The following is a 57,671-nucleotide window of genomic DNA, read 5'->3' as shown; positions in this document are numbered from 1 at the left end:
TTTCGGGTTGTTCTCCATTGATCAATGGCGCGACCGTATCACAGCTGTGCTGAGCGACCAAATACAGGATTACCATATCACAAAAGCGCAGCAGAAAGACCTCCTGATCATGGTGGAAAAGGAAATGCATGGGCTGGTGAGTAAAACGGTAGCTGAGATCAACCAACCGCAAAAAGGACTTGGTGCTAAGCTGAAAAAGTTAGCCTTTAATACACTTGTAGATTCAGCTGAACTACAGGCACAGGTGAGGCCCTTCGCCAAGACCATTGTGGCTAAGATTAGTAGCCCCGAAAGTGAAGCCCGTCTGAAAAACATTGCGGGCAGCAAAGTACACCAGCTTACAAGGCAGATCTATGACAGCGTCAGTGTGGCTAATTACAAGGTGACCAAATATGTGTATAAAAAATACAAGATATCAAACCCGGAGGCCTTTAACCAGCGTATCAATCAAAAGCTGGACACACTTAAAACGCAGCTCATTCAATATGTGTGTATTATGCTGGGTTGCGTACTGGTTGCGCTGCTGTTTTGGTTTACCCTGCACAAGAAAGTGCATTTACAAACACCGCTATTCATTTTTTCCTTGTTGTTTGCGTTCGTAATGCTGATCACGGGCAGCCTTTTACCGGTAATCGAAGTGGATGCCCGCATCCAATCCCTGGATCTGGAATTACTGAATGGCAAGGTGGAATTTAAAAACCAAGTGCTATTTTATCAAAGCAAAAGTATACTTGGCATCGTTAAAACGTTGATCGGGCAGCCCAAACCAGACGCCATTGCAGTTGGGATACTTATTTTATTATTTATACTAATACTGCCCCTTTTGCGACTCATCGCCAAAGGAGTCTATGTGCTCAGCCCCAAAAAGATGGCCCGTAACAGCACAGTTCGGTATCTCACTTTTGAATTGGGCAAATGGGACATGTCTGATGTGATGATCGTCGGTATGCTTATGACCTATATCGGCTTGAACGGCATCTTGAAAAGCCAGCTTGCCAGCCTGAATATCCACAATAACTTCCTGAATGTGGTCACAACTAACGGAACCTCATTGCAACCCGGGTATTTTATTTTTGCGGGCTACGTTTTGTTTGCAGTCTTACTGTCGTATATTCTAAAACGTGTATCGCCTGATGACGGGCTATGAAATGACCGAAGTACTTTATTAGTTTGTAGCGGGCAATTCCACAAAAAAGGTAGTACCGCTTTTTTCATCGCAATTAAACCAGATGCGCCCACCCAACAGCATGGTGTATTCACGGCATAGCACCAATCCCAGGCCCACACCACTTTCATTGGCGGTGCCTTTGACGGTACCGGAACTCAATTCAAAGATATTTTCGCTCAAAGCGGCGGGTTTTCCATTGCCGCTATCCTTTATAGTCAACAAACAGGTTGAACCATTACGGCTGGCATACAAATAAATGTGACCACCGGGGGCAGTAAATTTGATGGCATTATTCAGCAAATTCCGTATAATCAATTGAATCATATCAGCGCTGCTCAGGATGGTCGTGTTTTCCGCGAACACGCTTTCCAGCCGGATATTTTTACGGGCCGCAATGGCCTGAAACAATTGCAGTTGCGGCGACAACAAATCAGCCAACACCAGATGCGCCCTCTTTACTTCTCCGCCGCTCATCTGACTGGTTGACCAATACAGTACATTATTGACCATATCTAAGGTGCCGCGCGTAGATTGGAGTAACTGTGCTTTAATTTCCCGGCGTTCGGTTTCTGACAAATCGAATTCAGCAAGCATTTCCAGATAGTTTTGTATCAAAGACAGGGGGCTGCGCAAATCATGCGAGATAATTGAAAAAAGCTTATTTTTTTCCGCGTCCAATACCCGCAGCTTAGCCGCATTCTGCTGGGCTTCCAGCCGCTCGCTGTCATAACGTTTCCGGATAATATAAAAACAGGCCAGTACAATAACCACAACCGTTATATAAGCTGAGGTCATATCGATGAAACGATCCGCTCGTTGCTGATAAGTAAAGGGAATTAAATCCGGGCGCATAAACTGCAGCAAATGCAAACCTGCCAGCAAGGTGACGTTACTGCCTACCCAATACCAATATTCGCTTACAGGAACAATGGCGACCATCACAACCAGCATCAGCACAAAGAAGTAACCTGTGGGGCCATCAATACCGGAGTTCAAAAAGAAATTGGCTACAAACAGACTGGTACCCAGTAAACAATACACCAACCTGGCCGGCGTCGTCCGCCCGCCGAAACGAGACAGATAAAAGAGATAAACAACTAATGCCAAGGTAACCGCGCTGGCCAGCGCGATCTTGGGTAAACCTACCGCAAAATTTAACGGAACATTATAAGCCAGGGCTGCCATACTGATGGCCAGCACAGAATGAAAGATACGTACCGTTAACGGGAATGCCCCCGGCGGACCACTCACGAATTCACGGATACGGCTGAAAAACGGAGGGATCGGAGACATAAATTAAATAGGCACCTAAGTTAATTAAAAACTGTGAATTTATCCGCTACGCGTATTTAAACCTTTTCAAAACACGATAAAACCAGGGTTTTGAACGCACAATGACGTTATCAATTCCTTGATTTAGGTTTTGATTTCATAACAGCAAAATACGAGGAAGTAAAAGCCGACAGACTTTTATACCCTATCTTAAAAGCAATTTGACTAAGTGTGTATTGTTTGATATCCATCAATTCAATGCTTTTTAAAATGCGTATTAACTGCATATATTTCTGCAGCGTAATACCTGTTTCTTTTTTAAAGATTCGCTGTAAGCTGCGGACAGACATTTTTGCCATATCCGCAAGTTCGTCACTATCAAAATTATACTGATAATTGGCGTTGATATAATTACATACAGGGATTAAACGGATATCGGCAGGTACAGGAATTTGCAAGGCGTTGTTTTCATTGCAAAAATATGGCAGGCTTTTAAGCATTGCTTTCAGAAAAAGCGCTTGTTCTTCATCTTCAGTAACCAACTTATTCCATTTGGAAGCGTACAAGAGCATTTCTTTTAATACAGCAGGTGCAGGAAAAACGTGCACCTGCTCATAAAAACCCTCATTGGGAACGGATTTAAACAACACCAGCATTAAATTGACCGTTTTTGCTTCAGACGCGGCGCGGTGTGCCAAGCCCGAAGGTATCCAGATAACATGGTTTTGCGGGACAAGATATATTTTTTGCCCGATGTAAAAATATTGGTACCCCTCCTCTACAAAAGTTAGCTGGTAACGCTGATGCGTATGCTTATATTCCTCATGTCGCCAATTACCCTCATACCATACATAGGTATCTGTCAAGGTATCAGCTGCATACTTATCTTGACTCCCTTCCAATGATTTACGATTGTCGTTCTGCATATCATTTTTGGCAAAGTTAATAAAACCGCCAATACTAATTTTGTTTCGGGCTGTATGGGTATTGCATACAGCCCGAAGAAACTATTAGTAAAATAAACGTAATTAAAATGGACAAAAAAAATAAAATCGGGCTGTCGATATTGAGTGTGGCAGTCATTATACTGATCGCAGGCGATCTGCGTTCACCCATTACGGCGGTCAGTCCGGTACTCAGTGAAATAAAAGCAGCATTGGGGCTAAATAATATCCAGGGGAGTTTACTCACTTCTATTCCTTTGATCGTATTTGCAAGCTGTTCTGTTTTGGTAAGCAGGATTGCCGTTAAAGCGAATATTCATTACAGTTTAATTTATTCACTGATATTCCTGATCATGGGTTTATACCTCCGGGCTTCCGGCAGTGTAGGCATGTTATACTTCGGTTCACTATTACTGGGTTTTGGAATTTGTATCGGCAATGTAACAGCACCTGCTTACATCAAAAATCTGTTTCCTGAAAAGGTCGGCATGATGACCGGCGTATTTTCTGTTGCGATGAACTTAGTGGCAGCCCTGGCTTCGGGCTTTAGCGTTGCCATCGGAAAATGGACAAATTCAGGCTGGAAAGGTTCGTTGAGTGTTTGGATAGCATGGGCTTTACTGGCTCTTTTTGCTGTTGCTATAGAAACATTTTTCGGTGGGCATAAACCCTCAAAAAGAACTACTGCGGAGGCACCTAAAAGCGGATTTAATGTATTCCGGTCAAAACAGGCCTGGAACATCAGTATTTTTATGGGTATTCAGTCTTTGGTTTATTATTGCCTGGTAGCTTTATTACCTGTAGTGTTGGTTGACTACGGCATGAAAAAATCAGAAACAGGAATGGTGCTTTTGATTATCCAGTTGGCCATGCTGCCGGTTATGTTCATTAGCCCTGTTATTGCATCTAAACTGAAAGACCAGAAATCGATGATCTATGGTGTTGGTTTGCTAATGTTTATAGGGATAAGCATGTTAACTATACTGAAAGTACAATACATCTATCTGACGGCTGTTTTGATCGGCATGTCAAGCGGATTAGCTTTTAGCCTTTCCATTCTGTTTTTCTCGCTGAAAAGCAAGACGATGCACGGAACCATTAAAATTTCGGGAAAAGCACAATCAATAGGTTATCTGATAGCGGCTTTTGGGCCACCTGTTTTCGGGATATTGCACGATTGGGATGTGTCCTGGCATAGCTCTTTTTACTTCTTAATGCTAATGATAATCGTGATGACCATTTTTGGCAGAAAGGCTGCCAAGCCTCATTTTATTGAAGAACATTAATTTTTGATTATAGCCTATCTTCTTTTACGTAACCAAAATTGCAACGCCGCCAATAGGCGAAAGATGATATAGGTCAAAAAAATATATTGACTTTGGTCAACGTTTGGAAGCAAAAAATGTATTGACTTTTGTTGTACGGGCCCTATGAGGACACCTGGAATTTCAGTTCCTGTTGATTGAACCAGCGTTTACTTTATTACGCATAGCCGTATAGCTATATCCGGTTATACCGGCAAGCTTAGCGAGGATCTGACATTGATAAAACAGCTATGAATTATTCAAATATCCGCTTTATCAAAATATTTAATATACAAATTAAAACCAATGGAAACTAAAAAACTAACAACCGCTTCAGGTATCCCTTACACCTCGCATGTGAATGAAAACTCAATGACTGCCGGCCCGCGCGGACCAGTATTAATACAAGATTTCATACTACACGAAAAAATGGCTCATTTCAACAGGGAAAGAATTCCTGAACGAGTAGTACATGCCAAAGGCTCGGGCGCATACGGAACTTTTACCGTTACAAACGACATTACAGCCTATACAAAAGCAAAAGTTTTTGATACCATTGGCAAACAAACAAGAATATTTATGCGTTTTTCTTTGGTAGCAGGTGAAAAAGGAAGTGCTGATACCGAACGTGATCCGCACGGGTTCGCGATCAAGTTTTATACGGAAGATGGTAACCTGGATATAGTAGGTAACAACACCCCGGTTTTTTTTCTTAAAGATCCTAAAAAATTCAGTGACTTTATTCACACACAGAAACGTGACCCTTATACCAACTGTAAAAATCCGACGATGACCTGGGATTTTTTCTCACTTAATCCGGAAACACTTCATCAAGTATTAATTGTTATGAGTGATCGTGGTACACCTTACGGACATCGACATATGCACGGCTTTGGTAGTCATACTTACTCCTTTATTAACGCGAATAACGAACGTGTTTGGGTAAAATATCATTTTTTGACCATGCAGGGTATCAAAAACTTTAACAATGAAGAAGCGCAGCAAATGCGTGGAGAAAACCCTGACTTCGCGCAGCAAGATCTTATTTCGGCTATTGACAGAGGAGATTTTCCTAAATGGAAATTCAAAATCCAGGTGATGACAGAAAGCGAAGCAAAAACCTATCATATCAATCCTTTTGACCTAACCAAGGCATGGCCTCATCAAGACTTCCCCCTTATTGACGTGGGTACTCTGGAGCTTAATGAAAATGCCGATAATTATTTTGCCCACGTTGAGCAATCAGCTTTCGCACCAGCTCGTATTGTGAACGGTATTGGGTTTTCTCCTGATAAAATGCTGCAAGGGCGCATCTTATCCTATCCAGATGCCCAGCGTTACCGTTTAGGTGCAAATTATGAGCAAATTCCGGTTAACCGCTGCCCGTTCATGGTCAATAATTATGAACGTGACGGACAGATGCGTGTTGACGGAAACCAGGGCGGTGCGCCTAATTATGCTCCGAACAGCTTTGATAACATCATCACCGATTCCAGCTATGGAGAGCCGGCTTTACCGCTTGACAACTCAGTTGCTGACTGGTATGACCGTAATGCTGAGGGCGAAAATGATCATTACTCACAACCAGGAAATTTATTCAGGCTAATGGATGAACAAGCCAAAGAAAGACTCATCCACAATATCGTCACTGCCATGAGCGGTATTACAGGTCCAAAACGTGAGGAGATCATTAACCGCCAGATATGTCATTGGTTCAGAGCAGATATGAACCTGGGAATGGCCGTTGCAAAAGGACTGAATGTAGATGTCAGCCATAAAATAAGCTAATAAGGATTAAATTATTGATTATTAAACACTTTAATATTAAATCACATGGAAAACAAACAAGCTGTAGCAGTCCTGGAGGACCAGGCGCTTTCCAAACTCACTAAAGATTTTTTACAGGCACTAAACGGTCCGGGCGGCCCTGGCCTGGAAACCTTCCCCTATGATGAGGCAAGACAGGTGCTTGTCAATGCTCAGAAATCAGTAGAGATTGATTATTCAGGAATTGAAGAAACTGAAAAAACAATCACAGCAGACGGCTTTACAATTAAACTTAATATTGTAAAGCCAGAAGGCAGTAAAGAGATACTGCCTGTATTTATGTTCATTCACGGAGGTGGTTGGATTTTAGGTGATTACCCGACTCATAAAAGAATGGTACGCGAACTTGTTGTTCTTTCGGGTGCAGCGGGAGTTTTCGTGAATTATACGCCCTCTCCGGAAGCACATTACCCACAGGCCATTAACGAAATTTATGCGGCAACTAAATGGGTTGCAGAAAACGGTCAGGAGATTGGTGTAGACGGATCACGTCTTGCGGTTGTAGGTAATAGCGTAGGCGGAAACATGACTGCGGTAACCGCGATCCAGGCCAAAGAAAAAGGCGGCCCGGAAATTAAACTTCAGATCATGATGTGGCCGGTAACCTCTGCCACATTTGACTGGGAATCGTACAAGCTGTTTGGAGCAGATCGCTTTTTAACAACCCCGGTAATGAAATGGATGTTTGATGCTTATACTAAAGATGAAGAACAAAGGAAGCAAATACACCTTTCACCATTAAATGCCTCTATTGAACAATTAAAGTCACTTCCCCCGGCCCTTATTCAGGTTGCGGAAGCTGATATTCTCAGAGACCAGGGTGAGGCGTACGGAAGAAAGCTTGATGAAGCCGGCGTGCAGGTAACTACTATACGTTATAACGGCGTGATTCATGATTTCGGTTTGTTAAACCCATTGGCACATTTACCACAGGTAAAATCGTTGTTCTTACACGCGGCTGCGGAATTACGGTCTCACCTGTTTTAAACTACAGTTTAACATCTACCTTGAAAAACATATCTGTTAAAAACATAAAAACCATTAATGAAAACAAATATTGGTATACCACAAGAATTACTGAGCGAAGTAGCTCATGAACTAAATCACATCCTTGCGGATGAATATGTACTATACACCAAAACAAGAAATGCCCATTGGAACATTGAAGGGCCCAATTTCCATACTGTCCATGTATTTTTTGAATCACAATATAATGAGCTTGATGAGATCATGGATGGCGTTGCCGAGCGCATTCGTTCACTGGGGCATTATGCGCCTGCAACTTTGCAATCTTTCTTAAACTTAACACACCTTACCGAGCAACTCCGGGAAAAAAATGACAGCGCCGGCTTTATAAAAGAATTGCTCGGAGATCACGAAAGCATCATTATTCGTTTACGCGGATTGATCACTGTATTTGCAGAAAAAATGAAGGATGTAGGTACAAGTGATTATGTTACCGGACTGATGGAAACGCATGAAAAAATGGCCTGGATGTTAAGAGCACATTTATAATAGTTAATCTCTTAAATCAAAAAAACGGCTGTTTTCGGAATCGAAACAGCCGTTTTTTCTTGGATCGCGGATATGATTATTGAGCGGGGTAAACAACTCCTGTGATTTGCTCAGCATACTGCCATAATTTTTTTGCGGTAACATCATTCAACGCTGAATCACCTATTTTTGCAAGTGCCGGATAACCATGCAATTCATTTTCCCCATCAGGACCGTAATAAGATCCACCCTTAACGCCGGGCGCAGTTGCGGCATACAAAGTAGGTAACGCACCTTGCCAGGGCTGCATTACTACAGGATATTTTGCCAGTTGTACGTCAATATCATCTACATGTCTTTGTAAATCTGTTCTGGTGATACCCGGATGTGCCGCAAGTGAAAGAATTTGATCACCTGCTGATCGAATGCGCTTTTGCAATTCAATCGTAAATAGCAGATCAGCTAATTTACTTATCCCATATTCTCTTCTTGGATCATATGTTTTTTCTAACTTCAGATTGCTAAAGTCAATGTCATCAACCCATTTATGGGCGCCACTGCTTAAAGTAACAACTCTTGAATGAGGTGTGTTCTTTAATAAAGGATATAAATAACCGGTTAATGCAAAATGACCGATGAAGTTTACGCCAAATTGTAATTCAAAACCTTCTTTTGATTTAGCCGGCGGGCACATCATTACGCCTGCGTTATTAATGAGTAAGTGTAATTGCTGATATTGCTTTACAAAATTATCCGCAAATTCTTTTACAGATTCCAGACTTGACAAATCAAGCAAGGCCGCTTCTACATTGCCATTTCCGCCGTTCGCTCTTATTTTATCAACAGCTTGTTGTGCTTTATTGGTATCACGGACAGCCATAATAACGTTTGCCCCTTTTTCATATAAAGCCAACGCATCTTCAAATCCTAATCCTGTATTTGCTCCTGTGATAATTACCGTTTTACCTGTTTGGTCAGGGATATTTTCTTTAGTCCACATCTTTTATACTTTTAAGTACAAAATTAGGTATGCTAAGATTTGCATTCAATACAAGCCTCAAACGAATAGATACAAAAATCAAATATTTGTTTGATTTCGGTAAGATGCAGGTGTAACACCTTCATGCTTTTTGAAGTAACTATTGAAGTGATTGGGATACTCAAATCCTAAAGCATAAGCGATATCTGCAATATTCCAGTCACTATATCTTAGTAAGGCTCTTGCCTCATTCATCATTCTTTCAGTAATGATCGAAGTGGTTGAATGCCCTGTAACCTCTTTAACCACATGATTCAGATGATTAACATGTACAGCCAGCCGCGAGGCAAAATGGCTTGCTGTACGGATTTGCAGAGGTTGCTCCGGAGACTGTATCGGAAACTGTTTTTCCAACAACGCTAAAAACGAATTTGTAATACGGCTTGCCGGATAAACAGGATGACCAATAGAAGATACGCCCTTATTTTTTAATCCCTCGTAAATTAGCAAATAAATATAGTTCCGTATGATGTCTTCTTTAAATGCAGATGATGAGTTTACTTGTTTGATCAGCATATTAAAAAGCGCCTTTACGGTTACGAATTGCTCCTGATCAAGAAAATAAACGTCGACATTGGCCGCGTTAAATAATGGTGAGGCGCGCATGTTTTTGTTTATTTCAAATGTATTCAGAAATTCCTTTTTAAAAACGCACCAGTAACCTGTCCGGGTTTCACTTAAACTTTCATACGCATACGGAACTAAGGGATTTGTGAAAAATAATGCCGGTCTGTCAATAAGAATGTCCTTATCATCAAACAACAGCCGTCCGTCGCTTTCTATGAGCCAAATTTTGTAAAAATCATTCCGTCGGAGTGGGATACTGATTCGTTCACCAGTGTATTGGTAATGTTCAGCATTAACAATAACATCTATTTCTTTTATGCTATGGTCTTTTGTTTTGATAGCCATAAATAAAGGTATTAAATCAGCTGATGTTCCCTGATCAGGTCGATGACTCCGATTAGATTGTCCTCTGCCGATTGCTGCCACAACATCACAATTTCAGCTTTCTGGGTCAGATCTTTCAGTTCGATCACTTTTATTCCCGGGTAATTTTTTAAACTGGACAGCGGTTCAATCGTCAGGCCAACGCCCATTTCCACAAGTCTGATACTCGTGCCTGCAAAAGGCGTTTCATGGACGATTTGTGGTAAAAAGCCAGCCTCAACAAACATAGACTCAATCAGCGCCACATACATCGGGCCTTCACGCTTGGGAGCAAGAATAAACTTTTCATTTTTCAAATCGGCAAGTGACCGAAAAGAATCCGAAGTCATGACATGATCTCTGGGTAAACCAACCGCAAAGTTTTCCCGAACCATCAGTTTACTTTTAAATCCTTCCGGTATCTCCGGATTTGTCGAAAACCCAATATCGATATCGCGATCCTTCAAAGCTTCGTACTGCCTGGCATTGTTAAATTCCAGTAAAATGATTCTGATATCTGGAAATACATCATTGATCTGCTTAATGAGTCCGGGAAGGAAACTTTGCATGACCGAATGGGTATAGCCGATTCTGATCACCCCGGATTCCCCGCGATGCAGGCTTTTTGTCCTGTTAACGGCATAATCATACTGCTGAAGCATACGTTCAACCTCATCCCTGAAGTATTTGCCTGCCGGTGTAAGTTCCACATTCCTTTTATTGCGGATGAACAATTGTGCCCCAACTTCATCTTCGAGGTTTTTGATTTGCCGGCTTAATGCAGGCTGTGCAATAAAAGATTTACCAGAAGACCTGGTGAAATTTAACTCTTCCGCAAGCGTGATAAAATTCCGAAGAACAGAGACATCCATCTTATGCGTTTTTGTTATTAATAAATCAAAATTAAGTATTTTTTATTATTAATAAGAACCTTTTGATTTGTAAAAAAATAAATGAGATGAAAAGTATAATCAATCAGGCATACGATCCGCAACATTTCAATCAGGCTGGTCTACAAGTAATCGAAAGCCTTACGTCGGCGTTTAAAAAAGCGCAAACATTACCTATACCACACACCATTCAGTTCGAATTACCTGAAGATCAATTGGCCTTTTGGCAAAATGACCTGGATAACCGAGAAGATACCAATTTATTGAATTTGCTCGAAAACGTCATGGCGAAATCAATCAATCTCCATAGTCGGGGCTACCTCGGCCACCAGGTACCGCCAACTTTGCCGGTCACCATCCTAACATCGGCAATCATTGCTTATCTAAATAACGGTATGGCCGTGTATGAAATGGGAATGGCAGGAAACGCGATGGAAAAATTGGTGATTGCCTGGCTGGCAAAACATTTCGGTTTTGGCGAGGAAGCCTCCGGCCTGGTAACCTCGGGAGGAAGCCTCGGCAACCTGACGGCCTTAGTAGCCGCCCGAAACTATTACTGCTTTCAACATCCTCAGGTTAAAGCAGACGAGCTGGCGATTATGGTATCCGAAGAAGCACATTATAGCATCAGCAGGGCCTTCACGGTAATGGGTATTCCGCTTGAAAACGTTATAAAAATACCGGTAACAGATCAATTCAATATTGATATTACCCAATTAGAAACCTTGTATGCCAATGCACAATCAAAACACGTCTTCTGTATAATAGGTTGCGCTTGTTCAACGGCCACCGGCGCCTATGATAATCTGGCAGCTATCGCAGATTTCGCAAACAAACATCAGATCTGGTTTCATGTGGATGGAGCGCATGGCGCACCCGCCATTTTCTCGCCATCTTATGCCCATCTTTTGAATGGCATAGAGCGGGCCAATTCAATTATTGTGGATTTTCACAAAATGATGATGGTACCCTCCCTATCTACTGCGCTGATCTTCCGGGATAAAAAACTTTCCAGATATACCTTTACTCAAAATGCGCAATACTTGTGGGATGATTCACAAAGCGATGAATGGTACAATTCCGGTAAACAAACTTTTGAGTGTACCAAACCAATGACCATCCTGCATACCTACGCCATTATGAAAATTTATGGCGACCGGATTTATCAGGAAAACATCGAGCACCTGTATGGACAGGCTAAAATTTTTGCAGGCTTATTAAAAGACACAGGAAAGTTTGAACTTGCCTGTGAGCCGCAGGCAAACATCGTTTGTTACCGTTTTACAGAGGGAAAAGGCGACCTGGATGAGCTCAACCGCCAAATCTTAAAACGAACATTGGATAAAGGAAACTTTTACATTGTCAGTACAACCATTGGCGGGCAGGTGTATTTGCGTTCTTCCATCATGAACCCAATGGTAACCCAAAGCGATCTGAAAGAACTGATCGGATCTATAATCACAATTACGCAGGAAATGGATAAATAATAAAAGTCGGATCTTAATAGTATAAACGCGTCTCAAACTTGATGTTACAATTGAACATCAAGTTTGAGACGCGTTAGAATTAAAGTTGCCTTAACATTGGATGTTTAATTTTGCTTAGTCAATGGAGCATTCATCTGATTTAGCCTTACTTCAACAAATTAAAGCAAATGATCATGCTGCTTTCGACGTTTTGTTCGACCGTTATTGGGAGAAACTCTACAAAGCTGCATTCGCCCGATTAGGTGATGATGGAATTGCACAGGATATTGTTCAGGAAATATTTATAAAAGTCTGGCAACGCCGCGAAAAGCTCAGCATTAATACATCGATCGAAAATTATTTACACGGTGCTGTGCGTTTTAGTGTGATCAGTCATTTCCGTTCACAACAGGCCAGCGACCTTCGGATGCAGGATGCCCTGGAGCGTATCAATCTGCTCGAAGATTCAATAGATGCCATTGCCGATTACATTGAACTGGAAAAAACATTGGAAGAGGCGGAAAACGGCATGCCCGAAATGCTAAAAAAAGTTTACAGGCTGCGCTGCGATAATCTTTCCGTAAAAGCCATTGCCGGCGAATTGGGTCTGGCTGATCAAACCGTTAAAAATTATATTGCAGAGGCTACGCGCCGTTTACGCATCGTTATTGTCGAAAAATATCCCGAAAAGCACCTCACCTATCTGGCTTTACTGCTACCACTACTTCACAAATAATTAACATAAAGATCATCTTAATTATAAGTACCCCGAAGGGTTTTCAGCGACTTAATACTGATAACCCGGGATATGGATATTGATAAATTAAGAAAAAAACTAACCGCATACTCAAAAGGTAAAGCTAACGAAACTGAGAACGCCTTAATTGAAGCCTGGTACAACTCCTATAATGATAAGGAGCAGGATCTGAGCCAAGCTGAAAAGCAGCGCGTCAGGAATATGATATACGCCAAAGTGAAACCTGGTTTGGCTAAGCCTTCTGTTTTCCGATTGCCCATGTTTCGTATTGCGGCAAGCCTGTTGGTCTTTGTCGGCTTATCGCTTATGTTTTACCATTTACGAACCCTTAGCCTGGCTAAAAAGCAACCGGTTTATACTACCATCCATACCTCAACCAACGGGCTTAAGCAAATTAACCTGCCTGATAGTTCGGTGGTATGGCTTAATGCCGCCAGTACCATTCAGATACCTGTTGAGTTTAAAGGCCATCTGCGCGAAATCAAACTGATTGAGGGTGAAGCTTTTTTTGAAGTAAAAAGAGATGCGCAACATCCATTTGTGGTTCATACCGGTAAATTAAATGTACAGGTGTTGGGAACCTCTTTTAATATACGTTCCTATCAAAAATTAAATAACATACAGGTTTCGGTGGCTACCGGTAAGGTAGGCGTGGTTAAAAGCGGTAAATGCCTGGCCATGTTACTTCCCGGCCAGCAATTGAGTTACGTCACCGTTACAGGACTATATCACCAGCAAAGTGTCAATGCTAACGATGCCCAAAGCTGGAAAACAGGGTACACTACGCTATCGCAAGCTAATTTTCAGGAGTTGGCAGTGGTAATCAATAACATATTTGGTTTATCGCTTAAGCCGGGAAATGAGCATGTACACAGTTACCTCTTTAGTCTTCGTATTCAACACAACTTACCGGCAGACCAGATACTGAAAGTGATTAGCCAGATTCACAACACGCATTTCAGAAAGGAGGGCAAGGAAGTAACTCTCTACTAAACCTCCGGAAAAAACAAACGGCCCTGTACGTCAATACAGCGCCGTGTAATAATTTTTGCAAACCAACGGACGGGAATCCAGGTTTGCAATGCCCAGCAAATATTTCACACTTACAAAAGCAATCAAAAATATGAATTTCTATACACTGTTATGGAAGCAATTTATGCGAACTACTATTTTAGCATTTAGTATCCTGCTCACCGTTGGGCTGCTGTATGTGCAGGCAGCAAATGTTAAGGCTCAGGGCCTTAACAGCCGCATCAATGTGTCAGTTGGCAACGAAAATTTGTCGACAGTAATTAAAAATATCGAAAGCAAATCTAACCTGATATTTGCCTACGATGAAGCCTACCTCGGGTTAAAAAATATTTATGTAAAACCCGCCAGCTTTACCAATGCCCCTCTTGAAACAGTACTCACCAACGTTTTAAGATACTCTGGCATCGGTTTTAAAGAAGAAGCCGGAAACATCCTGTTATTTAAACAAGGCTCAGGCAAAATTGCCGGCCGCATTACCGACGAAACAGGTGCGCCCTTACCAGGTGCATCGGTAAAAATTGCCGGTACAGGTACCGGCGTAATGACCAATAATGATGGCAACTACACGCTTACCGTACCCGAAGGCACCTATACCATTGAGGTAACTTTTGTTGGTTACTCCAAAAACGAAACTAAGGATGTAAAAGTTGCAGCTAATAAAACGGCTACGCTTAACGTGAGCCTAACAGGCGGTAACTTGCTTAAAGAGGTTACCGTAAGTTATGGTAAACAACGTGCCCGTGATATTACAGGTTCAATAACTGAGTTAAGCGCGGCTCCTTTAAAAGATATGCCGGTAATACAGTTTGCACAGCAACTGGAAGGAAAAGTGGCCGGTGTATCAGTGGTACAAAGCAGCGGCCAGCCGGGCAGGGGTATAGATTTCCGTATCAGGGGTGCCGCGTCATTTTTTACTGATAACCAACCTCTGTTTGTAATTGACGGAATGCCCATAACCGGAAGCATCAACAATATTAACCCCGATGAAATTGAGAGCTTTAGTATTCTAAAAGATGCTTCAGCCACGGCCCTATACGGTTCAAGAGCATCAAACGGTGTAATATTGATAACAACCCGCCACGCTAAACCGGGTACAGGTACTTCGGTAGAATTTAATGCTAACTACGGTGTACAATCTATCCCTGGCAACAAGGTGCCAAAAGTGATGAACGCCGAGCAATTTGCCGAGTTTATGAGAGAACGCGCGCAGGATGGTTTATTATATGAAAAAAATTATAACATAGCTAATGACTACAAGGCCGCTTACCTTGATGTAGATCCCTCAAGTTATGGTACCGGTACCAACTGGTATAAGTTGCTTACACGTACCGCACCTATCCAGAACTACGATGTAACTATTCAGTCGGCAACAGAAAAATCATCTTCAACAGCTATTGTAAGCTACTCAGACCAGCAGGGTGTTTTAATCAACACCGGCACGCGCTTATTTTCCGCACGAATCAATAAAGATGTATCTGTAGCTAATGGCAAGCTAAAAATCGGTTTCAACCTGGCGCCGAGTTACCGTTTAGACCATAATAACCGTTTAACAACCGATGGTGTGGGCGGCTTATTCGAGCGTATTTTTGAAGCCAGTCCCCTGATTTCCCCTTTCAATGCCGATGGTTCTTATAACCGTGTAGTAAACTCGCCGGGTATGGTTGCCTATGTTAATCCGCTGGCCCAGTTTAAATTAACCAATGATGATTATAAAACCACGCGCATACTGGGAAATGGCTATTTGAATTACGAGGTTTTAAATGGCTTAATGTTAAAGGTAAACGTAGGTGTTGATAAAGGCGGCGAAACACGTAACTATTATCAATCAGGTATCGTAACTTCTACAGCTAATAACCCAACCGGTACCAGTAGTTCGGTAGATAATGGTTCATATACAGCCGAGGGATACCTGAACTACACGAAAACATTTCATCAGGATCATCACCTGCAGGTATTAGGCGGCTATTCTGTTCAAAAATATTCTTCAACTGCTAATACGCTAACCGGCTTAGGCTTCCCTAATGACGATATCCCATATTTAACCGCGGCTACAAGCGTAACCGGAAATAGTAGCTATACAGATTATTCATTGTTATCTGTCATCGGGCGTATTAACTATGATTATCAAGGCAAATATCTATTGCAGGGTGCATTCCGTAACGATGGATCTTCGCGTTTTGGCGCAAATTCCAAATACGGTAATTTCCCTTCAGTATCAGCAGGCTGGGTAGTAAGCGACGAGAAATTTATGGAGCGTTTTAAAAACGTAGATCTGTTTAAAATTCGTGCCAGCTACGGTGTAACAGGTAACAACTTCTTTTCGAGTAATTATGTAGCGCAATCTACTACCTCAAATTACTATTACGATTATAATAATACCATTACACAGGGTACTACGATCAGCAATTTGGGTAATGCCAATTTACAATGGGAGCGCAGTTTGCAACTTGATTTGGGCTTTGACGTAAGCTTATTGAAAAACCGTATCAGTTTGACGTATGATTATTATCACAAAATTTCTGACCACCTGATACAGGCAAGGCCATTGCCAACCTCATCGGGCTATACAACAGTTTATGATAACGTTGGTAAGCTGGCGTTCTGGGGTCATGAAATTACCATCAACACTGTTAACATCAATAACCGCGATTTTAAATGGAACAGCGCTTTCAATATTTCATTTGATCGTAACATTATCAAGAGTTTGGTATCACCTGGTTACATCCGCAGAAATAATACCGTAACATCCGATTATTTCCGCCAGCAGGTTGGCCATCATTTGGGTGAGTTTTACGGCTTTGTTTTTGAAGGCTTGTATAAAGACGCGGCCGATCTGGCCAACTCACCAAAGTACCTTGCAACAGCTACCTCGCCTAATGGCTCATCAGATGTAGGAACCATCAAAGTTAAAGACCTTAATGGCGACGGTGTGATTGATGATGTGAACGACCGTACATTTATCGGCGACCCTACCCCTACTTTTACAGGTGGTTTTACCAACAACTTTACCTACAAGCGGTTCGACCTGAATATACATACCTCATTTTCTGTAGGAGGGAAAATCCTGAATGCTGCAAAATGGGCTTATCAAACCAATATGGACGGTTCACGTGTGCCGCTGGTGGCAGCGCTTGACCACTGGCGTTCTCCTGAAGATCCGGGCTCGGGCATTTACCCGCGTACTAAAACAGGTACCACAGCAATAGGCCGTGAAGTAAACACACAATGGATAGAGAACGGCTCATACTTCGCCATCAAAAATATTTCGCTGGGTTATAGTATACCGTTTAAAAATAATATCGCTTTTAAATCGCTTCGCGTTTTTGCCTCAGTACAACAGGCATTTGTATTTACAGGTTATTCAGGCATGAATCCGGAAATTAACCTCACCGGACAAGACCCAACGCAAGGTATCGGTATTGATGAAAACGCCTATCCAATCCCAAGGACTTTCTCATTAGGTATTTCAGCCTCTATAAAATAATCAAAATCAAAACTTAAAAAGAGCATAATGAAAAAAATATATATTTTGATGGGGCTGGTATTATTGACAGCAGCCTCATGCAAAAAAAGCTTTATTGACTTAGCGCCCAAATCATCATACAGCGATCAAAACTATTACCAAACCGATGCCCAGTTTGGGCAGGCGGTTACGGCTGCTTATTCAGCTTTGCGCTATGTAGTTACAACGGACTACCTGTTTTCTGAAATGCGCTCAGATAACACCATATATCAATCATTTTTAAATAACAGGGGTACAGCATATACAGATCGCGAAAAGCTTTCTGATTTTATGGATGCCTCAACCGATAGCTATACAGCCGCCGAATGGCAAAAAACTTATCTGGTAATTTCACGTGCCAATATTGTGATCACAAGGCTGAAAACCGCATCTGGTATTCCCGATGCTTCGGTGAAAAGCTATGATGGGCAATGTAAATTTTTGCGTGCGCTGATGTATTTTAAACTGGTGCGGTTGTTTGGTGGTGTCCCCCTGTTTGTTAAAGAAGTGACCACGCCGGAGGATGCCTTTTTGCCACGCTCGTCTGTAAATGATGTATATAAACAGATCATTGCTGATGCTACAGATGCCATAAACGAACTGCCGGTGCCAACAAAGTTTCCGCAAACGGGTGTAGCTACCAAAGGTTCGGCTACCGTATTGCTGGCAGATGTTTACGTAACGTTAAAACGCTGGGCTGATGCTGAGACACAATTAAACACCTTAGCGGCTATGGGATACAGTTTAAATGCCAATTATGCCGATACCTTTTTACCTGCCAATAAAAACAGCAAAGAGTCGTTGTTCGAGGTGCAGTTTTTAGATGGAACAGCCACCGGCTCTACGCCAGATTCATTGTGTTTTCATTTCCTGCCGCGCAGTAAAAACACATCGTTAATTACTTCCCTGGCTATTGATAATACCACCACTGGTGGTTGGAATACCCCCACCCAGGATTTGATCAGTAGTTACGAAACCGGTGATAAGCGCCTTGATGCATCCATCGGTATTGCCGAAGGAGTATACGATGGCAGTAACTATTTTACTTATTCGGCTGCAAAAAGCGTGGTAAACTACAGCGGACCGCCAAGCGGCAAAACTGCTGTGCCCTATGTTAAAAAATATGAGCATACACCGGCTTACATATCAGGTTCTGCCGATGATTTCCCGATCTATCGTTACTCCGAGGCCCTGTTATTATTGGCCGAAGCTCAGAACGAGCAGGGCAAATCGCCATTGATCGCGTTAAATACTGTTCGTGCCCGTGCCGGTCTGCCTGCTGTAACCGGCGCCGACCAAACAACCTTGCGCAATTCTATTTTGCATGAGCGCCGCATTGAACTGGCTTTTGAAAACAAACGCTGGCATGATCTGGTGCGTACCGGCAATGCAATTACGGTAATGAATGCTTTTGGCGTTAAGCTGAAAACCCAGATCAGCTATATTTCACCAGATTCATACATCGTTACCAACGATAAATTGCTATACCCGCTACCCCAGGCCGAGGTAGGCCTGAACACAAAGCTTACACAAAACCCGGGTTATTAATTAAAACTTATTATCCCCCGTTGCCTTTCAAGCAACGGGGGATTTCATCTTAAAACATAAAATGGCAACATCACTTAAAAATATAGCATTAGCATCATTGGCTACAGGCATGCTTTCACTTGGTAACCAAACAGCGGCAAATGCTGCTACATGGATTGATACCGTTCTGAACGTGCCTGGCACTGCTGCCGTGGTTAAACCTGGCGATTTTAGCATCGCCGTATTACCAGATACCCAGTACTACCTGGCTCAGGCACAGCTTGGCGGTACCTTTGAAATGTTTAAAGCGCAGATTGAGTGGATACAAAAAAACCAGCAGAAAGAAAATATCGCTTACGTTGCCCACATGGGCGATATTACCGAACATGGCGATAATCCGGTAACAAACAGATCGGAATGGTATCTGGCCAAAACGGCATTGTATGGTTTAGAAAACCCGGTGAGTATTCCTTATGGACTAAGCGTAGGTAATCATGATCAGTTTCCGTCGCAATACCCGGTTAGCGGTACTACCAATGGGTATAATAAATATTTTGGCGTTCCGCACTTTGAAGGCAGGCCTTATTATGGTGGCCATTACGGCAATAATAATGACAGTCACTATGACTTGTTTACCGCCGGTGGCGCAGATTTTATCGTATTGTTTCTGGAGTTTGACTCGCATAATGAAGATCAGGCAAAATTATACGGTTGGGCAAACGATGTGCTTAAGAAAAATTCATCTCGCAAAGCTATTGTGGTGAGCCACTCAATTCTGTACTATGCTCCTGTAGCCGGGTCTCTTACCCCACAGGCACCATTCAACGCAGAAGGTAAGGCTATTTATGAGGCTTTAAAAGACAACCCGAATCTGTTTATGATGCTTTGCGGCCACGTTGGCGACAATGGAGAAGGATATCGTGCTGAAACCTACAATGGCCATACCATCAAAGCCTTTTTAAGCGATTATCAAAGCCGGCCAAATGGCGGCAACGGATTAATGCGCTTGTATAAATTCTCGGTAAAAAACAATGAGCTGTCTGTTCGCACATTCTCACCTTATGCCAAAGCAAACGAAACTGACGGCGATAGCCAGTTCACGGTGCCTTTGTTTGATAACCCGGTTAAGTAAACGACAGCGAAAATCATTTATACCTACCCTGTTGCTTATTCTCAAAATTGGATTTGATCATTTTTAATATTTTTTCAATTCGGTAATTTGTCTTCAAGATTCATTAAACCTTGCTAAATTTATCCTATAAATTAGCTACTCATGACCAAAGCCAAATCGTTATTAGCCCTTATAGGGTTTATAGGAATTTTTACAGCAACAGCAGCCGATGTACCCAAACTCCCAAAAGCTGCTGCCAAAGAGCCTGTGGATTACGTTAACCCTTATATCGGTAACATCAGCCATATGCTGGTACCTACCTATCCAACTACGCACTTACCCAACAGCATGATGCGTGTTTTCCCGGTACGTAACGATTACACCAGCAACCACCTGGGCGGCTTACCTTTAATAGTTACTCATCACCGTTCCAGGTCAACCTTTAATTTTTACCCTTACCAGGGCGATGAAAGCGGCATATCACCAAAATTAAATTTAAGCTACGATCAGGAAAAAGTCACCCCCTACCGTTATCAGGTATACCTTGACGAATTAAACATCGGTGTTGACTTTGCGCCTTCGCATCAGAGTGCTGTTTATCAAATATCATTTGATAAACAAGGTGCACCTTATCTTGTATTTAACTGCAGACGCGGCCAAATAAAAGCAAACGGCAAAGTAATCAGCGGTCATCAGGAGTTGGACAATAAAACAGCTGTTTATGTTTACGCGGTAACAGATGTAGCTCCGGTTAAAACAGGTGTGCCCGCAAGTGGCAAGGTAACATGGGACGCCGAGCCCGCGGCTTCTTTAGCGCTGCTGTATCCTGCCGGAACAAAAAAGATAGGCATCCGTTACGGTGTATCTTTCATCAGTGTAGACCAGGCGAAGAAAAACCTTGAGCGCGAAATTAAAGGTTATGATGTAAATGCCGTAGCCTTAAAAGGTCGTAATATTTGGAACGAGGCTCTGGGTAAAATAGCGGCATCAGGTGCCTCAGATAAAGAAACTACCGTTTTTTACACATCGCTGTACCGCACTTATGAACGGCCGGTATGCATCAGCGAAGATGGCCAGTATTTCAGCGCATCAGACGGAAAAGTGCATCAGGACGAAGGTCACCCATTTTTTACCGACGATTGGCTTTGGGATACCTACCGTGCAGCTCATCCTTTACGCATTTTAATCAATAAAGCTGCCGAAAATGATATTTTGCGTTCGTACATCCTGATGGCGCAACAAACCGGCGAAAACTGGATGCCCACCTTTCCTGGTATTGACGGCGACGATCGCGGTATGAATTGCAATCACGGCGTGGCTACCATTGCAGATGCCTGGAATAAAGGCCTGAGGGGATTTGATCTGGCAAAAGCTTACGAAGTTTGTAAGGGCGCCATTGAAGATAAATCGTTATTACCCTGGTCGCATGCGGTACCGGCAGGCGAGCTGGATGACTTTTATAAAAAGAATGGTTATTTCCCCGCTTTGAAACCCGGTGAAAAAGAAACTGTCGCAAACGTGAATAGCTGGGAAAAACGTCAGCCCATCGCAGTCACGCTCGGAACTTCTTTTGATGAATGGTGCCTTTCGCAAATAGCCCTCGGATTGGGAAATAAAAAAGACGCAGATCATTATCTCCGTGCTTCGTACAATTATCGCCATGTTTTTAACCCGAAAACAGGTTTCTTTCACCCGAAGGATAAAGACGGCAATTTCATTGAACCGCTGGATTACCGCACCTCAGGTGGCCCCGGAGCCCGCGAATATTATGATGAAAACAACGGCTACATTTACCGCTGGGATGTGCAGCACAATATAGGCGACCTGGTTTCTCTGGTGGGTGGTAACGAAAAGTTTGTTGACGCATTAGAAAATATGTTTAACGAACCCTATCCTATGTCGCGCTGGAGTTTCTACAATATTTTACCCGATCATACGGGTAACGTAGGAATGTTTTCTATGGCTAATGAGCCAAGCTTTCATATTCCGTATTTATACAATTACGCGGGAGCTCCCTGGCGTACTCAAAAACGCATTCGTTCATTACTGGATGAATGGTACCGGAATGACCTGATGGGCGTTCCAGGTGATGAGGATGGTGGTGGCATGACCGCTTTTGTGGTATTTAGCCAAATGGGCTTTTACCCGGTTACACCGGGATCTCCTACCTATAACATTGGCAGCCCTTGCTTTCCGTATGTAAAAATAAACTTAGGAAATGGCCATTTTTTTGAAATTAAGGCACAGAATGCCTCATTCAATAATAAGTACATACAATCGGCCAAATTAAATGGAAAGGTATGGGACAAGCCCTGGTTTAGCCATAGCGACATCGCCAATGGCGGTACGCTGGAATTGGTGATGGGGCCGGTTGCCAATAAAAACTGGGGAGCAAGCTCGCCGCCCCCATCCGCAGCACCAATGCCTTAAAATTACATTTTGGGAGTTTTATGCAGAATATCAATCCTGAGAATATTTGGTAACCTATAATTTAGGTTACCAAATATTCCTTAAAAATCTATATAGAGAGGTAGTTAGTTAATAATGATCAGGTCTCTGGCTATTGATCGAAGAAGTGTCCTTTTGATGATATTGAAGGCATTTCGTTTGGTTAAAGCATCATGATTTCTCAATAATTCCAGCTTGCCTATAGCAGCGCAGCAATCCTGTTTTGATTGCAGGTAAATTGAAGGCTTAGCCTTATATAATTTCGTAATAATATTATCGTATTGATGAGCGATATCGGCCAGCAGATCGCTGTTATGTTTCGAAAAGGTCGTAATACGCTTTAACTGAAGGCGAACCTGAGCTAACTCGTTTTCAAGTTTTTCCATAGGTTTGTTGGCGAATATTTCCTGAGATAGAAATATTATTTAATATGATAAATATAATAAGGCTTCTGTTATTATAGCAGGGCAGAAATTCTCGTTTTCGTATCATTTTGAATAACAACAACCCTAAAAACATATTAATTTCCGGTAATATTGATGAGTTAAAAAACTTTTTCAACACGGTATTTAGCCCGAATAAAACAATATGAAAGCATAAAAAATATCGGCTCGGTTGCTTTTTTTTCGGAGTATGAAAATTTAATATCTTTAACCAAATTTTCAACTTATGAAAAAGTCATTTTGCTTGTGTTTAACGGCAGTATTTTTAAGCGTATGGAACTATTCATATGCCCAAAAGACAAGTTTTGTTGATGTAGCCGGATTAAACCCGCAAATTAAACCAGGTGATAATTTCTTTCGCTTCGTTAATGCACGCTGGTATGATACTGTAAAAATCGCCGACGATCAATCAGGTGTGGGTTCTTATTCGTTCCTGAATATCCCGCAAAAAATACTGTTGCAAAATATCCTGGACAGTGTTTCAAAAACCAACAACCCGGCGGGAAGCATTGAGCAAAAAGTGGGCGACTTCTACGCGTCAGGTATGGATATGACAACGATCAACCATCGCGGATATCAGCCCATTAAATCAATACTCTCAGGTATTGATGCCATTAATGATGTACCATCATTACTCAAATTTGTGGCAAGGGAATTAAAATCAGGCAATCGCTCCATCATTAGCTTGGGCATTGCTCCCGACAATAAAAATAGCAGCATCAATATTGCGCATATTTACCAGGGAGGCATCGGTTTACCTGATAGAGATTATTATTTTAAAACCGATTCACCTACCCTGCACATTCAACAAGCTTATAAAGAATATATCAGAACTTTGTTTGAATTAACCGGGAATAGCCACGCCACTGCCATTAAGGACGCAGCTTTAGCTTTTGAAATCGAGAAGCAAATTGCCGCATCACATAAAACCAATATTGAACTAAGGGATGTTAATGCCAACTTCCATAAAATGGCTGTTGCCGCTATCAATAACTCACAACCTAATATAGGTTGGAGTACGTTGCTTGCAGACTTAGGTGCCGCAACCGATTCGATTGATGTGGCCCAACCTGCTTATTATGATAAGCTGAACACGATGCTAAAATCAGTTAGTATCAATGATTGGAAAGTATATTTAAAGGCAAGTATCCTCGAAAATTATGCTGAGATACTCAGTAAACCTTTTATTGACGCCTCATTTGAATTTAATAAAGTATTATCCGGGCAAGCCACTCAAAAATCCCGCAGGCAAATTATGACAGCAAATGTGGACAACTACCTGGGAATGGCTTTGGGGCAGTTGTATGTAAAAAGATATTTTAACGAGGATGCAAAAAAACGTGTGCTTGCATTAGTGAATAACCTCCAGAAGTCTTTCGAAAACAGGATCAATAATCTGGACTGGATGAGTGACAGTACTAAGCAGAAAGCAAAGGAAAAGCTATACACTATAACCAAAAAAATCGGTTATCCTGACAAGTGGCGGGATTACAATAACGTACAGATCAACAGAACGGAATACTTTGAAAATGTGCTTTCGCTAAATAAAAACGACTACCAATTTCAACTGGCAAAGCTGAACAAGCCGGTAGACAAAACTGAATGGTTCACGACGCCTGCTACCGTTACAGCGTATTATGATCCATCTAAAAACGAGATCGTTTTCCCCGCGGGTATTTTGCAGTTCCCCTATTTTGATTTTTCGGCTGACGATGCGATCAATTATGGAGGTATCGGTATGGTGATTGGCCATGAGATGACACATGCTTTTGATGATCAGGGTGCGCAGTTTGATAAGGATGGTAACGTTAAAAACTGGTGGACAAAGGAGGATTACCAAAAGTTCCGTGAGAAAACAAAGCAATTAGCTAACCTGTACTCCTCATTTACTGTTTTGGACACTGTTCATATTAAGGGAGCACTGACATTGGGCGAAAACACTGCCGATAATGGTGGCGTTGCCATCGCTTATGACGCATTTAAAATGACGCAGCTAGGAAAGGGTTCTGAAAAAATTGATGGATTTACACCAGACCAGCGTTTCTTTCTGTCAATAGCCAGAATATGGAGGGTAAAAACAAGAGACGCCTTCCTTCGTACTTATGTGAACACTAATCCGCATTCGCCGGCAATGTGGCGTGTAAATGGCCCATTAATGAATTTTGCTCCTTTTTATAAAGCTTTTAACGTGCAACCAGGCGATAAGAATTACAAACCCGATGATCAAAGGGTAAAAATTTGGTAACAAAAATTTTCAGCTATCCCCTGTGGCCGTTATGGCATTGGGATAGCTGAAAATTAAACTATGAAATACAACTACCCCTGTTGATCCGAACTCATTAATGCCAACGAAAGAGCCGCAATATCACCTATACTTTCACCCAAGCCCGCAGGTACAATACGGCACATATCAACTGATTCGGCATAAGCTTCTTGTTTAATAACCTCCATCATTACCGGTTCCAATAATTGGCGGGCACGTCCGTAAATACTACCCAGCACAATCATTTCGGGGTTTAAAACATCTATCAGCATGGCCAGTCCTTTGCCAAGATACTCAGCACACATCCTATACACTGCTATTGCCGTTTCATCGCCTTGCAATGCTGCTTCAGCTATGGTTTTCGCGGATATGTTTGGCAGGTCATCAATAGTTTTGCAAAAACTCACCGTTTCACCAACCTGTAGCTTTTCCCGGGCTTTTATCTGCCCTAACTGGGCAATACCGCCGCCACTGCAATAGCCTTCAAATGAGCCCGCTTTGCCAAAACCAACAGGCCCCATGTTTGACAGGCGAATATGACCAACCTCGCCAGCCAGATCTGACGGCCCCGAGTAAAGCTTGCCATTAAGTATAAGACCAGCCCCCATCCCGGTACCAAAGGTTAAAAATATCAGGTTATCAATCCCTTTACCTGCTCCATATTTCCATTCGGCAACGGCACAGGCATTAGCATCATTCTGCAGCAGGGTTTTAATTTTAAAACGTTCCTCGGCCATTTGCACTATGGGAATTTTATCCCAGCCAATCAAATTCGGCGGGGATAAAATAAGTCCTTTTTTACTGCTCAACGGCCCACCACAACTGATGCCTATGCCTTTTAATTCGCCGGTTGATAAATGATGCTCCAACAATAAGTTTTCTGCCGTTGCAAATAACAGTTCGATCATTTCATAAACCGGCTTATCAGTCGCGACAACACGTTTATCCACAATCACAATTTTATCATCAGCAACCTTACCTATTATCACCGCGCATTTGGTGCCGCCAATATCAAATCCTAATAACATATATTTTAATCTTCTTTAAGGGGACTAACCGTGATTGACTTAAAATTCACCTGACCATGCTTGGCATAAAACCAAACAAAACTTCCGTTTTGTTCATAGGTGCGGTTAACAATGGTACGCCGATGATCTACATCCACATCAATAATTCCATCTTTGATCACAATATCAACCTTAATAGGTTTATTCAAGCCGTCTACACCCTCGATGGTAGTGTTTCCAAGTTTTACTGTTTTATTGGCAGCCGAGAAATTAAGCCTGTAACCGCCTTCGGCCCTGGCGCCCGACTTCAAGTAAAGGCCAAATTCTTCATTTAACCCTATAGGTTCAATTTCAAGGGTAATACGGCAATTTGCCGGTACATCCTCCACATGTGCTGAGCCTACACCTCCCGGCGAATTGATGCTGATGCTGTGGTTGTCAGGTGATGTTGATTGCAGATCGTTAACAATTTTAATGTTCTGAGCTCCGCTTGTCTCCGGTATCATTTCTTCCGGAAATCTGGTTGTCAGCGTACCATCAGGTTCCTGGCCTACCTCCCTGAATAAGGAGTTACCTCCAAATATCTCTCCGTTATGGTCTTTGCTTTCAAACCTATTGGGAACCCAGGCAGCAGCTATACGCCTTCCGTTCTTAAATTCAGCGGTTTTAACCACGTTAGACCAATCCTCATTCAAAGCCTGGTAACGCGGAGCTTCCCAGGGGCCATAAGGTTTACGTGACTTTACGTAAGAAGTATTGCTGTTATCACTGTAAACCAGGTAATACCAACCCTTCCAGAAAAAGTAATCAGGACATTCCGGTGTAGATGGCTGGCCTGTTAGTATCGGTTCGTGAACGGTCCAGGTTTTCAAGTCTTTGGATGACAAGTGAACCAATGCGCCGCCGTTATTTTTCATCACCGGGTTTTCCTGCCAGCTGGATACGAATAAATGAAATTCACCTGTTTTTTCATCCACAAAAACTTTCGGGTCTCTGAAATCGCGCTTGCTGTAGCCTGGTGCCGATGTATAAAAAGGATTAGGCTTCTGTTTTTCAAAATTAACTCCATCCTTGCTTATCGCATAGCTTAATTGCTCATTAACCTTTCCATCATTAAGCAAACGGGTTGCATAAAAAGCATAATATTTACCTTTATAAAACACCACAGAGCCTGTACAGATTGATTTTTCCCAGGGCTCATCAATCTTGAGCACCAGCGGAAATTGCTGCCAGGTTTTCAGATCGCTTGATTTGCTGAGCGCCCATTGGTGCCCGCCTAAACCATTTAAGCTTTTATGATGAGCCGAGTCAAGCAGCCAGTAATAATAGTATACCCCATCTTTTGAAAAAGGGATACAATCGCCAACAAAGAGATTGCCTTTGGGCTTAAAGTACTGTATGCTTTTGGTTGATTGTACAGTAGGATCATATTTAACCCCCAATTGCGCCTGCGCGTACCACGCCATGAAGGCAAATGCACAGGTAAATAATATTTTTTTCATTTGATATCGTTTATAAATAAGCAGATCAGATTTCTTTGGGACTATCCCCGTTACGCCAATGACTTTCAATAGCCTCCAGCGATTTTCCTTTGGTTTCGGGTATATAATAATATCCCCAAACCGCGCCAATAACACAAATTATAGCATAGCTCCAGAAGGTATAATCGATGCCAAGCGTATTAACCAGTTTTAAAAAAGTGAATGCGATAACCGCGTTAAAGCCCCAGTGAGCCAATGAGCCTATACTCATGCCCACGCCACGTACGCTAAGCGGAAACACTTCAGAAATAAGCAGCCAGCCCAACGGAGCCAGACTAATAGCTATAAAAATAATATAACACACAATGCTCAGCACCGCGAATACAGGCAAACTTGAGCCCAAGGCCTCTTTGAAATGGAAACAGGCGCCAAGTAATGCAAGCGATGGTATCATACCGAAAATACCTATAAAATACAGTTTACGCCGACCCACTTTATCCAGCATAAATACCGAAAATAAACAAGCCAGCACATTTACACCGCCAATGATAATAGCCGGAATGATGCTTGCCGTATTACTCACTATACCAGCTATTTTGAAGATGATAGGCGAATAATAAATGATGGTATTTACCCCGGAAAATTGCTGAAAAAAGAAAATACCTACCGTAATGATGAGTGGAGCCCTCAGCCACGGTTTCAATATTTCGCCAGCTGATACTTTAGTTTTGGACGATAAGGTGATCTCGTCTTCCAGCTCGGCAATGGTTTTATCAACCAGGTCGGCATCCTCCAGTTTTAGCAATATTTTCTTTCCCTCTTCCCACCTGTTTTTGCTCATGAGCCAACGCGGTGTTTCGGGTAAAAAGAACATTCCAAAAAGCAGAATAGCCGCCGGTACAAAACCCACCAGGAACATCCAGCGCCAGCTTTCATTATCATTGTCATTTGATAACCAGTAATCGGTAACATATGATAGCAGGATACCCAGCGTAATCATCAACTGATTGAGTGTAACCAATGCCCCCCTTACCCGAGCCGGTGATATTTCGGAAATATACATAGGTACCACATAGGAAGTAATACCGATAGCAAAACCTATGATGATACGCATCATAATGAGCACGGTAACGCTGGGCGCGTAAGCGCAACCCAAGGCACCTACAGTAAAGATTATCGCGTTAACTATGATCATCTTTTTCCTGCCAATAACGTCAGACAACTTACCGCTGGTTACAGCACCTGCTACCGCGCCAATGAGCACCGTAGTAGTGATCCATTCAATACTGGCATCACTAAGCTGCCAGTATTGTTTCAGAAAAGGTAATGCGCCCGAAATAACTCCGGTATCAAAACCGAATAACAAACCTCCGGTTGCTGCAATAACCGCGATAAGAAGGACATTGGATTTTAATTTCATATTGAGTTTAGTGTTTGGTTTAGAATCCCGGATTTTGCTTATATAATCCCTTGCTATAATTGATCTGGTTAAGCGGGATAGGTAAATACTCATCGCGCCCTTTCGTAAATTTAGCAGTTTTAAGATAAGTACGCTTGGTTGATTCGGAAGCAAAATAAGTATTCAGGTAAGTATCTGCAATTCCCCACCTTACCAGGTCAAAAAAGCGATTACCTTCCATAGCAAACTCCAGCCTGCGTTCACGGCGCATAGCCTGGCGTGCAAAATCCTGCGTCCAAACACAATTCACACCGGGCTGATAGGTCCCTACTTTGTAATTGGATATGAATGATCCGTCGGCCTGTTTCAAGCGTGCCGTACTGTTGCCCGCCCTTTGCCTAACCATGTTTATTAATGGCAGGGCCTCCAATGGCCGGTTTAACTCAATCAATGCTTCAGCTTTCCACAGTAATACATCGGCAAACCTGATCAGTTCCCAGTTTTTAGAACTCGACATAAATGGTGGTATCTTCTGGAAGGATGGATCATTTGCAGCAGCATCATCCTTCATACTGGTGAAAAAGCCATAAATAGCAGATGCGCGTGCCCAGGATGTTTGATAAACAAATGTAGGCACGTATTTAAACGGATGGCCCGGAATGCCCACGGTATGATCAAGCCTTGGGTCAAACGTCTGACTTAAAAAGTCGCTGACTTTAGTTGCATCCACATCATTGTACCCGGTAAACATAGGCAGGCCGTTTGCATCTGTTTTAAAGTTATTTACCAGATCCTGACTTGGGATATGCTGCCAGCAGCAACCGTATTCAGGATTCATCGGATAGGTTAAGGAATGTCCCATATCTATACGACCAAACTGGGTACCATCATTTTTTGAATACTGAATGGCAAAAACCGATTCCGGGCCGTTTTCTGTCGCTGCCAGAAAGTTATCACCAAAATCGCCAGCCAGCGCATAACCGCTATAGTTGATCACACTATCGCACAGGGATACCACCTGGTTAAGCTTAGCCTGATCAATACCGGTAACATTATGATTATCATCCTGGGTATAGGCCTGATAAAGCAACGTTTTGGCCAAATAAGCCAATGCGGTATACTTATTAGGCCTTCCTTTATCTGATTGAGTTGCCGGTAAATTATTGGCAGCAAATCTGAAATCTTCAGTTATTTTAGCCCAAAGCTGATCGCTGGTGAGTTCCACATTAGATTTTTTGATATAATCTGTGGTGGGTACGTTCTCATCAATATAGGGTATGCGGTTCCACAAAATTTTACCCATGAAATAATAGTTGGCCCTTAAAAAACGCATTTCGCCCTGTCTTGATGTTTTGAGTGGATAATCTGCCGGACTAATGGTATTAACCCGCAACAACGCGTTGTTCACACGGGCAATGCCATTATAAATTTGCGCCCACATCTGGTCGGTTAAGCTGTTGGTATTTTGGTTGGTTACAAAAGTTTCATAATCATTCCATTCGCTGTTATCGCCCACACCATCGCCGCCTTTATAGGCATCGCCGCTCCGCATGCTGCCCCAGGGCCATAAGCTGTTGGAGGTATGCAGATTTTCGTTACCGAGCGACGAGTATGCCGCAGTTACCATTTTATCCACGTTAACAGGTGTATTGAGTTGATCGCTTGCCAACACCCCCTGTGGCTGCTCATTAAGATTCTTTTTACAGGAAACAAGCGTTCCCAGTAAACAAGCAATGTATAATAAATATTTTTTCATTTCCTTAAGTTTTGAGGTTCTACTAAAATGACAGGTCTAAACCGATGGTTGTAATAGCCGGAATTGGGTAAGCACCACCGGGATTTTCAGGATCTGTCGCGGTATATGATTTACTTTTTACCGTAAACAGGTTATTGGCCTGTATAAAAACCCTTGCGCGCTGAACTTTAATACTGCTTAGCGCATTCCGTAGGTTATACCCGATCTGGATGTTGCGCAGCTTTAAATATGATCCGTTCTCCAGATAATAGGTAGATGTCCTGTTCTCATTATTCCTGTCAACCAGCGTAAGTGCCGGAATATTCGACGATGTATTGGTTGGCGACCATGCATTCAGCGTACGAGTACCCCAGTTTGTTCCCGGCCAGATGGACGAGAAATCCGTATAGGTTTTATAGGTGTTATATACCTGTATGCCGTGCACCCCCTGGAAGAAAAGCGACATGTCAAAATCTTTGTATGACAGGTTAAAGTTTAAACCATAAGTAAAGTCCGGATTACCGTTCGAGATATAGGTCCGGTCATTATCATCAATCTTATTATCGCCGTTAAGATCTTTATACTTGATACGGCCTAATCCTTTACCCGGCTGCGCAGGTGAATTATCAACCTGCTGCTGGCTGGTGAACAAACCATCGGCAACGTAACCAAAAATTGAATTGATAGAATGCCCTACAATGGTTTGAGTGCTTCCGTTACCGGGATAGGCAGTCAATACCTCTGATGGCAAAAAGGTAACCTTGTTACGGAAAGTGGCGATGTTAGCGCTTACCGAAAAGTTAAGGTCTTTACTGATCTGCCCTTCATAGTTTAACAGGGCCTCAAAACCTTTATTCTGCATACTGGCGCCATTAAAAGTTCGGGTGCCACCTTCACCAATTACAGCAAGGTAGCCGGGGGTAATCAATATGTTAGATGTTTTCTTAACAAAATAATCAACCGAACCGGTTATCTTTTGATCAAATAATCCAAAGTCGATACCGAAGTTTGATTCTTTGGTTCCCTCCCATTTTAACGAATTATTGCCTTCCTGTATCTTAACAAAACCTGATGGCAATGTGCCTGTCCCGGCTCCTGTTATATCATAGGCTGTTCCCCGGTCGGCGGTAAATGTAGGGTCGGTACCGTAAATGGCAGAATACAGCGAATAAGTGGCATAGTTACCTGCGGTTTGATTACCTGTTTCGCCATAACCATAACGCAGTTTCAGGTCAGATATAAAGTTGAGTTTTTTGATGAACGACTCCTCGCTTAAACGCCAGCCTAATGATGCCGACGGGAAGGTTCCATACCGGTTATCCTGCCCAAAGCGGGATGAGCCGTCCCTCCTGACGGTTATCGATGCGATATATTTATTATCATACGTGTAATTGGCCTTTCCGAAATAAGAAAGCAGTGAATATGCGCCGCCATTACCGCCATTCAGAATATTGGTTGATCCGGCATCGAGGTAAGCGTAGTTAATATCCTCTACAGCATAGCCTTGCCTGCTACCAAAAAAGTTCTGGTTCATGTAATGGATAGACTCCTGCCCGGCCAGGAAATTAAACTTGCTTTTTTTGAGATCAAGATCATAGGTCAACTGGTTTTGCCAGATAAGGTTACCATCAAAGTTCTGCGAGTTAGCAGTAAGGTTTGAGGGATCAACCAAAAATCCGGAAACATATGATTTTCTTAAGGTTCTTTCATACAAACCGTCATAATCAACCCCAAAGGTTGTTTTAAAATGTAAGCCTTGTATAATGGCAAGATCGGCATAAGCGTTTCCGGTTATTCTCCCGAAATAACTTTGATTCTGTTTATTATCCTGGATCAGGCGTACCGGGTTTTGCCTGTCGGTCATGCCCGCTGCCGGGCCACCCCATCCCCCGGTAACCGTATATACCGGCACAATGGGATTTTGAACAAGGGCACCAAACAAAACGCCGTTAACATCAATCAACCTGTCATTTATAAAACTGGTATTTAAGTTTTCACCAACCTTTAAACGGCCATTAAAAAAACTGTAATCTGAATTTAGCCTAAGCGTAACCTTTTTAGTATGGGTTTCTTTAACAATGCCCTTGTTATCATAATAGCTTACCGAAAAAAAGCTGTTGTTTTTTTCGCCGCCGTTGCTAAAGGCCACATTATAATTCTGCAATAACGAGGTTTGGCCAATTTCATCAAACCAATTGGTATTGGCAGGTTTCATAGTTTTAGCACCATCAATAAACTCAGGTAATATCACCTGGTTTAAAACAGGGTTGGCAAAATCCTTATTCCAGTCGAACTGATAGATCTGGTTGTTGTTTGGATCAGTTTCATCATTAACCGAAGCTTTAAAGTAGGCTTCACCATGCTGCTGGGTATTCAGCATGGATAATTTTGAATTGTAGTATTGTAATGAGGTTGAGGCGTTAACATCAATACGGTTGATGCCTTTTTTCCCTTTTTTGGTGGTAACAATAATTACCCCGTTTGCTGCCCGTGATCCGTAAATGGTAGCCGATGACGCATCCTTTAACACCTGCATAGATTCAATATCGGCCTGATTGATCTCCTCGAGCCCGCGGGTTGTTGGTACACCATCTATTACATAAAGCGGATCATTATTGTTCAACGTGCCTATCCCCCGTATACGAACGGTGGCACCACCTTCCGGCGATCCATTAGTGGTAATGAACACACCGGGAATCCTTCCCTGCAAGGCTTTTGTAGCGTTTCCTTGCGGAATATCCTTAATATCGGTCATCTTTACTACAGATACCGCGCCGGTAAGGTCGGCTTTCTTCTGGCTTTGGTACCCGGTAACTACTACTTCGTTCAAGTTTCCTGATAAATATTCCATTACAATAACAACCGGGTTCTGCACATCTTTTACTACATAAGTATAAGGTTGCATACCTACGTATGAAAAAGTTATCTGGGAGTTTAAAGCCGCGTTTACACTGAATTTCCCATTAACATCAGTAATAACCGTAGCCTGACCCGCTTTTACGGTAACGCCTACCAGTGGCTTACCCAGGTCCTTGTCAGTAACCGTTCCGATTACTGTTTTCTGCTGGGCATATAAGCCGGTACAGAAAAAAAACAACATGATTGTTAAAATTTGCTTCATAAAAAATAGGTTTAAATATTGGGTTCATAATTTGTTCTTGGTGGTGTATAACTAAGGTGGGCGCCACTTTAATCGATTAAAGTAATATTTCAATTTCTTGCTCATCGGTTTACCGTTAGTTAATGGCTATAAATCATTTAATTTGCATGCCTTAATCGATTAAGGCAGATGATAAAAAAATTATTCCCTGCAGGATTTTCCTGCTATAAAATCGGTTCGAAAATATAATTGTTTGTGTGTGTTCTCTTTATTGATCAGGTCAACCAGGATATCCACCGCAGCCTCTCCCATTTTTTCAAGCGGTTGCCGTGAATGACTTATCGGACAATAAAACAGATCAAAGGCATCCGCTTCATCAAAACTCATGACCGATATATCCTTTGGGATACGTATACCATAATCATTAAACTGTTTGAGGCCCGCTATGGATAGCCGATCTGTAGCAAACAATACGGCATCGCTGGGGTTTCCCCTTTCCAACAGCTGCCTGGTGGCTAACTCCATATCTTCTTTGATGTGTTGCGGGCGCAGGTGCCTCATCCATTCCGGGTTCGTTTCCAGGTGATGGTCTTTTAAAGCGTCTCTATATCCCCGGTCGCGTTCAAGCAAATGGAAAAGAGAGGTTTCAAGATTGATAAAGCTGATTTTTTTGTGTCCGGTTTTAACCAGGTATGACACAGCATCATAGGTTGCCTGATAATTATCCAGCGCAACATAGTTGGTATCAATATTAGGGAAATAACGGTCGACCAATACAAATGGAGTACCTGATTGCTGTAAAAGCACAATTTGTTCTTCAGAATCCTCGCTCGGAACTAAGATCAAACCATCTACCTGCCTGTTGACCAATACATTAGTAAGCTGGCTGAATTTTTGGGCATCCTCGTCGCTGCTGCCGTAAATAACCGTGAAATTCCGGCGTTTAGCCTCGGCTTCTATGGCGCGTGTTATACCGGTACTGAAGCGGTAATTGATATCGGCAACTACCAGGCCAATGGTGTGGGTTTTTTGGGTGCGCAGACTTTTAGCCACCTGATTGGGCTGATAATTTAATTCGATAGCAGCCAGTCTTATTTTTTCCGCATTCTCCTTACTTACTTGCTTTTCTTCTGCCTGTCCGTTCAATACGTACGACACCAACGCAGTTGATACACCTACGTGCTGAGCGATATCCTTGAGGAGCACTTTTTTCACGGAAATAAAGGTATTATAATTTGGTTAAATTGGAATTGTAATTCAAATGTAATACTTTAAACGATTAAAGCAAATACATTCAATTATTTTTTTTAAGAGATCAGTACCAAACACCCTCCTTATTTGTCGCTTTAACACCCCTTCTTTCTTATTCGTATTCTGGATATTTGATTGACCAATAAAATATATTATGAAAAACTCAGCAGAAAATCAGAATGATCTGATCACAATAACCGATAGTAAAAAGATTCTGGATGTGAAGCAATCCATACTCAACGGATCTACATTTGAGCAGATGATGATGAATCAGGCCAAGTTTAACGATGTCAGCATCACTGGTCTCCGCATTACAAATGCAAATATGAGCGACTTGGAAATTGACGGCGCACAGCTTGGCGGGGCTCATATCCATAATATTGGCATGCCTCCTGCAGGCCATCCTGCTCATGATCCCGCTGCTAAGCAGCGCCCGTTGAAATTTGAAAACTGCGACCTTCAGGGCAGCAAGATCATGGATTGTGACCTGCGCGGTTTACAAATTGACGATTGCAATATCAGCGGGATGACTATAAACGGTATCCTTATAGAAGACGCATTGAAGTTTTACGAACAACACAATCAAAAATCCGGCGGCAACCGCTAATTAAAATAACAGCCTATGAAAACCACGATATTTTTTGCGCACAGTGCAGGAGCTCAACATGCGAAAGGAATGGGTAGTTTTGACCTGGTTGAGCATCTGCGCAATACACTGGGAACCAATTATGAGATAACTTTCCCGATTGTCAGCGAACCGGAACGTCCCGCCTATCGTCATTGGAGGGATATGCTTGACCGGGAGTTGAGTAATCTCCCGGATCCTGTTATCCTGGTAGGCCATTCTTTGGGCGCGTCAGTCCTACTGAAATATCTGTCTGAAACACAGACAAACCTGCAGATCAGAGGAATGTTCCTGGTAGCTGCTCCGCAATGGAACAAAGACGGCTGGAATTCTTCCGAGTGGGCTGTTCAAAAGGACTTCGATACTCATCTGCCCCCCATACCTGCATGTTACTTCTATCATTGTCTAAATGATCCTATCGTACCTTTTAACCATTTAGCCTTTTACCGCAGGTTATTTAAAACAGCAATTTTCAGGGAGCTATCTTGTCAGGATCATGCTTTTTCTAACGGATTGAAAGAATTGATAACAGACATTCGGAACATAGTTGATGATCAATAAACCCTTTCTGCATAATCTTAAAATTAGCTTTCTTCTATAAATTGACCTTTTACAATAGGTCATTATTACTTCCAGCAAACAATCCTCATTTTAGCTATCGTTAATTTTGCGGCAAATGCTTACAACAACCGCAACAACAACATCTGAGCTCAAAAACAAATCTGTTTCTACCATATTAGCGTTTGCTTTACTTCCGCTTTCGGGTTTCGCTACAGACATCTATATTCCTTCATTACCTAACATGGGGGCTGATATGCACATCAGCAGCATACAGGTTCAATTAACCCTTACATTGTTCCTGATAAGCTATGGTATGGCGCAACTGTTTCTGGGTAGTATCCTTGACTCATACGGTCGGTACAAGTTTAGCCTGGGCGCTTTAGTGGTATTTATTTTGGCCAGTTTAGTTATTGCCACCACACGTAATATTTATATCATTTATGCTATGCGTATTGTTCACGGCATTGCTGTAGCTATTATTGTGATAGCCAAAAGAGCTTATTTTGTAGACGTGTATGAGGGCGAGCGCTTAAAGCATTACCTCAGTATGTTTACCATTATTTGGTCGGCAGGGCCAATAGTGGCGCCCTTTTTAGGCGGCTATTTTCAAACCACATTTGGGTGGCAGTCAAATTTTTATTTTTTGGCAGCGCTGGCGGCTGTTATAGCCGTGCTGGAAGTTATTTATAGCGGCGAAACCATCCGTCACCGTACTGAATTACATTTGGGGAAAATAATCGGTTTGTACACCGAAATGATTAAAACAACCACTTTTAGCCTGGGCATCCTGATGCTCAGTTTTGCCTATTCAATGGTGATCATGTATAACATGACAGGGCCCTTTATTATTGAGCATCATTTTCATTTCACACCTGTGGTTGCTGGCTATTGTTCGCTCATTTTAGGGCTGGCCTGGATGGTTGGCGGCTTTATAGGTAAAGCATTGATCAGCCGGCCGTTTTTTGGTAAGCTATTCGTTAATGCCTTGTTACAGCTGCTGGTTGTAATACTCATGATTGTTACCGTAAACTTTGTAAGCAATATTTATGTGATGGTACTGTTTGCCTTTATGATACACGTAGCTGCCGGGTTTACTTATAACAATTATTTCAGCTATTGCTTAGCCCGGTTCCCTAAAAACGCGGCCATGTCTGGCGGACTTACCGGTGGCATGGTATATATGATCCTCTCGCTGCTTACTTATGTTGTAGTTGCCGTTATTCCGGCTAAGGATGAACATAATTTGAGCTATAGTTATCTGGTGTTCATATTGTTTTCAGTTGCTGTGATGCTGATATTATCCAAATTAAATAAAAACCGCGCAACAGACATTAATGATTAATTGATCAATAAAAAGAGATCTCAAACCCGCGTCTAAGGCACTCAGACACGGGTTTGTTTTTTTATGCAATTCGCGCCTCTGCTACAGAAAGCCTGGCAAGTACATAAGCTCCGATAGCCATTACGATATCGCGCACGGCAACATCTAAATAACTACCTCCTGATATCAGCGTCAGCGCTATTAATAATAACCAGGCACTTACTATCCATGCACCTATCTGGGGTTTAGCAAGCACCAAAATACCTGCTATAATTTCTATTACACCCACTATCATCATAAAAGTATGTTCGCCAAAAGGCATCATACCTTTCATCCAGGGAGCAAGATACTGCCCCCAATTGGTAAGTATATTTGTGAACTTATCTGCCCCGGCTACTATGGGCACTAAACCGTAAGTAAACTTTAATAAAGTTTGCAATTGTTTAATTGTCGTATTCATGATCTTATTTATCTGGTATCTGATAGTTAGAGAAGGCTGCGCAAAAAAGGGTTACAAAATATATTTTTCACCATTTTGTAACCCTTTTTGCTCCGGTTACTCTACCAATTAAAAGCGATATTTATACATGGATCAGTTAAGCGACGAAGCTATTATAAACCGGGTATTGCAAGGGGAAACCGATTTGTACGAAAACCTGATGCGCAAGTACAACGAACGCCTTTATCGCATAAGCTTGTCAATAGTTCAAAACGATAAAGAAGCCGAGGATGTAATGCAGATAGCCTATATTAATGCCTACCGGCAGTTGGGCAGTTTCAGGCACCAGTGTAGTTTTGGCACCTGGCTTACCCGTATACTGATCAACGAAAGCTTATTACATAAAAAAAGAGGCCAAAGAACCGAACAGTTGCATATGGAAACACCTTTTACCGAAGAACATCATGAAACGCCTTTAAGCGGGCTGATCAATAAAGAATTAAAGCTTGTGCTGGAAAAAGCAGTGGCTGCCCTACCTGAAAAATACAGGATAGTATTTGTGATGCGCGAGGTACAGGGAATGAGTACCAACGAAACTATGGAAGCGCTGGATCTTACCGAGTCAAACATAAAGGTGAGGCTTAACAGGGCTAAGGAAATGCTGCGTACCGATCTACAGCGATTATGGAACCCAAGGGAACTATATGAATTTAACCTGGTACGGTGCGATGTTATTGTGAATAATGTAATGATGGTGATTAACGCGAGCTGAATATTTTAATTATTTAACCTGCGGATTTACAACCGGCTTGTTTTGCCCTTTAACTATTCTGTCGGCAAGATCAAGATGTAGCGCTTTAATACCGTTTAGCACAATTTCGGCCATTTTGCGTGCGCCTAACTCATTAAAATGCGTATCATCAGCTTTTCCATCCGGGTAATTTGGATGCTCGCCCGGGATTAAATAATTAAACAGGTATTTAGAATTATCAGGCCCGAGCTTTTGTAGCAGATCCTGGCTTTCCTTATCCAGATCAATCAATGGCACATGTTGCTCCCGGGCTACCTTCCGTACCAATTCTGAGTATACATCATGCGTACCTACTATATGGTCGCCCTCAAACTTGCGCCGCGCTACCGGAGTAATAAGTATCGGGTTAGCGCCTTTGGTTTTTATTTCGTTAGTAAAGCGGTTTAAATTTTCTGCGAATTGCTCCTCGGTAGTGTGATTTCTTTTGGTAGGCACCTCATCGTTATGACCAAACTGGATCAATACATAATCTCCACTTTTTATATTATTAGCTATATAAGCCCATGAGCCGTCAGCTATAAAGCTTTTAGTGCTCTGGCCGTTTTTGGCAACATTTTTCACCGTCACTGTGGTATCAAAAAAAGCGCTGAACGGCATACCCCAACCAGTTTCCGGATAGGTATTTATCGCTTTATTAGCCATAGTTGAATCACCGGCCAGATAAACCGTAATGTGCACTGGCGCTAACAGGAATGATATCAGACCTAAGGCGCATAAACAGATGGCCAAAAATGCAGGGTATTTGAATTTCATTATTCTCATAAATGCTGTTATATATCTGGTTTTACTGCAATAATATCCGCCTAATTTAGCGATCTGCTTTCTCACTTGCAGCTATTTTATTCTGTAAGATAATATCATATAAGTTGTGGTAAAAATGCTACATAGCTCACATCAAAATAGACCGCATATTTGATAACTAATAATTATGGAGAAGTTCATCACCATCAACAACATCCAATTATTGACCCTAAAAACATTTATATTCTGATATGAAAAAAGCTCTTTTCGTACTACTTGCCGGTTTAAGCTCATTGGGAACTACCCAGGCTGTATTTGCTCAATATCCTAAAATTCCTCATGAGTTACAGGCCAAAACTGATTCTGCAAATAACGTTACCAAAAACTTGTCTGACCAGGCCTGGCAAAAAGCTCAGACCGCTATGCAGCAGGATGCAAAGAACGGCAAGCCCTACATTCCCTGGGCTGAAAAACCTGCTGATCTGCCGCAGGCGAAAATCCCGGCTTTCCCGGGTGCCGAAGGTGGCGGTGCCTATTCGTTTGGCGGCCGTGGTGGTAGGGTTATCGTAGTTACAAGCCTGGAAGATTCAGGCCCCGGTACTTTACGCGATGCTCTTGAACAGGGCGGCGCACGTATCATTGTGTTTAACGTAGCCGGAATTATCAAACTAAAACAACATATCAGCATAAAAGCACCTTACGTTACCATTGAGGGACAAAGCGCACCTGGTGATGGTATTTGCATTGCAGGCGAATCTGTCTGGATAGATACGCATGATGTGGTGATCCGATTTATGCGCTTCAGGCGCGGTGCAACCGATGTTACACGCCGGGATGACGCGCTGGGCGGCAACCCGATAGGTAACGTCATGATCGATCACGTATCGGGCAGTTGGGGATTAGATGAGGTGATGTCTATGTATCGGCATATTTACCGCAACAAAGGTGTTGATGAAAAGCTGCCTACCGTAAATATCAGCATACAAAACTCCATGTTTGCCGAAGGCTTGGATACCTACAATCACGCTTTTGGCAGCACCATAGGCGGTTTAAACAGCACCTTCATGCGTAACCTATGGGCCGATAATATCAGCCGTAATCCATCTATAGGCATGTTTGGCGATTTTGGCTTTTTTAACAACATCGTGTTCAACTGGTGGGACAGAAGTGCAGACGGAGGTGATAACCGCTCGTTTTTTAACTTTATCAATAACTACTACAAACCCGGCCCCATTACCCCGCTTGATAAGCCTATTGGCCACCGCATATTAAAGCCTGAACCTGGCCGCGATAAAGGTTTTAAAACCGCTTATGGCAAGGTTTACGCGCATGGAAATATTATTGAGGGTAACGATGCCGTAACTAAAGATAACTGGGCGGGTGGCATACAAATTGGTGATGGACCCGATGCGGGCCGCCTAACTGATAGCATTCGTGTAAACGAGCCATTCCCGGCTGCTAAGTTCACCCTCATCACAGCTAAAGAAGCTTATAGTTATGTTTTAACCAACGTGGGTGCCTTTTTACCTAAGCGCGATGCTGTTGATACCCGGATAATTGAACAGGTTAAAACCGGTAAAATTGCTTACAAAGATGGTATGGAAAATTCTAAAGGAAGCGATATGCTTAAACACCGCCTGCCTGATGATTCATACAAAAAAGGCATTATTACTGATGTAGCGCAAGTTGGCGGTTATCCTGAATATAAAGGAACACCTTACAAAGACAGTGATAACGATGGCATGCCAGATGATTACGAGCTTAAACATGCACTGAATCCTAAAAACGCTGCAGATGCTTCATTGTATCCTAAAAATGGTGGAGGTTATACCAATATTGAAATATACCTGAACAGTTTGGTTCCGTTAAAAACAGTTGTGCCAATTGGTTATCAGGCAGCTAAATAAGTCCGGATTTAATTGCCTTAAACCTAGAAATCATAACGATGAACTATCGCTGTATTAAATATTTGATCACTACAACTTTGTGTAGTATAACATGGTGCCTGGCCCAAGCCCAAACACCTGTTATTAAAGTAGATTTAAATACCGCCGACCGCAAAGCTGCCGAAGTAAATGAATTGGGGTACATACCCTGGGCTGTTAAACCTGGACTGGAAGGCTCGTTTACCACAGGCAAAGTAAAAATCACACTAAAAAAAACCGGCGACTCGGGAACTGGCCTCAATACCAATTATTATAAAACCGGGGTGCAGGCGCCTTACTATGCGCGGCTGGTGAGCGACGGCTTATCTGTTAAGGGTGGTGATGCCGGCTGTGGTATTGAGATGCGCATTAGCGGCTTACCCGCAGGGTCACACACCCTGCTTACCTACCACAATAATATTACCGGCAACAACAACTTTGGCCCTATCAACATTTATGTTAACGGAAAACTTGAAGTAGATAAGCTTATCCCCTCCTTTCGGGTGCACGAAAATAGCGATAGCAAAACCGCTTATCTTCATCTTAAAGCTGAGGCGGGAAAGGACATCGTTATTTTGTTTGAGGCAGATAAATCTTCAACAGCCGCCAACAAAAATGTTATTATCAATGGGTTTGAATTCAATACGCCCAATATCCTCTATGCAGCCCGTAAACCTCAACCGGTTAATGGTAACGAACATGCTAATGCGGATAATGGCAACCTGACTTTAAACTGGACAGCAGCCGGTAATGCAGCATCGCACGATGTGTATTTGGGTACAGATTCAGCAACAGTTGCAAATGCCAGCCATTCATCAAATCTGTTTAAAGGCAATTATAAAGCTGATACCTACCAGGCACAAAACCTGTACAGCATGCTTACCTATTACTGGCGTGTAGACGAGATAGATGCTAAGGGCCAAATAACCAAAGGCAATGTGTGGTATTTCCGCACACGCCAGCTGGCTTTTAAAGGAGCAGAAGGTTATGGCCGCTTTGCACGCGGCGGTCGCGGCGGTAAGGTAGTGGAGGTAAGCAACCTTAATGATGACGGCCCGGGCAGCCTTCGGGAAGCGGTTTCCGCGAATATAGGTCCGCGTACAATAGTATTTACTGTATCAGGCATCATTCAGTTAAAATCACGTTTGGTGGTTAATCAGCGTTATATTACCATTGCCGGGCAAACAGCTCCGGGCAAGGGTATTTGCATCAGCCGTGCACCGCTCGGAATTGTAGCCGATGATGCCATAATCCGTTTTATGCGTGTACGCATTGGCACAGGTACCACCTACGATGGCATGGGCATAACCGGTGCAGATAACAGCATTGTTGATCATTGTTCCATTAGTTGGACAATTGATGAGTCATTCAGCTCCAGAGGGGCGCATAACATCACTTTACAACGTACCCTGATTGCCGAAGCGCTCAACGTAGCCGGGCATGATCACTACGCCGTTGGCAAATCGCACGGGTTTGCCGCCAGTATAGGTGGCGAGGTTGGAAGCTTTCATCATAATTTGCTGGCACATTGCTCTGGCCGTAACTGGAGCCTTGCAGGCGGTGTTAATGGTGATGGTGATTATCTGGGAAAAATGGATATCCGGAACAATGTTGTATACAACTGGGCTACCCGCGCCACCGATGGTGGTGCCCGCGAGGTAAACTTTGTGGGTAATTATTACAAACCCGGCGCGGCTACTACTTTTATGTATGCATTGAATGCCCAGCATGAAGGCTACGGCGGTGGCATGCAGCGCTATTATTTTGATGGCAATGTTATGCCAGGCCATTTTGATGAGAAAAATGAAGCCGACGGCAGAACAGAAAGCGGCAAGGTTAATTATAAAACTTTTGTAGATAAGCCATTTTTTGACCCCTATGTAACTACCCAAAGTGCAGAAGATGCTTATAAAGATGTATTATCTGATGTCGGTTGTAATCAGCCTGTTTTTGACGATCACGATACCCGCATCATTAATGAAACCATGAAAGGCACTTATTCCATAAAGGGGAGCAAATCGGGTTTGCCGGGTTTACCTGATTCGCAGGAGGATGTAGGCGGATGGGAAAACTATCCAGAGGTACACCGCTCCGCTTCATTTGACAGTGACCATGACGGCTTGCCCGACTGGTGGGAAAAACTACATGGTCTGAACATTCACTCGGCATCAGGCGATTATGCAGATGCCAACGCGGATGCGGATAAAGATGGTTTTACTAATCTTGATAATTACCTGAACTGGTTGAGCTCAACACATTACTATACTCATGCAAATAAGCCGGTAAGCGTAGATCTGAAAACATTAAGCCGTGGCTATGATAAAAGCCCCGTTTATAAAATAACTGATGCGATAAACGGCATGGCTACTATTGATAAAAACGGCATGGCTCAGTTTAACCCGACTAAGCCCGGAATGGCATCCTTTAAATTTACGGTTACAGATAAAGCAGGCAGTTCATTTACAAGAACGGTTAACATTTTTGCCGGCGATATGGATTAGCCGAATAATATTCAATACCTAAACAATCCTAAAAGTGCTAAAATTAAAAAGCCGCCTTGCTCCATTGCAAGGCGGCTTTTTTTGATAATGAAGTATCCTTATTGCGGATAGGCATACTTGATCAGGAAGTTGGCATAATAACCGTTTATCTTATCATAACCTATCTTATCAACGTAAACCGCACCGTATCGCCCTTCTTGCGAAAGGAAGTAAAATATGATACCTGATTTGATTTCAACGCTGGTTTGGGTAGTTTTTGCAGCTGTTGCAGCCGTTATAATTTGTGTACCCGTTTTAAGCGCAATAAAATTGGTTAAGTTTTGAGTTGTTACACCCAAAAGAGTGTTTCTTTTTTCCCAGGTGCTAATGTCGAAGCCGGTAAATGGCAATGTCGACAGTTTTATACTGGTAGGTGTATAAGCGAAATAATTATCGGTAACGGTTATAACGCCGCCAGAGTTTTTCACTGCCGTTCTTTTCATATAAATGCCTACATCTATTTTCCCGGAATTTGAACCGGCTTCTTCATAGCTGTAAGCCTTTGATTCATCGAAGGAGAAAAAGCTTTTTGCCTGCGGGCGTACAGTATAGGTTAAGCTTCCGGTTACGGCATCTACTGCGGCTGAGTCAGCAAACTGAACAGGCCTTTCGGTTGTGAGGTCAAAGTTATTTTTAACCTCAATTGTCAAAACCTTATATCCATCGCCCATATAAACGCCCAATTTATCTGTAGGATACAGGCGGTAACTGGTTTTGCCAACTCTGTTAGTAGCTTTCAGCTTAATTATTTCCGAGAAGCTACGGCGCCGCGATTCATCTAAAACTATTTTCCGCACCGATGTATTGGTACCCACTTCCAGTAAGGATATGCCGTACATATTCTGATCTGACGTAACCGTATAATCAATCCACACATCATCGCCATCATTAACCAGTTTATAATCTGTAATATCTCATTGTCATGAAAAGTAAAAGTAACGCCAGTGAACATATTAAAAATGTTCGGTCCTTCTTTTTTGCAGGAACCCAAAAGCACAGATATGCCCATGAGTAAGGTAAATATATATTTCTTCATCTTTTGAGTTTTTATTTTAATGGGTCAAATGCGTTTTTAATCCAGGTCAGAATAAGTCAGGCTTGCCGTCAGTTAATTGAAAACCGCCACTCAACCAATGCTATCTGTTATGATTGCGGGTTTAATAATGTATCTAACTTTTACAGGCACTTTAAAAAAATTACTGGTATGACCCCATCAGCGTACAAACAATTATATCTTAAAAATTATCCTGGGCGAATAGCATCATAACAAACCGATCAGCATCAGAACACAGATTTTGAGCGCTTTATCAAAATTACTTATGCTAACTTCATATAATGACTTGATTAAATAGTATAAAGTTGGGGTTTATAAAAAGGTAATATTGTTTAACCAATTTTATGCCTTTTTATTCGCACTATAGTGACCAGCAATTATTGTCTTTTTTAAAACAAGGCGACAGGCTTGCTTTTAGCGAAATTTATGACCGTACCTGGGCCCAGCTTTACAAAACAGCATACAAGCGTTTAAAGGATAAAGAAGTTTGTAAAGACATTATACATGATGTTTTTGCTGATCTGTGGAACAAAAGCTCAACCAAAGAAATTACAGACCTGATACCTTATTTACACACCGCGGTGCGGTACAAAATATATTCATGGTTGGGTAAAGGCAACAATACGGCACATTTTATTGAACCCTATGAGAGCATGGCTTTATCGCCGCTTACCGCCGAAAGCTGGTTTGAAGAGCGCGACCTGCAAAGATTGATAGCATTATGGATGGATACTTTGCCCGAAAAACGTAAAGTGATATTCAAACTCAAATACCAGGACGATCTATCAACCAGGGATATTAGTGAACAGTTAAACCTATCGCAAAAAACAGTTCAAAACCAGCTACTTACAAGCTTCAACGGGCTTAAGGCTTATTTGAGCCATTACTTGCTGCTGATCCTGATTTTAATGTACAGTTAGGCAAATTATTTCCTGATTCTTCGCCCCTATAAAAAAATAAAAATTCTTTTAGGAGATTTTGAATTTATACAGACAATGTATTTATAAGCCTTATTTTCTATTTAAAAGGCGCTGTAACCAATTATAACGAATACTAAATAAAAGATTTCAAAAGCCGTGCTAACCTTTAGTCGCGCGTTTTTTTGGATACTCTTATTTATATGTTTTTAAATTCTCTAAAAGTTAAATATGAGCCCTAAAAAGCCAGACATTAAACAGTTGCAGGAAATTGCTGCTAAAGTTGCAAGCGGAAACGCCTCGACTGCCGAGAAGGCTTTTCTGGATGAGTACTATGATCTTTTTGATCATGCCGATAATACCCATGACCTGACAGAGGATGATCAGAAAGCAGCCTATCATGATATTCAAGACAGGTTACAACAAGATTCTTCCAGAACCAGTTTTTTCAATGTCTACAGCATAGCCGCGTCAGTTGTAATGCTGCTTTCCTTAAGCATCATCGCTTATAAAGTATTATACAATCCTGCCTTAAAAGATAAGGCAGGCACGGTTGCCGCAAAGCCCAGGCCCATTGTTTATGGTAGTAACAAAGCAGTGTTAACGCTGGCTAATGGTAAAAAAATAACGCTCGACGATCAATCGGCAGGCACGCTGGCCCGGCAAGCCGGGACAAACGTATCCAAAACTACCAATGGACAATTGGTATATAAAAGCGCGGCTACACCGCACGTGCAAAACAACATTGAATTTAATGTGATGGAAACACCGCGCGGAGGTATATACCAGGTTTATCTGCCCGATGGGACCCGCGTATGGCTAAACTCAGCATCGAGACTAAAATACCCGGTAGCGTTTACCGGAACTGAACGTAAGGTGGAATTAGCCGGTGAAGCGTACTTTGAGGTGAGCCATAACCGGCAGATGCCATTCATCGTGATCAGCAACAACCAGCGTATCGAAGTTTTAGGAACTCACTTTAATGTAAACGCCTATGACGATGAATTGGTTACTAAAACCACACTGATACAGGGAAGTATAAAGGTAACTGCTACAAGTTCGGGCATTTCAAAAACTATAGTTCCGGGGCAGCAGGCAGTACTCAGGTTAAAGGGTATACAACTCCACAACGTTGATACCGATAATGCTATTGCCTGGAAAACCGGTCTGTTCCGGTTTGATAATGAACCATTAAGCACCATCATGAAAAAAATATCAAGATGGTACGATGTAGATATTGTATACCAGGACGACGTAAGCCAGATGCGTTTTGGCGGAACAGTATCGCGCTTTACAGATATTCAAAAAGTGCTTAGTAAACTGGAGCTAACCAATACGGTTCACTTTAAAATTGAGGGAAGGAGCGTGATTGTCATGAAATAACATTACCCCACTCTATAAACTTAAACAAGGGAAAAGGTGCTACCAACACCCTCTCCCGGTTGCTAATAAGCAATGTCAAGATAAATTTTTGTTACACATTCACTTAACATTCAAATGTACACAGATAACTCCGTATTTCAATACAGGCCACCCGCTCTGTATTTTTTAAAAATTCTGATTATTATGAAATTCATTTTCGCATTACTCATAATAAGCGTGTTTCAGGCATCGGCCATAACCCGTGCTCAAAACGTTACCATCCATATCAAATCGGCCACTTTTGAAGATGTTTTTAACATCATGCATAAGCAAACCGATTATAATTTTATTTATAACGCCGATATGCTGGATCGCTTATCGCCGGTAAATATTGATGTAAAGGATAAACCGCTTAAAGAGGTACTTGATAACATTTTAACCGCCCAAAATTTAAGCTACAGCATACAGGATAAAACCATAATTGTAGCGCAAATTGCCAATATTAAACCTGTTACCACAAAAGCCGATGTAACCATTACCGGTACCGTAGTTGATGAAAAAGGGATAACGCTGCCAGGTGTTACTGTAAAACTAAAAGGCAGCAATTCGGCCGCGCTTACCGATGCCAGGGGTAATTTTAAAATCATTTTGCCTAAAGGTAACGGCATATTGGTATTTAGCTTCGTAGGCTATAAAACACAAGAAATTCCTGTAAATAACCAAACCACCATCTCGGTAAAAATGGAGCTTGGCGTATCCGGCCTTGACGAAATAGTGGTAATTGGTTACGGTACCCAGAAAAAAAAGGATCTTACAGGCGCTGTATCCTCAGTAAAAGGTGAAGATATTGCTGCCAACCCGGTGAGCAACCCGCTTGAAGCTATGCAGGGCCGTGTTGCCGGTTTAGATATTCAGCGTACGGATGGCAGTACCGGTGCGGCTCCAAATGTATTACTGCGGGGTAACCGCTCTATTCAGATTATACAAAATGGTGTGGTTGTTGGTGGCGCTACACAAAACCCACTGTATGTGATTGACGGCATCATCGGCAATATCACCAGCCTGAACCCTAATGATATTGAGTCTATAGATGTACTTAAAGATGCCTCTTCAACCGCCATATATGGTTCGGCAGGTGCTAACGGCGTTATACTCATCACTACTAAAAAGGCAAAATCAGGTAAAGTTCAGATCGACCTGGATAGTTATTACGGCGTGAACGGTTTTGCCTCTTATCCCAAAGCGCTATCTGGCGATGCCTGGGTGCAATATAACCGCGATAAGTATTTTGCTACCAACAACAAATTCCCGTCATCGCTGGCCGATGCTAACGTTCCTGCTTCGGCCATTGCGGCTATTGAACAAAACAAATGGATTGACTGGGTTGATGAAACCCTTAAGCGAGGTGTACAACAAAACCATCACGTGGCTGTGCGCGGTGGCAACGAAACAGTACAAGCTTACATGTCATTAGGCTACATCGGTGAAAAAGGCATTTACCAGGGCGATAATACCGCGTTTTACAATGTACGTGGCGGTGTTGATGTAAAATTTAGTGACTTATTTAAAGCGGGTTTACAAACCACCATCAACCTGCGTAATAATAACCAAACCAATAGCCGCATTAACAAAGCCTTTGGCACCTATCCGCTGGGCGATGTTTATGATGCTAATGGCAATATCAATGTGTACCCGCTTGATAAGGTATCAACCGTAAGCCCTATTGCCAACTATGCGCCGGGCGTATTGGTAAATAATACCAAAGGCTTATTCGCGGCTATTAACCCTTACATTGAGTTTCATCCGATAACTAATTTGAGTATCCGGTCGCAACTGGGCGTAACCCTGGCATCATCCCGCAATGGTTATTTTGCCAACGAGCTATCGTACAACCTGGCTTCAGAAGCACGTAATACCAAAGAGGCAAGCTATACCAATAACTCTGGTTATGGCTACCTGTGGGAAAACATTGCCAATTACAATTTCACGCTCAACAGAGATCATAACTTCAGTATTACCGGTATCACATCATACAACGACCAGCGCGAAGAAACTTCATTTTTAGCAGGTCAGGGCCTTGATTTTAATGACTACCTGTATTATAACATGGGCGCCCTTACAACGCTAACCGGCAAAGGCACAACTTACAAACAGCTAAATAAGCTATCATTTGCCGGGCGTGTAAATTATAGTTACAAAGGTAAATATCTGGTACAGCTAACCAACCGCTGGGATGGCGCATCGCAACTGGTAAAAAAATGGGCGGCATTCCCGTCGGGACAGATAGGCTGGCGCATCAGCGATGAAGATTTCATGCAATCAACCAAAGGCTGGCTGGATAATCTTAAACTGCGTGCCGGTTATGGTGTGGCTGGTACGGCAAACATCAATGCTTATGTAAGCAGCACCGAGGTTACCTCGCGAACTTCAGAATTTAACATGTCGTTAGGTAGCGGTGCCGCTTTGCCTATCTATGTAATAAAACAAGCTTTAGGCAACCCTGATCTGACCTGGGAAAAATCATACAGTACCAACTTAGGTTTAGATATGACCATGTTTAAAGGCAGGCTTGATGTTACCACCGAGGTATTTTATACCAAAACCAAAGGCGTGCTTTATCCGCGCAACATACCATCATCATCGGGCGGTTATGATGCCAAAAATTTGTATACCATTACCTCAAACATTGGCCAAACAAGCAATAATGGTATTGAGGTAACCATCAACAGCCGCAACATCATTTCAAAAAACTTCAGATGGAATACCTCCCTTACCTTTACCCATGCTACAGAAAAGCTGGATAAAATTGACCTGGGTAACTCCTTAGCGCCGTCGGCACTGATATCAAACCTGCTGTTTGTAGGGCAGCAATTGCCGCAAAGTATCTATTACGGCTACAAAAAAACAGGTATCTGGCAATTGGGTGAGGAAACCGAAGCCGCGAAATACGGAGCAAAACCAGGCGACATCAAATTACAAACCGTACCCAAGGTTGTTAATGGCGTATCAGACAATGGGGTTCACCCCTACTCGGCAGATGACCGTATGGTTGTAGGCCACAGCACACCCAATTTTTCAATAGGCTTGCAAAACAGCTTTGTTTACAAGGCTTTCGATCTGTCAATCTTCGCCACCATGCGTTACGGGCAAACTATTAACGCGCAATTACTGGGCTATTATAATGCTGTTGCCCCGCCGGCCTTTTATAATTACTGGACACCAACACACGCAAGCAATGATTTTCCGCAACCTTATTTAGGCCCAACTATTAATACCACCTATGCTTCGGCGCTTTCGCTGGTTGATGGCTCGTACATCAAAATAAAAAATATAACACTGGGTTATACGCTGCCTAAAAATATAGCAGGCAAAATTGGCATGAGCAGACTGCGTGTTTATGGTACGGCCTATAACACCTTGATTTTTGCTAAAAGCAAACTGCTTAAAAATGTTGATCCGGAAACAGGCGGCAGCGACAGTTTCCCGCTATACAAACAAATTGTATTTGGCCTTAATGCATCTTTTTAAACAGGTAAACTTTTTTTGACAATGAAAAATTTAAGAAAATATATAATAGTAGCATTTACAACCGGGGCAGTTTTGGCCTCATCATGCAAAAAGCTTGACGAGTACAACCCCGGTGCTACCACACTTGATGTAGCTTACAATAACAAACCCGGCTTTGAAGGCTTGATCAACGCTTGTTATAATGACATGTTTTTTTTCTATGGCAAGGTTGATTTTATTGGCCCCTCAGAAATGGGCACCGATCTGTGGATAAACTATGGCGCTAACGATAGTGGCTTTTGCGTATATGATAATACGCTTAACACATCTACAGGGTCTATTAAAACCATATGGGGCGGCTGGTATTCGGCTATTAACCTGTGCAATACGGCCATAACTTTTTCAAAAACCGTAAAGGGCTATGGCAGTCAAACCGAAATAGATACTAAAGTCGCCGAGGCTTATTTTTGGCGTGCCTGGGCAAACTTTAACCTGGTTGAGCAATTTGGTGGCGTTGTTTTGCGCACACAATCATCGGCGGTTGAGCAAAGCGCGGTATCGGCCAAACGCAGTTCTGAAAAAGAGTTTTATGACCTGATCATTTCTGATCTTAAATTTGCCTGTGATAATTTGCCCTTATCGCAAAGTGTACGAGGCAGGGTAACTAAAAAAGCGGCCTATGCTATGCTGGCCAAGGCCTACCTGCAACGCACCCGTCTGGGTGATAAAGAACAGTATGGTAAGCTGGCGCTTGAAACTGCCGAGGAACTTATTAATAATCCGGCTAAATACGGTTGCTCGCTTTATTTGAGCGATGCCACCACATCGGGCTTTACCAAGGTTTTTGATGGAAAGAATAACAAGAACAATCCTGAATTTTTGTTTTTCCAAGCTATTGATGCGATTTCCGGTTTAAATCCTGAAGGTTATAACAGGGGGCGTACCCGTCAGTACTATGAGCCTGATCTGGGTGGCCGTGGCGCCGATTGGGGCACACAGGAAAAAGGTGTACTTTATGGCCGCTCAAATGTTAAGCAATATAAGCCAAGCAGCTATTTACTAACCAAAATTTTTGATCCGAGAGAGAACACGCCAGATACCCGCTTTGCCAACACCTTTACTTATAAGTTTTACGCCAGTGCTGATAAGCCAATAACAAGTCAGTTGGCTACAACTTATCAAAAAGATGCTTCAATAGTTGGTAAAACTATCTTGAATACCACAGCATTTTACAGCGGGCCCGACTATTTTTTACCTGCCGGAACTACGCTTGAAGAACAAAAAAACATGACCAACGATGCCGGCTTAGCCGTGTTTACGCCCAATTGGAATATACCAACAGATGTAAAAAAGAAAATGCCTATGCTGGTTGCCGACCCTACAGATCTGTTTGACCCGGCCACTAATGATTATAAACTGCCTGCATCTTTTCCGAATGAGCCGAGCCTGATCAATATATTCCCGGCGTTTAAAAAGTTTTCCAGCAAAATGTGGGTCTATACCAACCAATACTGGATGGGCGATTTCCCGATCATACGTCTGGGCGAGGTTTACCTGATTGCTGCCGAAGCTGCCCTGCTTAGTAATAATGATCAGGCTAAAGCGGCGCAGTATGTTAATGTGATCCGTAAACGTGCCGCTATAACAAGCCGCGAAAGTGAAATGATAGTTACCCCTGCCGAAGTGACTATCGATTTTATTTTGGCCGAAAGGGCACGCGAATTAGCCGGCGAGCATACCCGCTGGATTGATCTGAAACGTACAGGCAAATTAACTAAAGCTTATTTTCAGTCAACCAATCCATCGGTAGCGTTAAATTTTAATGAAAAGAAACATGTTGTTCGCCCTATACCGCAATCATTCCTGGATGCAATAATCAATTCTAATGAATTTGGAAATAATGGATATTGATAGTTTTCATTTGTCATCGTTATGGCACATCAGTCTATTATTTTTGCCATTCAGTCGCTTGTATCGTATATTTATATGAATTAAAAAATAAAGCAACATGAATACTGAAAAAGCCATTCTGGCCGGCGGTTGTTTCTGGGGAGTAGAAGAACTGATACGTCATTACCCCGGAGTTATTTCAACAATAGTAGGCTACACCGGGGGCGATGTGCCCAACGCTACATACCGCAATCACGGAACACATGCAGAAGGCATAGCCATAACATTTGACCCGGAGCAGCTATCTTATCGCAAGCTGCTTGAATATTTCTTCCAGATACATGACCCTACCACACGCAACAGGCAAGGTAATGATATCGGGACCTCTTATCGCTCTGCTATTTTTTATTTAAGTGATAGCCAACGCGATACCGCGAATGCACTGATAGCAGAAATGGAAGCCTCCGGAGTATGGCCTGGCAAAATAGTTACCGAGGTAGTACCTGCCACAGATTTTTGGGATGCAGAAGCAGAACATCAGGATTATTTACAAAAGAACCCTTATGGCTACACCTGCCACTTTGAAAGACCTGATTGGAAACTAAGTTAAAACACAAGGCTTAAAAATTTTATTAAAAACCTTAAACAGGGTGCGTTCTCATTCGAGAAACGCACCCTGTTTTTTATTTATCAAATTACTAAAATTTTCAAAACAAAATCTTTCTCCGGGTGTTTCCTTGCAAAAAATAGCAAATAATGTGTAATATCGGGCCATATTTTATCATAATCATACCAATTTGGTATTATTAACACTGCCTTAACAACATTATAAAAAAACCAACGTATAATCACTGGCTTTACAAAGCCAAAATACATTGGTACTGAAAATCAAATACATTTTACAATCTGCCCCTAATTTATACATGAAAAACAAAAACTACTTTATACGCCTGATAGCCGGCATGCTGGTTATATCATCATTTGTAATGTGTACTAAAAGTACCATTAAAACCGACCCGGCACCAAGCTCAACAACTTCAGATCCGAATACAGATAGTTCGGGGCTGACCACAAATGCCACTACCGGTAATTCTTATACTATTATGCCCAGTCAATGGATGGTTGACGGCACTACCGTACCTCCAGGCTCTACAATATATATACCTGCCGGAACCAGGGGTGCCATATTGTTTAAAAATTTAAAGGGAATTTCCGGAAAACCTATTACCATTATCAATAAGGGTGGTAAAGTGACTTTTTCAACATCTATTACCGCGGGATATTGCTTTAAAACACAAAACTGTCAGTATTTCAGGGTACTGGGAAATGGTGCTGCTGGTATTACCTATGGGTTTAATATCAACGGTGGTAACATTGGTATGACGATGGATGATCGGAGCTCAGATTTTGAGATTTCGAATGTTGAAGTTCGTAATAGTGGCTTTGCAGGCATTATGGCCAAAACGGATCCTACATGCGATGTAGCTACTCAGCGTGGTCACTTTACCATGAAAAATCTAACCATCCACAACAACTACGTGCACCAAACCGGAGGTGAAGGACTTTATATAGGTAACTCTTTTTATACCGACGGGGTATCACTTTCATGCGGTAAGGTTTTACCTCATGATGTGACAAACCTAAAGGTATACAGAAACATTACAGACTCAACCGGTTGCGAAGGCATTCAGATTGGTGCAGCCATTACCGGATGCGAGGTTTATAACAACACAGTTAAAACTCCCGGGATAAAACCTTTTGCTACCGGACAAAACAACGGCATACAAATAGGTGAAGGTACCGGAGGCAAATGCTACAACAACCTGATCAAAAATGCTCCCGGAGATGGCATTATAGTTTTGGGACTTGGAGACAACCTGATTTACAACAACTTCATCCTCAATTCAAAAAGCTACGGGATTTTTGCCGATTCCAGATACACACCGGGCCCGCATTTTCAATTTATCAATAATACTATCGTAGCGTCTACCTTGGGAGGCATAAAATTAAACTCCGAAACTATCCCGATGAATACCGTTATCAATAACGTTATTATACAGGCAAACACGGCACAGGCAATCATCAGAAAAAGCACCAGCGTTAAACTAACCTCAACCAATAATTATACAAACAAAGATGTAAATACTTGCAAATTTGTAAGCTATAGCACAGATAATTTCCACCTGCAATCATCATCACCACTTATTAATAAAGGAGCAAACGTTTTATCATACGGAGTAAATACTGATTATTACGGCACTTTACGCCCTACCGGTAAGATTTTTGAAATTGGCGCTACCGAATACTAAGAGGTTACATAACGCCACTGACATAATTTCCATACACCTGCTGTAGCAAAACACGCCTATCTATTGATTATATACTTATCAGACAATCAATAGATAGGCGTTTATAAATGATAGTATACCCTTTCCCGGCAAGAACTTTGGCATATTAAAAATTAATGAAAAGTTAATTTGATAATAAGCCGTTTGGCACGGATTTTTCGAAAATGACACCATGAGAAAAATCCGTACCTTATTACTCATCCTGCTCGCAGCGGCAACATTTACCGTACATGCCCAATCACCCAGGCTTAGCGGTGTATATGTGGGCGCCGAGCTTTACAATACCCCTTTTCAGGGCATGCAGATCAACAACATTGTGATCTATTTCAGAAACGATGGTACTTTCAATAACGCCTTAAACCAGCCTGATTGGAAGACAAAAGTTAGCGGTTCATATAACATTACCAATAACACCGTACAACTGGCATTCAAAAATGGTGATGAGGGTAAAAAATATAAACTGGCTGCCAACGGCAACCTGGAAAGTACGGCGGGCATAAAACACACCTTACATAAGGTAAAAAAAATAACCACCCTTCCCGCGGCCTCCTATGAAAAAAGAACAGCTTCAGTTAGCGGAGGAATGGGTACAGGTATGCCGGCTGTAGGAGCTTTTAGTACGGACTACCTGTATTTTGACGGGAAAGGAAACTTTTCTACAGACCGATCAAGCGTTGTAGGTGTAACAGGCGACGCGGCCGGTGGTACTGTAGGCGGTAAATTCGGAAAAAACAATAAAACAGGCGGAACCTATAAATTGGGCGATGGGGAAATAACCTTAACATTTGGCAATGGAACGGTTTCAAACCAAAGCTTCTTTTATAGTCCTCCAAATGAAGAAGACCTGATTTTACTGAACGGAGAGTTTTATTTCAGGAAAGAGGAAAAAGAAAAGCCCGGAGCTGCGAACAGCACAGCCGATAATACAGGTGCTCATACCAATACAACAACCACAGCAGGTACACCTACAACGGCCGATGTATTAAACAAACTCCGGGATCAATATAATGGTGAGAATATTGATAAAATTACCACCGTTAAAGAAACAGCTAATATAACCGGCAATATGCAGGTTACACTGGTAACAGATATTGTTAATAATAGGATACGCGCCGAAATTAAGCAAAACGGTAAACTATTACTGATAAAACAATTGGATGGGAACGAAGGCTGGCAGTGGTTGAATGGAAGAAAAACAACATTATCTCAAGGTGAAAAGGATGAGTTGTTATTAAGCCAATATCAAGGCATCATGGGTTTGCATAAAAAGCTGAACAATTATTTCCTTACCGGCACGGTTACAGCATCGGGCGATAATTATATCATTTCCTTTTACCACAATAAAAATAAAATAGTTTATTTGATAGGTAAGGATTATACCCTTAAAGGAAATGCTTACACTACTAATGCAGCACCCAGTATTTCGGCATATAAGAATTTCACACAAGCTAATGGCATTACTTATCCGGTAACCACAGAATCGTCTGACGGGAAAACCAAGATCACTTCGACCACTACCTCATTAGAGATCAACCCTGTTTTAACTGCTGATACCTGGAAAATGCCTTAAATAATAAAGCGGCTGTTTGATATCAAACAGCCGCTTTATTATTGTATTTATGTTGTTTTATTTAGCCAGTTTTTTATCCTGCTTTAGTGTTTTTTCATCCTGTGGGGTCAGATCTTTCATCATGGTAAAGTGATCACGGATCTGTCCGTCAGCGCAGATCCATTTCAGGTCTAATTTATTACCCTGAACCTCCAGCATTACCGCCCCTCCTATTTCATTGTTGGAGTAATACATGGCATCGTGCGGCCAGGTTGCTTTATGCCCACCCTGTGCACCGGCCGAGCCTGCCACTACATAAACAACACCTAATGGATTCTTCTTATTTTTAATATAAGGTGATGAATTTTTACTACCATCATATAAACCGGTAGAATTGCTTACGTTGTATTTAGCCGCGTCAAAATCCGCTTCTTTACCAAAATAGCCTTTCATCATTTTTGAACGCTCATATACGTGGCTATGTCCGCATAAGATCAGATCGACGCCGTTATCTTCCAGAACCTTGATGAAATTTTCGCGTATTTTACCCAGCAGGCCTTCATCATCAGAATCATGCGAACCTTTGGTATACGGTGGATGGTGCCAGTAGGCTACTACCCATTGTTTGTTGGTGTTTGCAGCCAGATCTTTTTTAACCGATTTTACCTGCTCGCCCATCTGTTCGTAAATG

At 42.2% G+C, this 57,671-nt stretch carries 43 protein-coding genes (1 of these 43 running past the window's edge); 27 read left to right on the top strand and 16 right to left on the bottom strand.

Features of this window, described 5'->3' with window-relative positions; all coding sequences use genetic code 11:
* Positions 1-1,147, top strand: the 3' portion of a protein-coding gene (locus AAGC65_RS04390) for a paraquat-inducible protein A (RefSeq protein WP_343111197.1). Its footprint begins 146 nt before the window's first position; 1,147 of the gene's 1,293 nt are visible here — the last part of the coding sequence; its start codon lies off the left edge, out of view; it ends in the stop codon at positions 1,145-1,147.
* An 18-nt stretch (positions 1,148-1,165) separates the two neighbouring features.
* Here the strand turns inward: AAGC65_RS04390 and AAGC65_RS04385 are convergent, their stop codons facing one another.
* Together AAGC65_RS04385 and AAGC65_RS04380 are read right to left on the bottom strand one after the other, a co-directional pair.
* The gene (locus AAGC65_RS04385) at positions 1,166-2,461 is read right to left on the bottom strand and encodes a HAMP domain-containing sensor histidine kinase (RefSeq protein ID WP_343111196.1); all 1,296 of its coding nucleotides are present in this window, start codon (positions 2,459-2,461) and stop codon (positions 1,166-1,168) included.
* Between the two features lie 110 nt (positions 2,462-2,571).
* Positions 2,572-3,366, bottom strand: coding sequence for an AraC family transcriptional regulator (locus AAGC65_RS04380; RefSeq protein ID WP_343111195.1), 795 nt, complete (start codon positions 3,364-3,366; stop codon positions 2,572-2,574).
* Between the two features lie 107 nt (positions 3,367-3,473).
* Between AAGC65_RS04380 and AAGC65_RS04375 the strand changes: the two genes are divergently transcribed.
* From AAGC65_RS04375 to AAGC65_RS04360, 4 genes are all read left to right on the top strand, one after another.
* Positions 3,474-4,670 carry an MFS transporter gene (locus AAGC65_RS04375; protein WP_343111194.1) on the top strand — a complete coding sequence of 399 codons (1,197 nt, stop codon included), beginning with the start codon at positions 3,474-3,476 and terminating at the stop codon, positions 4,668-4,670.
* 324 nt (positions 4,671-4,994) lie between these two features.
* Complete coding sequence (locus AAGC65_RS04370; protein WP_343111193.1) at positions 4,995-6,476, top strand: catalase; 1,482 nt, start codon at positions 4,995-4,997, stop codon at positions 6,474-6,476.
* A 45-nt stretch (positions 6,477-6,521) separates the two neighbouring features.
* Positions 6,522-7,502 carry an alpha/beta hydrolase gene (locus tag AAGC65_RS04365; RefSeq protein ID WP_343111192.1) on the top strand — a complete coding sequence of 327 codons (981 nt, stop codon included), beginning with the start codon at positions 6,522-6,524 and terminating at the stop codon, positions 7,500-7,502.
* A 57-nt stretch (positions 7,503-7,559) separates the two neighbouring features.
* Positions 7,560-8,030: a DNA starvation/stationary phase protection protein gene (locus AAGC65_RS04360; protein ID WP_343111191.1), complete on the top strand. Its 471-nt coding sequence runs from the start codon at positions 7,560-7,562 to the stop codon at positions 8,028-8,030.
* 76 nt (positions 8,031-8,106) lie between these two features.
* On the opposite strand, the gene AAGC65_RS04355 is transcribed toward AAGC65_RS04360, so the two are convergent.
* The 3 genes from AAGC65_RS04355 to AAGC65_RS04345 all read right to left on the bottom strand — a co-directional run bounded on the left by AAGC65_RS04355 (position 8,107) and on the right by AAGC65_RS04345 (position 10,850).
* On the bottom strand, positions 8,107-9,009 hold the full coding sequence (locus AAGC65_RS04355) for an oxidoreductase (RefSeq protein WP_343111190.1): 903 nt from the start codon (positions 9,007-9,009) through the stop codon (positions 8,107-8,109).
* A gap of 78 nt (positions 9,010-9,087) precedes the next feature.
* The gene (locus tag AAGC65_RS04350; protein WP_343111189.1) at positions 9,088-9,960 is read right to left on the bottom strand and encodes a helix-turn-helix domain-containing protein; all 873 of its coding nucleotides are present in this window, start codon (positions 9,958-9,960) and stop codon (positions 9,088-9,090) included.
* 11 nt (positions 9,961-9,971) lie between these two features.
* Positions 9,972-10,850, bottom strand: a complete 879-nt coding sequence (locus tag AAGC65_RS04345) for a LysR substrate-binding domain-containing protein (RefSeq protein WP_343111188.1) — start codon at positions 10,848-10,850, stop codon at positions 9,972-9,974.
* Positions 10,851-10,936: 86 nt separating this feature from the next.
* On the opposite strand from AAGC65_RS04345, the gene AAGC65_RS04340 reads away from it, so the two are divergent.
* From AAGC65_RS04340 to AAGC65_RS04310, 7 genes are all read left to right on the top strand, one after another.
* Positions 10,937-12,355: an aminotransferase class I/II-fold pyridoxal phosphate-dependent enzyme gene (locus AAGC65_RS04340; RefSeq protein ID WP_343111187.1), complete on the top strand. Its 1,419-nt coding sequence runs from the start codon at positions 10,937-10,939 to the stop codon at positions 12,353-12,355.
* Between the two features lie 121 nt (positions 12,356-12,476).
* On the top strand, positions 12,477-13,070 hold the full coding sequence (locus AAGC65_RS04335; protein ID WP_343111186.1) for a sigma-70 family RNA polymerase sigma factor: 594 nt from the start codon (positions 12,477-12,479) through the stop codon (positions 13,068-13,070).
* Positions 13,071-13,142: 72 nt separating this feature from the next.
* The gene (locus AAGC65_RS04330) at positions 13,143-14,084 is read left to right on the top strand and encodes a FecR domain-containing protein (protein WP_343111185.1); all 942 of its coding nucleotides are present in this window, start codon (positions 13,143-13,145) and stop codon (positions 14,082-14,084) included.
* A 130-nt stretch (positions 14,085-14,214) separates the two neighbouring features.
* A complete protein-coding gene (locus tag AAGC65_RS04325) occupies positions 14,215-17,607 on the top strand; it encodes a TonB-dependent receptor (protein WP_343111184.1) in 3,393 nt (1,130 codons plus the stop codon).
* A 27-nt stretch (positions 17,608-17,634) separates the two neighbouring features.
* Positions 17,635-19,173: a RagB/SusD family nutrient uptake outer membrane protein gene (locus AAGC65_RS04320; RefSeq protein WP_343111183.1), complete on the top strand. Its 1,539-nt coding sequence runs from the start codon at positions 17,635-17,637 to the stop codon at positions 19,171-19,173.
* A 61-nt stretch (positions 19,174-19,234) separates the two neighbouring features.
* Positions 19,235-20,284 carry a metallophosphoesterase gene (locus tag AAGC65_RS04315; RefSeq protein ID WP_343111182.1) on the top strand — a complete coding sequence of 350 codons (1,050 nt, stop codon included), beginning with the start codon at positions 19,235-19,237 and terminating at the stop codon, positions 20,282-20,284.
* Between the two features lie 141 nt (positions 20,285-20,425).
* Positions 20,426-22,693, top strand: a complete 2,268-nt coding sequence (locus AAGC65_RS04310; RefSeq protein WP_343111181.1) for a GH92 family glycosyl hydrolase — start codon at positions 20,426-20,428, stop codon at positions 22,691-22,693.
* A gap of 104 nt (positions 22,694-22,797) precedes the next feature.
* On the opposite strand, the gene AAGC65_RS04305 is transcribed toward AAGC65_RS04310, so the two are convergent.
* Positions 22,798-23,097, bottom strand: coding sequence for a hypothetical protein (locus tag AAGC65_RS04305; RefSeq protein WP_343111180.1), 300 nt, complete (start codon positions 23,095-23,097; stop codon positions 22,798-22,800).
* Between the two features lie 283 nt (positions 23,098-23,380).
* Here AAGC65_RS04305 and AAGC65_RS04300 point away from each other — a divergent pair, with 283 nt between their 5' ends.
* Positions 23,381-25,399, top strand: a complete 2,019-nt coding sequence (locus AAGC65_RS04300; protein WP_343111179.1) for a M13 family metallopeptidase — start codon at positions 23,381-23,383, stop codon at positions 25,397-25,399.
* Between the two features lie 71 nt (positions 25,400-25,470).
* On the opposite strand, the gene AAGC65_RS04295 is transcribed toward AAGC65_RS04300, so the two are convergent.
* The 6 genes from AAGC65_RS04295 to AAGC65_RS04270 all read right to left on the bottom strand — a co-directional run bounded on the left by AAGC65_RS04295 (position 25,471) and on the right by AAGC65_RS04270 (position 35,354).
* Positions 25,471-26,445: an ROK family protein gene (locus AAGC65_RS04295; protein ID WP_343111178.1), complete on the bottom strand. Its 975-nt coding sequence runs from the start codon at positions 26,443-26,445 to the stop codon at positions 25,471-25,473.
* 5 nt (positions 26,446-26,450) lie between these two features.
* Positions 26,451-27,926 (bottom strand): family 43 glycosylhydrolase, encoded by a 1,476-nt coding sequence (locus tag AAGC65_RS04290; protein ID WP_343111177.1) that lies wholly within the window; start codon positions 27,924-27,926, stop codon positions 26,451-26,453.
* Between the two features lie 25 nt (positions 27,927-27,951).
* Positions 27,952-29,325, bottom strand: a complete 1,374-nt coding sequence (locus AAGC65_RS04285) for a sugar porter family MFS transporter (protein WP_343111176.1) — start codon at positions 29,323-29,325, stop codon at positions 27,952-27,954.
* A 19-nt stretch (positions 29,326-29,344) separates the two neighbouring features.
* Positions 29,345-31,060 carry a RagB/SusD family nutrient uptake outer membrane protein gene (locus tag AAGC65_RS04280; protein WP_343111175.1) on the bottom strand — a complete coding sequence of 572 codons (1,716 nt, stop codon included), beginning with the start codon at positions 31,058-31,060 and terminating at the stop codon, positions 29,345-29,347.
* A 22-nt stretch (positions 31,061-31,082) separates the two neighbouring features.
* Positions 31,083-34,160, bottom strand: coding sequence for a TonB-dependent receptor (locus tag AAGC65_RS04275; RefSeq protein ID WP_343111174.1), 3,078 nt, complete (start codon positions 34,158-34,160; stop codon positions 31,083-31,085).
* A 180-nt stretch (positions 34,161-34,340) separates the two neighbouring features.
* Positions 34,341-35,354, bottom strand: a complete 1,014-nt coding sequence (locus tag AAGC65_RS04270; protein WP_343111173.1) for a substrate-binding domain-containing protein — start codon at positions 35,352-35,354, stop codon at positions 34,341-34,343.
* A 190-nt stretch (positions 35,355-35,544) separates the two neighbouring features.
* Here AAGC65_RS04270 and AAGC65_RS04265 point away from each other — a divergent pair, with 190 nt between their 5' ends.
* The 3 genes from AAGC65_RS04265 (at position 35,545) to AAGC65_RS04255 (ending at position 37,918) form a co-directional block, all read left to right on the top strand.
* Positions 35,545-35,997, top strand: a complete 453-nt coding sequence (locus AAGC65_RS04265; RefSeq protein ID WP_343111172.1) for a hypothetical protein — start codon at positions 35,545-35,547, stop codon at positions 35,995-35,997.
* 15 nt (positions 35,998-36,012) lie between these two features.
* Positions 36,013-36,576 (top strand): alpha/beta fold hydrolase, encoded by a 564-nt coding sequence (locus AAGC65_RS04260; RefSeq protein ID WP_343111171.1) that lies wholly within the window; start codon positions 36,013-36,015, stop codon positions 36,574-36,576.
* A gap of 115 nt (positions 36,577-36,691) precedes the next feature.
* Positions 36,692-37,918 carry an MFS transporter gene (locus AAGC65_RS04255; protein WP_343111170.1) on the top strand — a complete coding sequence of 409 codons (1,227 nt, stop codon included), beginning with the start codon at positions 36,692-36,694 and terminating at the stop codon, positions 37,916-37,918.
* A gap of 61 nt (positions 37,919-37,979) precedes the next feature.
* Here AAGC65_RS04255 and AAGC65_RS04250 read toward each other — a convergent pair whose 3' ends face one another.
* Complete coding sequence (locus tag AAGC65_RS04250; protein ID WP_343111169.1) at positions 37,980-38,357, bottom strand: hypothetical protein; 378 nt, start codon at positions 38,355-38,357, stop codon at positions 37,980-37,982.
* A gap of 127 nt (positions 38,358-38,484) precedes the next feature.
* Between AAGC65_RS04250 and AAGC65_RS04245 the strand changes: the two genes are divergently transcribed.
* On the top strand, positions 38,485-39,108 hold the full coding sequence (locus AAGC65_RS04245) for a sigma-70 family RNA polymerase sigma factor (RefSeq protein WP_343111168.1): 624 nt from the start codon (positions 38,485-38,487) through the stop codon (positions 39,106-39,108).
* Positions 39,109-39,117: 9 nt separating this feature from the next.
* On the opposite strand, the gene AAGC65_RS04240 is transcribed toward AAGC65_RS04245, so the two are convergent.
* Positions 39,118-39,900: a rhamnogalacturonan acetylesterase gene (locus tag AAGC65_RS04240; RefSeq protein WP_343111167.1), complete on the bottom strand. Its 783-nt coding sequence runs from the start codon at positions 39,898-39,900 to the stop codon at positions 39,118-39,120.
* 239 nt (positions 39,901-40,139) lie between these two features.
* Here AAGC65_RS04240 and AAGC65_RS04235 point away from each other — a divergent pair, with 239 nt between their 5' ends.
* Positions 40,140-41,795, top strand: coding sequence for a polysaccharide lyase (locus AAGC65_RS04235; RefSeq protein ID WP_343111166.1), 1,656 nt, complete (start codon positions 40,140-40,142; stop codon positions 41,793-41,795).
* A 38-nt stretch (positions 41,796-41,833) separates the two neighbouring features.
* Positions 41,834-44,314 (top strand): Ig-like domain-containing protein, encoded by a 2,481-nt coding sequence (locus tag AAGC65_RS04230; protein WP_343111165.1) that lies wholly within the window; start codon positions 41,834-41,836, stop codon positions 44,312-44,314.
* 98 nt (positions 44,315-44,412) lie between these two features.
* Here the strand turns inward: AAGC65_RS04230 and AAGC65_RS04225 are convergent, their stop codons facing one another.
* Entirely contained in the window at positions 44,413-45,228 is an 816-nt protein-coding gene (locus AAGC65_RS04225) for a hypothetical protein (protein ID WP_343111164.1), read from the bottom strand.
* Between the two features lie 164 nt (positions 45,229-45,392).
* On the opposite strand from AAGC65_RS04225, the gene AAGC65_RS04220 reads away from it, so the two are divergent.
* From AAGC65_RS04220 to AAGC65_RS04185, 8 genes are all read left to right on the top strand, one after another.
* The gene (locus tag AAGC65_RS04220; protein ID WP_343111163.1) at positions 45,393-45,620 is read left to right on the top strand and encodes a helix-turn-helix domain-containing protein; all 228 of its coding nucleotides are present in this window, start codon (positions 45,393-45,395) and stop codon (positions 45,618-45,620) included.
* 131 nt (positions 45,621-45,751) lie between these two features.
* A complete protein-coding gene (locus tag AAGC65_RS04215; RefSeq protein WP_343111162.1) occupies positions 45,752-46,327 on the top strand; it encodes a sigma-70 family RNA polymerase sigma factor in 576 nt (191 codons plus the stop codon).
* Positions 46,328-46,555: 228 nt separating this feature from the next.
* Positions 46,556-47,707, top strand: coding sequence for a FecR domain-containing protein (locus tag AAGC65_RS04210; protein ID WP_343111161.1), 1,152 nt, complete (start codon positions 46,556-46,558; stop codon positions 47,705-47,707).
* Positions 47,708-47,890: 183 nt separating this feature from the next.
* Complete coding sequence (locus AAGC65_RS04205; RefSeq protein ID WP_343111160.1) at positions 47,891-51,214, top strand: TonB-dependent receptor; 3,324 nt, start codon at positions 47,891-47,893, stop codon at positions 51,212-51,214.
* Positions 51,215-51,235: 21 nt separating this feature from the next.
* Entirely contained in the window at positions 51,236-53,104 is a 1,869-nt protein-coding gene (locus tag AAGC65_RS04200) for a RagB/SusD family nutrient uptake outer membrane protein (RefSeq protein WP_343111159.1), read from the top strand.
* 97 nt (positions 53,105-53,201) lie between these two features.
* On the top strand, positions 53,202-53,693 hold the full coding sequence (msrA, locus tag AAGC65_RS04195; protein WP_343111158.1) for a peptide-methionine (S)-S-oxide reductase MsrA: 492 nt from the start codon (positions 53,202-53,204) through the stop codon (positions 53,691-53,693).
* A gap of 313 nt (positions 53,694-54,006) precedes the next feature.
* A complete protein-coding gene (locus AAGC65_RS04190) occupies positions 54,007-55,392 on the top strand; it encodes a right-handed parallel beta-helix repeat-containing protein (RefSeq protein ID WP_343111157.1) in 1,386 nt (461 codons plus the stop codon).
* Positions 55,393-55,603: 211 nt separating this feature from the next.
* Positions 55,604-57,001 carry a hypothetical protein gene (locus tag AAGC65_RS04185; RefSeq protein WP_343111156.1) on the top strand — a complete coding sequence of 466 codons (1,398 nt, stop codon included), beginning with the start codon at positions 55,604-55,606 and terminating at the stop codon, positions 56,999-57,001.
* A 57-nt stretch (positions 57,002-57,058) separates the two neighbouring features.
* Here AAGC65_RS04185 and AAGC65_RS04180 read toward each other — a convergent pair.
* On the bottom strand, positions 57,059-57,671 hold a 613-nt coding region (locus AAGC65_RS04180), incomplete at its 5' end, for a metallophosphoesterase (protein WP_343111155.1).

This window comes from Mucilaginibacter sp. (assembly GCF_039207105.1).
Classification (GTDB): Bacteria; Bacteroidota; Bacteroidia; order Sphingobacteriales; family Sphingobacteriaceae; genus Mucilaginibacter.
Note: the sequence above shows the minus strand (reverse complement) of the source record. Positions and strands in the feature narration are given on the sequence as shown.

Bases quoted from the DNA above. Each gene is read 5' to 3' on its own strand.
- AAGC65_RS04250 (WP_343111169.1), bottom strand. From the start codon at position 38,357: ATGAATACGACAATTAAACAATTGCAAACTTTATTAAAGTTTACTTAC.
- AAGC65_RS04375 (WP_343111194.1), top strand. From the start codon at position 3,474: ATGGACAAAAAAAATAAAATCGGGCTGTCGATATTGAGTGTGGCAGTC.
- AAGC65_RS04370 (WP_343111193.1), top strand. From the start codon at position 4,995: ATGGAAACTAAAAAACTAACAACCGCTTCAGGTATCCCTTACACCTCG.
- AAGC65_RS04360 (WP_343111191.1), top strand. From the start codon at position 7,560: ATGAAAACAAATATTGGTATACCACAAGAATTACTGAGCGAAGTAGCT.
- AAGC65_RS04295 (WP_343111178.1), bottom strand. From the start codon at position 26,445: ATGTTATTAGGATTTGATATTGGCGGCACCAAATGCGCGGTGATAATA.
- AAGC65_RS04210 (WP_343111161.1), top strand. From the start codon at position 46,556: ATGAGCCCTAAAAAGCCAGACATTAAACAGTTGCAGGAAATTGCTGCT.
- AAGC65_RS04185 (WP_343111156.1), top strand. From the start codon at position 55,604: ATGAGAAAAATCCGTACCTTATTACTCATCCTGCTCGCAGCGGCAACA.
- AAGC65_RS04325 (WP_343111184.1), top strand. From the start codon at position 14,215: ATGAATTTCTATACACTGTTATGGAAGCAATTTATGCGAACTACTATT.
- AAGC65_RS04235 (WP_343111166.1), top strand. From the start codon at position 40,140: ATGAAAAAAGCTCTTTTCGTACTACTTGCCGGTTTAAGCTCATTGGGA.
- AAGC65_RS04315 (WP_343111182.1), top strand. From the start codon at position 19,235: ATGGCAACATCACTTAAAAATATAGCATTAGCATCATTGGCTACAGGC.
- AAGC65_RS04310 (WP_343111181.1), top strand. From the start codon at position 20,426: ATGACCAAAGCCAAATCGTTATTAGCCCTTATAGGGTTTATAGGAATT.
- AAGC65_RS04190 (WP_343111157.1), top strand. From the start codon at position 54,007: ATGAAAAACAAAAACTACTTTATACGCCTGATAGCCGGCATGCTGGTT.
- AAGC65_RS04245 (WP_343111168.1), top strand. From the start codon at position 38,485: ATGGATCAGTTAAGCGACGAAGCTATTATAAACCGGGTATTGCAAGGG.
- AAGC65_RS04305 (WP_343111180.1), bottom strand. From the start codon at position 23,097: ATGGAAAAACTTGAAAACGAGTTAGCTCAGGTTCGCCTTCAGTTAAAG.
- AAGC65_RS04355 (WP_343111190.1), bottom strand. From the start codon at position 9,009: ATGTGGACTAAAGAAAATATCCCTGACCAAACAGGTAAAACGGTAATT.
- AAGC65_RS04365 (WP_343111192.1), top strand. From the start codon at position 6,522: ATGGAAAACAAACAAGCTGTAGCAGTCCTGGAGGACCAGGCGCTTTCC.
- AAGC65_RS04290 (WP_343111177.1), bottom strand. From the start codon at position 27,926: ATGAAAAAAATATTATTTACCTGTGCATTTGCCTTCATGGCGTGGTAC.
- AAGC65_RS04200 (WP_343111159.1), top strand. From the start codon at position 51,236: ATGAAAAATTTAAGAAAATATATAATAGTAGCATTTACAACCGGGGCA.
- msrA (WP_343111158.1), top strand. From the start codon at position 53,202: ATGAATACTGAAAAAGCCATTCTGGCCGGCGGTTGTTTCTGGGGAGTA.
- AAGC65_RS04265 (WP_343111172.1), top strand. From the start codon at position 35,545: ATGAAAAACTCAGCAGAAAATCAGAATGATCTGATCACAATAACCGAT.
- AAGC65_RS04335 (WP_343111186.1), top strand. From the start codon at position 12,477: ATGGAGCATTCATCTGATTTAGCCTTACTTCAACAAATTAAAGCAAAT.
- AAGC65_RS04240 (WP_343111167.1), bottom strand. From the start codon at position 39,900: ATGAAATTCAAATACCCTGCATTTTTGGCCATCTGTTTATGCGCCTTA.
- AAGC65_RS04330 (WP_343111185.1), top strand. From the start codon at position 13,143: ATGGATATTGATAAATTAAGAAAAAAACTAACCGCATACTCAAAAGGT.
- AAGC65_RS04385 (WP_343111196.1), bottom strand. From the start codon at position 2,461: ATGTCTCCGATCCCTCCGTTTTTCAGCCGTATCCGTGAATTCGTGAGT.
- AAGC65_RS04300 (WP_343111179.1), top strand. From the start codon at position 23,381: ATGAAAAAGTCATTTTGCTTGTGTTTAACGGCAGTATTTTTAAGCGTA.
- AAGC65_RS04320 (WP_343111183.1), top strand. From the start codon at position 17,635: ATGAAAAAAATATATATTTTGATGGGGCTGGTATTATTGACAGCAGCC.
- AAGC65_RS04380 (WP_343111195.1), bottom strand. From the start codon at position 3,366: ATGCAGAACGACAATCGTAAATCATTGGAAGGGAGTCAAGATAAGTAT.
- AAGC65_RS04345 (WP_343111188.1), bottom strand. From the start codon at position 10,850: ATGGATGTCTCTGTTCTTCGGAATTTTATCACGCTTGCGGAAGAGTTA.
- AAGC65_RS04205 (WP_343111160.1), top strand. From the start codon at position 47,891: ATGAAATTCATTTTCGCATTACTCATAATAAGCGTGTTTCAGGCATCG.
- AAGC65_RS04340 (WP_343111187.1), top strand. From the start codon at position 10,937: ATGAAAAGTATAATCAATCAGGCATACGATCCGCAACATTTCAATCAG.
- AAGC65_RS04260 (WP_343111171.1), top strand. From the start codon at position 36,013: ATGAAAACCACGATATTTTTTGCGCACAGTGCAGGAGCTCAACATGCG.
- AAGC65_RS04275 (WP_343111174.1), bottom strand. From the start codon at position 34,160: ATGAAGCAAATTTTAACAATCATGTTGTTTTTTTTCTGTACCGGCTTA.
- AAGC65_RS04215 (WP_343111162.1), top strand. From the start codon at position 45,752: ATGCCTTTTTATTCGCACTATAGTGACCAGCAATTATTGTCTTTTTTA.
- AAGC65_RS04230 (WP_343111165.1), top strand. From the start codon at position 41,834: ATGAACTATCGCTGTATTAAATATTTGATCACTACAACTTTGTGTAGT.
- AAGC65_RS04350 (WP_343111189.1), bottom strand. From the start codon at position 9,960: ATGGCTATCAAAACAAAAGACCATAGCATAAAAGAAATAGATGTTATT.
- AAGC65_RS04280 (WP_343111175.1), bottom strand. From the start codon at position 31,060: ATGAAAAAATATTTATTATACATTGCTTGTTTACTGGGAACGCTTGTT.
- AAGC65_RS04255 (WP_343111170.1), top strand. From the start codon at position 36,692: ATGCTTACAACAACCGCAACAACAACATCTGAGCTCAAAAACAAATCT.
- AAGC65_RS04285 (WP_343111176.1), bottom strand. From the start codon at position 29,325: ATGAAATTAAAATCCAATGTCCTTCTTATCGCGGTTATTGCAGCAACC.